The sequence below is a fragment of the Methylobacterium sp. Leaf466 genome (assembly GCF_001425565.1).
In the GTDB taxonomy this organism is placed as follows: domain Bacteria; phylum Pseudomonadota; class Alphaproteobacteria; order Rhizobiales; family Beijerinckiaceae; genus Methylobacterium.
The window spans coordinates 114,563-171,833 of record NZ_LMRC01000034.1; the positions used below are offsets into that span (position 1 = coordinate 114,563).

At 71.8% G+C, this 57,271-nt stretch carries 48 protein-coding genes and 1 pseudogene (2 of these 49 cut by a window edge); 24 read left to right on the top strand and 25 right to left on the bottom strand.

Translation table 11 applies throughout. The features are described from left to right. On the bottom strand, positions 1–232 hold the 5' portion of the coding sequence (locus ASG59_RS16710; RefSeq protein WP_056410186.1) for an outer-membrane lipoprotein carrier protein LolA. 653 nt of this gene lie to the left of the window's left edge; the window shows 232 of its 885 coding nt (coding positions 1–232); the start codon lies at positions 230–232; its stop codon lies beyond the left edge, outside the window. A 99-nt stretch (positions 233–331) separates the two neighbouring features. Next, positions 332–3,577 carry a DNA translocase FtsK gene (locus ASG59_RS16715; protein ID WP_056410188.1) on the bottom strand — a complete coding sequence of 1,082 codons (3,246 nt, stop codon included), beginning with the start codon at positions 3,575–3,577 and terminating at the stop codon, positions 332–334. 208 nt (positions 3,578–3,785) lie between these two features. Between ASG59_RS16715 and ASG59_RS16720 the strand changes: the two genes are divergently transcribed. The 3 genes and pseudogenes from ASG59_RS16720 to ASG59_RS21350 all read left to right on the top strand — a co-directional run. Beyond that, entirely contained in the window at positions 3,786–5,843 is a 2,058-nt protein-coding gene (locus ASG59_RS16720; RefSeq protein ID WP_056410191.1) for an NAD(+) synthase, read from the top strand. Positions 5,844–5,912: 69 nt separating this feature from the next. Continuing rightward, positions 5,913–6,140 (top strand): hypothetical protein, encoded by a 228-nt coding sequence (locus ASG59_RS16725; protein ID WP_055885092.1) that lies wholly within the window; start codon positions 5,913–5,915, stop codon positions 6,138–6,140. A gap of 78 nt (positions 6,141–6,218) precedes the next feature. Next, positions 6,219–6,458: pseudogene (locus ASG59_RS21350) on the top strand (PilZ domain-containing protein); the annotation flags it as partial. A gap of 430 nt (positions 6,459–6,888) precedes the next feature. Here ASG59_RS21350 and ASG59_RS16735 read toward each other — a convergent pair. Further along, on the bottom strand, positions 6,889–7,317 hold the full coding sequence (locus ASG59_RS16735) for an HIT family protein (protein ID WP_056410193.1): 429 nt from the start codon (positions 7,315–7,317) through the stop codon (positions 6,889–6,891). Between the two features lie 127 nt (positions 7,318–7,444). On the opposite strand from ASG59_RS16735, the gene ASG59_RS16740 reads away from it, so the two are divergent. Then, positions 7,445–8,407, top strand: a complete 963-nt coding sequence (locus ASG59_RS16740; protein ID WP_056410195.1) for a cation diffusion facilitator family transporter — start codon at positions 7,445–7,447, stop codon at positions 8,405–8,407. 9 nt (positions 8,408–8,416) lie between these two features. Here ASG59_RS16740 and ASG59_RS16745 read toward each other — a convergent pair whose 3' ends face one another. The 5 genes from ASG59_RS16745 to ASG59_RS16765 form a co-directional block, all read right to left on the bottom strand. Beyond that, entirely contained in the window at positions 8,417–8,911 is a 495-nt protein-coding gene (locus ASG59_RS16745; RefSeq protein ID WP_056410196.1) for a glutathione peroxidase, read from the bottom strand. Next, a complete protein-coding gene (locus tag ASG59_RS16750) occupies positions 8,908–10,077 on the bottom strand; it encodes a M20 aminoacylase family protein (RefSeq protein WP_056410199.1) in 1,170 nt (389 codons plus the stop codon). The genes ASG59_RS16745 and ASG59_RS16750 overlap by 4 nt, the downstream gene beginning before the upstream one ends. Beyond that, positions 10,074–11,318 carry a GNAT family N-acetyltransferase gene (locus ASG59_RS16755; RefSeq protein WP_055885119.1) on the bottom strand — a complete coding sequence of 415 codons (1,245 nt, stop codon included), beginning with the start codon at positions 11,316–11,318 and terminating at the stop codon, positions 10,074–10,076. The genes ASG59_RS16750 and ASG59_RS16755 overlap by 4 nt, the downstream gene beginning before the upstream one ends. 158 nt (positions 11,319–11,476) lie before the next feature. After that, positions 11,477–12,229, bottom strand: coding sequence for a glycerophosphodiester phosphodiesterase family protein (locus tag ASG59_RS16760; protein ID WP_056410201.1), 753 nt, complete (start codon positions 12,227–12,229; stop codon positions 11,477–11,479). Next, positions 12,229–12,702 carry a RidA family protein gene (locus tag ASG59_RS16765; RefSeq protein ID WP_056285304.1) on the bottom strand — a complete coding sequence of 158 codons (474 nt, stop codon included), beginning with the start codon at positions 12,700–12,702 and terminating at the stop codon, positions 12,229–12,231. Before ASG59_RS16765 ends, ASG59_RS16760 begins: the two co-directional genes overlap by 1 nt. Before the next feature lie 437 nt (positions 12,703–13,139). Here ASG59_RS16765 and ASG59_RS16770 point away from each other — a divergent pair, with 437 nt between their 5' ends. The 6 genes from ASG59_RS16770 to ASG59_RS16795 all read left to right on the top strand — a co-directional run bounded on the left by ASG59_RS16770 (position 13,140) and on the right by ASG59_RS16795 (position 18,886). Further along, entirely contained in the window at positions 13,140–14,333 is a 1,194-nt protein-coding gene (locus ASG59_RS16770; protein ID WP_056410203.1) for an aspartate aminotransferase family protein, read from the top strand. Between the two features lie 122 nt (positions 14,334–14,455). Continuing rightward, a complete protein-coding gene (gene argF / locus ASG59_RS16775) occupies positions 14,456–15,424 on the top strand; it encodes an ornithine carbamoyltransferase (RefSeq protein ID WP_056410483.1) in 969 nt (322 codons plus the stop codon). A 150-nt stretch (positions 15,425–15,574) separates the two neighbouring features. Then, a complete protein-coding gene (locus ASG59_RS16780; protein WP_055889023.1) occupies positions 15,575–15,871 on the top strand; it encodes a DUF1778 domain-containing protein in 297 nt (98 codons plus the stop codon). 69 nt (positions 15,872–15,940) lie between these two features. Then, positions 15,941–16,363 carry a GNAT family N-acetyltransferase gene (locus ASG59_RS16785; protein ID WP_347379716.1) on the top strand — a complete coding sequence of 141 codons (423 nt, stop codon included), beginning with the start codon at positions 15,941–15,943 and terminating at the stop codon, positions 16,361–16,363. Between the two features lie 157 nt (positions 16,364–16,520). Further along, entirely contained in the window at positions 16,521–17,519 is a 999-nt protein-coding gene (locus tag ASG59_RS16790) for an Hsp33 family molecular chaperone (RefSeq protein ID WP_055889028.1), read from the top strand. A gap of 185 nt (positions 17,520–17,704) precedes the next feature. Next, on the top strand, positions 17,705–18,886 hold the full coding sequence (locus ASG59_RS16795; protein ID WP_082528816.1) for a hypothetical protein: 1,182 nt from the start codon (positions 17,705–17,707) through the stop codon (positions 18,884–18,886). Positions 18,887–18,980: 94 nt separating this feature from the next. On the opposite strand, the gene speG is transcribed toward ASG59_RS16795, so the two are convergent. From speG to apaG, 3 genes are read right to left on the bottom strand one after another with little or no spacing between them, the layout of a single operon-like run. Then, positions 18,981–19,565: a spermidine N1-acetyltransferase gene (speG, locus tag ASG59_RS16800; RefSeq protein ID WP_055889035.1), complete on the bottom strand. Its 585-nt coding sequence runs from the start codon at positions 19,563–19,565 to the stop codon at positions 18,981–18,983. Between the two features lie 13 nt (positions 19,566–19,578). Then, entirely contained in the window at positions 19,579–20,751 is a 1,173-nt protein-coding gene (gene argE, locus ASG59_RS16805; protein ID WP_056410209.1) for an acetylornithine deacetylase, read from the bottom strand. A 5-nt stretch (positions 20,752–20,756) separates the two neighbouring features. Then, on the bottom strand, positions 20,757–21,149 hold the full coding sequence (gene apaG / locus ASG59_RS16810) for a Co2+/Mg2+ efflux protein ApaG (protein ID WP_056285323.1): 393 nt from the start codon (positions 21,147–21,149) through the stop codon (positions 20,757–20,759). Positions 21,150–21,282: 133 nt separating this feature from the next. Between apaG and ASG59_RS16815 the strand changes: the two genes are divergently transcribed. Next, positions 21,283–21,723, top strand: a complete 441-nt coding sequence (locus tag ASG59_RS16815) for a hypothetical protein (RefSeq protein ID WP_056410212.1) — start codon at positions 21,283–21,285, stop codon at positions 21,721–21,723. 136 nt (positions 21,724–21,859) lie between these two features. After that, entirely contained in the window at positions 21,860–22,963 is a 1,104-nt protein-coding gene (locus ASG59_RS16820) for a 2'-deoxycytidine 5'-triphosphate deaminase (RefSeq protein ID WP_056410214.1), read from the top strand. Positions 22,964–22,975: 12 nt separating this feature from the next. On the opposite strand, the gene ASG59_RS16825 is transcribed toward ASG59_RS16820, so the two are convergent. The 7 genes from ASG59_RS16825 to ASG59_RS16855 all read right to left on the bottom strand — a co-directional run bounded on the left by ASG59_RS16825 (position 22,976) and on the right by ASG59_RS16855 (position 33,639). Further along, a complete protein-coding gene (locus ASG59_RS16825; RefSeq protein WP_056410216.1) occupies positions 22,976–23,530 on the bottom strand; it encodes a hypothetical protein in 555 nt (184 codons plus the stop codon). Positions 23,531–23,699: 169 nt separating this feature from the next. Then, positions 23,700–24,422: a 6-phosphogluconolactonase gene (pgl, locus tag ASG59_RS16830; RefSeq protein ID WP_056410219.1), complete on the bottom strand. Its 723-nt coding sequence runs from the start codon at positions 24,420–24,422 to the stop codon at positions 23,700–23,702. A gap of 25 nt (positions 24,423–24,447) precedes the next feature. Beyond that, on the bottom strand, positions 24,448–25,422 hold the full coding sequence (gene gnd / locus ASG59_RS16835) for a phosphogluconate dehydrogenase (NAD(+)-dependent, decarboxylating) (RefSeq protein WP_056285336.1): 975 nt from the start codon (positions 25,420–25,422) through the stop codon (positions 24,448–24,450). A gap of 234 nt (positions 25,423–25,656) precedes the next feature. After that, on the bottom strand, positions 25,657–28,509 hold the full coding sequence (locus ASG59_RS16840; protein ID WP_056410222.1) for a bifunctional transaldolase/phosoglucose isomerase: 2,853 nt from the start codon (positions 28,507–28,509) through the stop codon (positions 25,657–25,659). Between the two features lie 166 nt (positions 28,510–28,675). Further along, positions 28,676–30,766, bottom strand: coding sequence for a transketolase (gene tkt, locus ASG59_RS16845; protein WP_056410224.1), 2,091 nt, complete (start codon positions 30,764–30,766; stop codon positions 28,676–28,678). Between the two features lie 183 nt (positions 30,767–30,949). After that, positions 30,950–32,746, bottom strand: coding sequence for a glycoside hydrolase family 15 protein (locus ASG59_RS16850; RefSeq protein WP_056410226.1), 1,797 nt, complete (start codon positions 32,744–32,746; stop codon positions 30,950–30,952). Between the two features lie 149 nt (positions 32,747–32,895). After that, positions 32,896–33,639 carry a hypothetical protein gene (locus ASG59_RS16855; protein WP_055889065.1) on the bottom strand — a complete coding sequence of 248 codons (744 nt, stop codon included), beginning with the start codon at positions 33,637–33,639 and terminating at the stop codon, positions 32,896–32,898. A 164-nt stretch (positions 33,640–33,803) separates the two neighbouring features. Here ASG59_RS16855 and ASG59_RS16860 point away from each other — a divergent pair, with 164 nt between their 5' ends. The 10 genes from ASG59_RS16860 to cysG all read left to right on the top strand — a co-directional run bounded on the left by ASG59_RS16860 (position 33,804) and on the right by cysG (position 47,713). After that, a complete protein-coding gene (locus ASG59_RS16860) occupies positions 33,804–34,391 on the top strand; it encodes an ANTAR domain-containing protein (RefSeq protein WP_056410227.1) in 588 nt (195 codons plus the stop codon). Next, positions 34,388–35,416 carry a CmpA/NrtA family ABC transporter substrate-binding protein gene (locus ASG59_RS16865; RefSeq protein ID WP_056410229.1) on the top strand — a complete coding sequence of 343 codons (1,029 nt, stop codon included), beginning with the start codon at positions 34,388–34,390 and terminating at the stop codon, positions 35,414–35,416. Before ASG59_RS16860 ends, ASG59_RS16865 begins: the two co-directional genes overlap by 4 nt. A gap of 331 nt (positions 35,417–35,747) precedes the next feature. Continuing rightward, the gene (locus ASG59_RS16870; protein ID WP_056410231.1) at positions 35,748–37,049 is read left to right on the top strand and encodes a CmpA/NrtA family ABC transporter substrate-binding protein; all 1,302 of its coding nucleotides are present in this window, start codon (positions 35,748–35,750) and stop codon (positions 37,047–37,049) included. Continuing rightward, entirely contained in the window at positions 37,050–37,922 is an 873-nt protein-coding gene (gene ntrB / locus ASG59_RS16875; protein WP_055889077.1) for a nitrate ABC transporter permease, read from the top strand. A gap of 77 nt (positions 37,923–37,999) precedes the next feature. Continuing rightward, entirely contained in the window at positions 38,000–38,794 is a 795-nt protein-coding gene (locus tag ASG59_RS16880; RefSeq protein ID WP_056410233.1) for an ABC transporter ATP-binding protein, read from the top strand. Between the two features lie 23 nt (positions 38,795–38,817). Then, positions 38,818–40,038 carry an FAD-dependent oxidoreductase gene (locus tag ASG59_RS16885; protein WP_056410235.1) on the top strand — a complete coding sequence of 407 codons (1,221 nt, stop codon included), beginning with the start codon at positions 38,818–38,820 and terminating at the stop codon, positions 40,036–40,038. An 11-nt stretch (positions 40,039–40,049) separates the two neighbouring features. Beyond that, the gene (locus ASG59_RS16890) at positions 40,050–41,837 is read left to right on the top strand and encodes a NirA family protein (protein ID WP_056410238.1); all 1,788 of its coding nucleotides are present in this window, start codon (positions 40,050–40,052) and stop codon (positions 41,835–41,837) included. Then, positions 41,834–43,432 (top strand): sulfite reductase subunit alpha, encoded by a 1,599-nt coding sequence (locus tag ASG59_RS16895; RefSeq protein ID WP_056410240.1) that lies wholly within the window; start codon positions 41,834–41,836, stop codon positions 43,430–43,432. The genes ASG59_RS16890 and ASG59_RS16895 overlap by 4 nt, the downstream gene beginning before the upstream one ends. 60 nt (positions 43,433–43,492) lie before the next feature. After that, on the top strand, positions 43,493–46,168 hold the full coding sequence (locus ASG59_RS16900; RefSeq protein WP_056410243.1) for a nitrate reductase: 2,676 nt from the start codon (positions 43,493–43,495) through the stop codon (positions 46,166–46,168). Positions 46,169–46,219: 51 nt separating this feature from the next. Next, positions 46,220–47,713: a siroheme synthase CysG gene (cysG, locus tag ASG59_RS16905; RefSeq protein WP_055889095.1), complete on the top strand. Its 1,494-nt coding sequence runs from the start codon at positions 46,220–46,222 to the stop codon at positions 47,711–47,713. 4 nt (positions 47,714–47,717) lie between these two features. Here cysG and ASG59_RS16910 read toward each other — a convergent pair whose 3' ends face one another. Then, positions 47,718–48,899, bottom strand: coding sequence for an MFS transporter (locus ASG59_RS16910; RefSeq protein ID WP_200945976.1), 1,182 nt, complete (start codon positions 48,897–48,899; stop codon positions 47,718–47,720). A gap of 197 nt (positions 48,900–49,096) precedes the next feature. Between ASG59_RS16910 and ASG59_RS16915 the strand changes: the two genes are divergently transcribed. Further along, a complete protein-coding gene (locus tag ASG59_RS16915) occupies positions 49,097–49,675 on the top strand; it encodes an SCO family protein (protein WP_056410244.1) in 579 nt (192 codons plus the stop codon). A gap of 191 nt (positions 49,676–49,866) precedes the next feature. Here the strand turns inward: ASG59_RS16915 and ASG59_RS21355 are convergent, their stop codons facing one another. Further along, positions 49,867–51,690, bottom strand: a complete 1,824-nt coding sequence (locus tag ASG59_RS21355) for a glycosyltransferase family 2 protein (RefSeq protein WP_056410246.1) — start codon at positions 51,688–51,690, stop codon at positions 49,867–49,869. A gap of 306 nt (positions 51,691–51,996) precedes the next feature. Here ASG59_RS21355 and ASG59_RS16925 point away from each other — a divergent pair, with 306 nt between their 5' ends. Beyond that, on the top strand, positions 51,997–52,902 hold the full coding sequence (locus tag ASG59_RS16925) for a transporter substrate-binding domain-containing protein (RefSeq protein WP_244475739.1): 906 nt from the start codon (positions 51,997–51,999) through the stop codon (positions 52,900–52,902). 16 nt (positions 52,903–52,918) lie between these two features. Here the strand turns inward: ASG59_RS16925 and ASG59_RS16930 are convergent, their stop codons facing one another. The 5 genes from ASG59_RS16930 to ASG59_RS16950 all read right to left on the bottom strand — a co-directional run. Beyond that, positions 52,919–54,118, bottom strand: coding sequence for an ABC transporter permease (locus ASG59_RS16930; RefSeq protein ID WP_056410250.1), 1,200 nt, complete (start codon positions 54,116–54,118; stop codon positions 52,919–52,921). Next, positions 54,115–55,095, bottom strand: a complete 981-nt coding sequence (locus ASG59_RS16935; RefSeq protein WP_055889108.1) for an ABC transporter ATP-binding protein — start codon at positions 55,093–55,095, stop codon at positions 54,115–54,117. Before ASG59_RS16935 ends, ASG59_RS16930 begins: the two co-directional genes overlap by 4 nt. Before the next feature lie 14 nt (positions 55,096–55,109). Further along, the gene (locus ASG59_RS16940) at positions 55,110–55,541 is read right to left on the bottom strand and encodes a DUF2141 domain-containing protein (protein WP_244475740.1); all 432 of its coding nucleotides are present in this window, start codon (positions 55,539–55,541) and stop codon (positions 55,110–55,112) included. Then, positions 55,538–57,118, bottom strand: a complete 1,581-nt coding sequence (crtI, locus tag ASG59_RS16945) for a phytoene desaturase family protein (RefSeq protein ID WP_056410252.1) — start codon at positions 57,116–57,118, stop codon at positions 55,538–55,540. The genes ASG59_RS16940 and crtI overlap by 4 nt, the downstream gene beginning before the upstream one ends. 129 nt (positions 57,119–57,247) lie before the next feature. Beyond that, positions 57,248–57,271: the 3' end of an RNA methyltransferase gene (locus ASG59_RS16950; protein ID WP_056410255.1), read on the bottom strand. Its footprint extends 828 nt past the window's final position; only the last 24 of its 852 coding nucleotides appear in the window; its start codon lies off the right edge, out of view — the gene reads right to left on this strand; its stop codon occupies positions 57,248–57,250.

Here is a 57,271-nt window from a genome sequence, read left to right on the forward strand (position 1 = left end):
GTGACCCGGGGGGCTTGCCCTCCTTGGCCGGCCGTGCGGCCTGGGCGGGGGGCTTCTTCGGCGTCGGCGCGGGGGGAGGGGGGGCGGCCTCCGGCTCGGGGGCCGGCGCCTCCTTGCGGCCGAGGATGCCGTCGATGAAGGCCCCGAGCTGGGCCTGGGCGGGCACCGGCTGAACGAGGGCGGCCAGCACGAGGAGCGAGCCGGCGGCGAGGTGGGGACGTCGGCCGGTCATGGTGCGGCGTTCTCCGGGTGGGGTGGCGAGGCTCGCCTTAGAGCCTCGCGCTGTGGCGATTATGGGACGCCGGCGATGTCGTCTCGGCGACGGCCGGGATCAGTCGTCGTCGTCCATCATGTGGCCGTGCATCATGCCGGGCGGGGCGCCCTCCATCAGGATCTCGCGCTTGCCGGCGTGGTTGGCCGGCCCGACGATGCCCTCGACCTCCATGCGCTCCATCAGCGAGGCGGCCCGGTTGTAGCCGATCTGCAGGCGGCGCTGGATGTAGCTCGTCGAGGCCTTGCGGTCGCGCATCACCACCTGCACCGCCTGGTCGTAGAGGTCGGCGCCCGCATCGATGCCGCCGCCCGCATAGGCGCCCGCGTCGAAGATCGGCGCATCCGCCTCCTCGGTCTCGGCCGCCGCGGCCTTGTCGGCCTTGGACCCCTTGGCCGGCTTCTCGTCGCCCGATCCGTCGTCGGCGGTGACGGCGTCGAGGTAGGACGGCCGGCCCTGGCGCTTGAGGTGGGCGACCACGCTCTCGACTTCCGAATCCGAGCAGAACGGCCCGTGCACGCGAGTGGTGCGCCCGCCGCCGGCCATGAACAGCATGTCGCCCTGGCCGAGCAGCTGCTCGGCGCCCATCTCGCCCAGGATCGTGCGCGAGTCGATCTTCGAGGTGACCTGGAAGCTGATCCGGGTCGGGAAGTTCGCCTTGATGGTGCCGGTGATGACGTCGACGGACGGGCGCTGCGTCGCCATGATCAGGTGGATGCCGGCGGCGCGGGCCATCTGGGCGAGACGCTGGATCGCGCCCTCGATGTCCTTGCCCGCCACCATCATCAGGTCGGCCATCTCGTCGACCACGATCACGATGTAGGGCAGGGCCGAGAGGTCCATCTCCTCGGTCTCGAACACCGGCTGGCCGGTCTCGCGGTTGAAGCCGGTGTGGATCTCGCGGGTGATGACCTCGCCCCTCGCACGGGCCTCGGCCATGCGGGCGTTGTAGCCGTCGATGTTGCGCACCGCGATCTTGGACATCTTCTTGTAGCGCTCCTCCATCTCGCGCACCGCCCATTTCAAGGCGATGACCGCCTTCTTGGGATCGATGACCACGGGCGAGAGCAGGTGCGGGATGCCGTCGTAGACCGAGAGTTCGAGCATCTTGGGGTCGACCATGATGAGGCGGCACTCCTCCGGCTTCATCCGGTAGAGCAGCGACAGGATCATGGTGTTGATCGCCACCGACTTGCCCGAGCCGGTGGTGCCGGCCACCAGCAGGTGGGGCATCTTGGCGAGATCGGCGATGATCGGCTCGCCGCCGATGTTTTTCCCTAAGCACAGGGCGAGCTTGTGCTTGCTCATCCCGAAGTCGGCCGAGGCCAGGAGTTCGCGCAGGTACACGGTCTCGCGCTTGTCGTTGGGCAGCTCGATGCCGATGACGTTGCGGCCGGGCACCACCGCGACGCGGGCCGAGACCGCCGACATCGAACGGGCGATGTCGTCCGACAGGCCGATGACGCGGCTCGACTTGGTGCCCGGCGCCGGCTCCAGCTCGTAGAGGGTCACCACCGGGCCGGGGCGCACGGCGAGGATGTCGCCGCGCACGCCGAAGTCCTGGACCGTCTGCTGCAGGTTGAGGGCGTTCTGCTCGAGCACGTCGGCATCGACCTCCTCGGTCCCGGTGGGGTCGGGCTCGGCCAGGAGTTCGAGGGAGGGCAGTTCGTAGTCGGCGTTCTCGACCACCGACATCGGCACGTGCCGGCCGGCGGGAATGAGGGTGGCGCGGGGATCGGGCAGGATCGCACGCGGGGCGTGGACGGCGGGCGCCGGCTCCGGCGGAGCGGCGGCGGCAGGCACCTCGGATGCCGGCCCTTCGGACGCCGGCACTTCGGACGCCGGCACTCCGGACGCCGGCGCCTGGACCGCCGGCTCGGCGACGGCGGCGGGTGTCTCCTCGACGACCTCGACCGCGGCGGCCTTCGGGTTGCGCAGGAGGACGGGGCGCGGCGCCATCGCCACCGGCACGAAGGCCGGCGCTTCGGCGAGGGTTGCCGGGGCAAGCGCCGGGATCAGGAACGGGATCACCGCGGCGATCGGCTCGGCCGAACGCAGGAGAGGCTCGGCGACCTGGCCCGGAACGGACGATGCGGCAGGGGAGGGGGCTTCGGGGACCCGGTCCACGGTGGGTGCATCTGCCTGGGGCTTCGCTGCTGCCGGACGGATGGCGGCTCGCGCGGCCATCGCCGAGAGTGCGGCGGGGCGCTGCCGGACACCGGCGGCGTTGTCCTGGCCGTCCGCCGGGCTCGGCACCGCCGAGGGCGCGAACCGCACGAGGCGGTCGATGCCGTAGGCGGGCGCGGCGGGCTCGACCGACGACGGCAGCGCGACATCCGGAGCGGACGGTTCGGGCACGACGACCTCGGGGATGATCACGACCTCGGGGAGAAACACGACCTCGGGGAGGATCACGACCTGCGCGGACGGGTCCTGGATGTCCGACCAGGCCTCGATGGCGGCGCCGTCCTGGCCGTCGAACCAGGTGCCCATGTCCGACCAGTCGGGCACGTCGGACCAGTCGGCGGCGATCGCCTCGGCCGGCTCGGGGGCCGGCGGGGCGACCACGGCCACCACGGCGGCCGGCTTGCGGTCGGGACTGCGGAAGAAGCGCACGCCGGGGGGCACGACGAAGGGCTGGCGCCACAGCGGCAGCGGCGCGGCGGGCGGCAGGGCCGCGGCATGGGCCGCCTGAGCCTGCTCCAGAGCCAGCGCCTCGGCGGCCTCGGCCTCCCTGCGGGCGGCGGCCAGGGCGTCGGCCTGCTCCTGGGCGGCCCGTTCGGCGTCGCGCACCCGCTGGCGGCGCTCCTGCAGCACGGGATCGGGGGTGCGGGTGTAGCGCACGACCTCTTCGGCCTCGGCGCCGAACGGCTGCGGGGCCGCCGCCGCGGTCCCGGCCTCGGGCATGATGGCGGCGGGCCGCCGCGGCGTGCGGATGAGGACGCGCGGACCCGAGGCGTCCTCGTCGATCCGGCTCTCGCCGCTGCGGGTCGCCGCGCGCAGCATGTCGGGCGTGGCGCGATCGTCGAAGACGTGGTCCGGCCAGGTCTGGGCCGTCGGGCCGTCGGCGAGGCTGTCGCGCCCCAGGAGCGAGGCGGGCGAGGCGAGCCAGGTCTGGGCCGGCCGCGTGGCGGCCACCGAGAAGCCGGGGCGCTGGGCCGGGCCGGTGAGGCGCCGCGCGAGGCTCGCCCTCAGGCTGAGGAGCCGGTGCGCCAGGGCGCCCAGCGACAGGCCGGGGCGGTCGCCGCCGCGGCCGGGCCGGGAAGGATCACGATGGGAATAGGGAGGCCGTCCCGATGCGCGCATGATGTGCCGGATGAACTCGAACGGAGGCCCGCTTGCCCGATGAAGCGGTTCACGGTCAGTTAGGCGCAACGTCGTTAACAGACGCTTGAATGGCGCGGCCCGGCTCCGGTGGGTTCTTGAGGGAGGCCCCGCGTGCCGGCGGCGCTCTGGAGCGGGGACGCCGGAGCGCGTAGGATCGCGCCACCCGCAACGACGAGGCCCCTGCCCCTTGGTCCAGCCCGTATCCGCCCAGACCTTCCGGTCGCTCTACGGCCAGGGTTTCGCCCGGATCGCCGCCTGCACCGGACACAGCGAGCCGGCCGATCCCGACCGCAACGCCGGGGCGATCCTGTCCCTGGCCCAGCGCTGCCACGAGGCGGGAGCCGCGGTGGCGGTGTTTCCCGAGCTCTGCGTCTCGGCCTACGCGATCGAGGACCTGCTGCTGCAGCAGACCCTCCTCGACGCCGTCGAGGCCGCCGTGGCGCGGATCGTGGCCGCCTCGGCCGACCTGATGCCGGTGCTGGTAGTGGGTGCGCCGCTGCGGTGGAAGCACCGGCTCTACAATTGCGCCCTGGCGATCCACCGGGGCACCCTCCTCGGGGTGGTGCCCAAGAGCTACCTGCCGAACTATCGGGAGTTCTACGAGAAACGCCATTTCGCCCCCGGCATCGGGGTGACCGGCCAGACCATCGCGGTGGCCGGGACCACGGCGCCGTTCGGCACCGACCTGCTGTTTGCGGCCGCAGACCTGCCCGGCCTCGTCCTGGCGATCGAGATCTGCGAGGACCTGTGGGTGCCGGCGAGCCCCGGCACCGCGGCGGCGCTGGCGGGCGCGACCGTGCTGGCCAACCCGTCCGGCAGTCCGATCACCGTGGGGCGGGCCGAATCCCGCGCCCTGCTCTCGCGGGCGGCCTCGGCGCGCTGCGTGTGCGCCTATGCCTATGCCGCGGCGGGCCTGGGCGAATCCACCACCGACCTGTCCTGGGACGGGCAGACCAGCATCGACGAGGTCGGCGTGCGTCTCGCCGAGGGCGAGCGCTTCTCGGGCGATCCGGTGGTGACGCTGGCCGACGTCGACCTCGACCTCATCGCGCAGGAGCGGCTCCAGGCCGGCAGCTTCGACGACAACGCCCGCGCCGAGGCGCGGCCCTACCGGCGCATCGGCTTCCGGCTCGACCCGCCGGCGGACGACCTCGGCCTGATGCGGCGGGTCGAGCGGTTCCCGTTCGTGCCCGCCGACCGCGGCCGCCTCGCCCAGGATTGCTACGAGGCCTACAGCATCCAGGTGGCCGGGCTCGTGCGCCGCCTCCAGGGAATCGGCGTGCGCAAGGTGGTGATCGGCGTCTCGGGCGGCCTCGATTCCACCCATGCACTGATCGTGGCCGCCCGCGCCTTCGACCGGCTCGGGCTCCCGCGCGACCACATCCTCGCCTACACCCTGCCGGGCTTCGCCACCTCGGACGCCACCAAGGCCAACGCCCATGCGCTGATGGCCGCCCTCGGCGTGCGCGCGGCCGAGATCGACATCCGTCCCGCCGCCCGGCAGATGCTGGCCGACATGGACCACCCGTTCGGCCGCGGCGAGGCCGTCTACGACGTCACCTTCGAGAACGTGCAGGCGGGCCTGCGCACCGACTACCTGTTCCGGCTCGCCAACCACAACCACGCCATCGTCATCGGCACCGGCGACCTGTCGGAACTGGCGCTCGGCTGGTGCACCTACGGCGTCGGCGACCAGATGAGCCACTACGCCGTCAACGCCGGCGTGCCCAAGACCCTGATCCAGCACCTCATCCGCTGGGTCATCGGCGAAGGGCTGTTCTCGGCCGAGGCCGGCGCCATCCTGCGGGCGATCCTCGACACCGAGATCTCGCCCGAGCTCGTCCCGGTGGCGGAGGGCGAGACGCCACAGAGCACGCAGGCCACCATCGGCCCCTACGCGCTCCAGGACTTCTCGCTCTACTACACCCTGCGCCACGGCTTCCGCCCGTCGCGGATCGCGTTCCTGGCGCTCCATGCCTGGGGCGACCCCGCCGCCGGCGACTGGCCGCCGGACCTGCGCGCGGACGAGCGCCGGGCCTACGCCCTGCCCGAGATCCGGGCCTGGCTCGGGGTCTTCCTCACGCGCTTCTTCGGCTTCAGCCAGTTCAAGCGGTCCGCCCTGCCCAACGGGCCGAAGGTCTCGGCCGGCGGCGCGCTCTCGCCGCGGGGCGACTGGCGCGCGCCCTCCGACGGAAACGCCAACGCCTGGATCGCCGAGCTCGAGCGCAACGTGCCCGAAACCTGAGGACCATGCTAAGGTCCCATTGTCGGGCGACAACCGCGACTCGAGGGTGGCCGAGCGGAAGGTGGTGCGATGCAGAGCTACAACGTGTTCTGCCTGAAGAGCGTGCGCGGCCTGTGCTGCGCGGTGCCCGAGACGTCCGCCGTGCCGCGCTTCCTCAAGGCGGACCGCTGGACCTTCGACGGCAAGCTCGACCAAGCCGGGCGGGTGCCGAGCGGCTTCGACGGCCAGGCGGCGCAGACGGGCGTGCGCTTCAACGGGTTCTACCTGTTCCAGACCACCGACATCCGTTTCTCGTGACGCGTCGACGGTTGCGACGAAACATTCTTAACGCGCGCCGTGCCAGGGTGCGCCATCGCGAAGTCGGAGACCGACGCCATGTCGGAGCATCGTAGGGAATTGCGCCAGAGGACCTTCCTCAAGGGGCGCATCATCTTCAACAACGGTTCGTCGAGCATGGACTGTCTCGTGCGGGACCTGTCGGCCTCCGGCGCGCGCCTGGCCATCAGCCAGACCGCCATCCTGCCCGAGTCGTTCGACCTCTACATCCCGGTCAAGGAGAAGACCTACCGCTCCAGCCTGCGCTGGCGGCGCAGCGACGGCATCGGCATCACCTTCATGGACGAGGGCGCGGCCAAGAGCGCCGAAGCCAGGAGCGCCGAGGCCAGGAGCGCCGAGGCCAGGAGCGCCGAGGCCAGGAGCGCCGAAGCGAAGGCTGCCGAGGCCAAGGCTGGCGCCGAGGCGACATCGACGGCGGGCGAGGCCCACGCTCGGGAGCCGTCCGCCCCCGCCGCACCGGAACCCGCGGCGTCCGCGCAGGACGCCGCCGCGATGTTCGCCCTCGGGCGCCGGGTGAAGGAACTCGAGGCCGAGAACGCCGCCCTGCGCCAGACCCTCTCGAGCCTGCTCAAGTCCACCGCCGCCTGATCCGCCCGACCGGCGCCGTCATCCGAACTTCGCCTGAGCGCTTCCCAAAGCGGATCTCGGTCATCCTCAGGCGCCGCGGGCTCGGTGATACGCCTCCAACTTTATCGAACCGGAACCCGTATCACGCCGCGAGCGCTGCCCGGATGCGCGCGGCATGCTCGGCCAGCCGCTCGGGATCGGCCATCCGCCCGGTGTGGCCGGTCAGCGCCACGCCCTCGTGGCGCGGCAGGATGTGAACGTGCAGGTGGAACACCGTCTGCCCGCCGGCCGGCTCGTTGTACTGGAAGATCGTCAAGCCATCGGCCGTGAAGGCCGCCTTGACCGCACGGGCGACGCGCTGGACCGTGGCCGCGACGGCGGCCAGCGAGGCCAGCTCCGCATCGAGCAGACCGCGCGCGGGGGCCTTGGGGATCACCAGGGTATGGCCCTCGGCCTGGGGCATCACGTCCATGAAGGCGAGGGTGTCGGCGTCCTCGTAGACCCGATGGGCGGGAATCTCGCCGCGCAGGATCCGGGCGAAGATGTTGGTGGGATCGTACGGGGTCGTCATGGCGTCCGGCTCCGGCTGATGGCGGCGGCACGATGCACAGGCGGGCCGCCGCCGTCCACTCCGCCGCGAACCGCGCGCGCCCTCGCGCGTTCGTCTGCGCAACGCGGCGACAAGGACATAGGATTTCATGGCTCACGAGAGCAACGGGGCCATCTACACCGCCGCGGGCGCCAATCTCGCCATCGCCGCGGCGAAGTTCGTGGGCGCCTTCTTCACGGGAAGCTCGGCGATGCTGGCCGAGGGCGTCCACTCCCTCGTCGATACCGCCAACCAGATCCTGCTGCTGATCGGCCTGAAGCGCGCCAAGCGTCCGGCCAACGCGCGCCACCCGTTCGGCTACGGCCGCGAGATCTATTTCTACGCCTTCATCGTGGCGCTGTTCATCTTCCTCGGTGGCGGCGCCTTCGCCATCTACGAGGGCATCCACAAGATCCAGCACCCGGAAGCGCCCGCCGATGCGGTGATCTGGGGCCGGACCGTTCCGGGCCTGTGGGTCAACCTCGCCATCCTCGGGTTCGCGGTGGTGGCCGAGGGCTACTCCTGCCTCGTGGCGATCAGGGCCTTCTGGAGCGAGAAGGGCAGCCGTCCGCCGATCACCGCGATCCGACGCAGCAAGGACCCGGCCCTGTTCACGGTGCTGGTGGAGGACGTCGCGGCCCTGCTCGGACTGCTGGTGGCCCTGGCCGGCGTCGTCCTCGCCCACGTCCTCGATTGGCCGGCCCTCGACGGCTGGTCCTCGGTGGGCATCGGCCTGATCCTGATCGGGATGGCGATCTTCCTGATGATCGAGACGCACGGCCTTCTCATCGGCGAGGCCGCCGACCCCGAACTCGTGGCCGCCATCGGTACGGCCATGCGCGAGGAACCCGGCGTCCACCACGTCAACGCGGTGCTGACCCAGCACCTGGGTCCCCAGGACATCCTCGTGAACGTCAGCCTCGACATGGACGACGCCATGCGCGCGGGCGAGATCGAGGCCCTGGTCTCGCGCCTGGAGGCGACGCTCAAGCGCGAGCATCCCACCGTCACGCGGGTGTTCATCGAGGTCCAGTCGCGCCGCGACGCGGCGGCGACGCCGGTTCCCGCGTGAGGGCGGTCGTCAGGGTGCCGGTTCGGCCAGCGCCCGGGCCACATCCGCTTCGAAGTCGGTGGGCTTGGTCTGGGGCGGGTAGCGTCCGATCACGCGGCCGTCGCGGCCGACGAGGAACTTGGTGAAGTTCCACTTGATGCCGGTGGTGCCGAGCAGTCCGGGCTTCTCCGACTTCAGATGGGAAAAGACCGGGTCCGCCTCGGGGCCGTTCACCGCGACCTTGGCCATCACCGGGAAGCTGACCTCGTAGGTCAGGCTGCAGAACCGGGCGATCTCGTCGGCGTCGCCGGGCTCCTGCCCCCCGAACTGGTTGCAGGGAAACCCGAGCACCACGAGCCCTTCGGAGCGGTGGCGCCGCCACAGCGCCTCCAGCCCCTCGTATTGCGGGGTGAAGCCGCATTTCGAGGCGGTGTTGACCACGAGCAGCACCTGGCCGCGGTGCCGGGACAGGGGATAGGGCGTGCCGTCGGCGCTCTTGGGCGCGAGGTCGTAGAGGGTGGTCACGGGGTGGCTGCTCCGGTGCGCCGCTCGACGAGGCTGGCGAGATAGGCGGCGCCGAGCGGAATGATGCCGTCGTCGAAGTCGTAGGCCGCGTTGTGGAGGTTGGCGCGCCCCTCCATGCCGATCCAGGCATAGCTGCCGGGCACCGCCGCCGCCATATCTGCGAAATCCTCGCTGCCCATGTGGGCGCGGGCGCGCCCGTTCACCGCCTCCGCCCCGAACAGGTCGCGGGCGATCTGTGTCGCCGCCTCGGTCTCGGCCGGGGCGTTGACGAGCACCGAGAACACGTCCCGGATCTCCACCTCGATCCGGGCGCCGTAGGCTGTCGCCAACCCCGCAGCGAGGTCGCGGATGCGGGTGGCGATCAGGCTGCGCAGGGCCGGATCGAAGCTGCGCACGGTCCCGGCCAGATGCGCCTCCTCGGGGATGACGTTGTAGGCGGCGCCCGCATGGATCCGGGTAATCGACACGACCGCGCTCGCCAGCGGGTCGGCGTTGCGCGCGACGATGGACTGCATCGCCTGGGCCAGGGCGGTGGCCACCAGGATCGGGTCGACGGCGCGGTTGGGCTGGGCCGCGTGGGCGCCGCGCCCGACGACGCGGATGTCGAAGAAATCCGCCGCCGCCATCGCCGGCCCTGGGCAGAACTCGATGCGCCCGCGGGCGAGGTTGGGGGCGTTGTGGAGCCCGTGGACCTCGTCGCAGGGGAAGCGCGCGAACAGGCGATCGGCGATCATGGCCCGCGCGCCCCCGAGCCCCTCTTCCGCAGGCTGGAAGATGAAGAGGGCGGTGCCGGAAAAATCGCGGGTCTCGGCGAGGTAGCGGGCGGCGCCGAGCAGCATGGTGGTGTGGCCGTCGTGGCCGCAGGCGTGCATCTTGCCGGGGATCGTCGAGCGATAGGGCAGGTTCGTCGCCTCCTCGATCGGCAGGGCGTCCATGTCGGCCCGCAGGCCGATGCGGCGCCCGGCGGGCGAGCGCCCCTCCAGCACCCCGACGACCCCGGTCCCGCCGATGCCGCGATGGACCGCGATGCCGTAGGCTTCGAGATGCGCGGCGACGATGCCGGCCGTGCGCACCTCCTCGAAGCCGAGTTCGGGATGGGCGTGGAGGTCGCGGCGCAGGGTCGTCAGTTCGTCGGCGAAGGCGGCGATGCGGTCGATCGGGCTCATGCGTCGTCCTCCTTGTCCGAGCCCGCCTTGTCCGAGCCCGCGGCGCGCCGGAACGGCGTCATGGTCCCGAGGACGTCGGCGGCCTCGGCGACGTGGTCGCGCTCGCGCACCAGGTAGTCCGCCACCGCCCGGCGCAGGGCGGGATCGGCGATGTCGTGGGCCGAATGCATCAGCACCGGCCGGTAGCCCCGGGCGAGCTTGTGCTCGCCCTGCGCCCCCGCCTCCACCCGCTTCAGGCCGCGGGCCAGGGCGAAATCGATGGCCTGGTAGTAGCAGACCTCGAAATGCAGGAAGGGATGGTCCTCCGCGCAGCCCCAGTTGCGGCCGTAGAGGGCGACGTCGCCGATGAGGTTGATGGCCCCGGCGATGTACCGCCCCTCGCGTTTGGCCATCACCAGCAGGATGCGCTCGGGCATGCGCTCGCCGATGAGCGCGAAGAAGCGCCGGTTGAGGTAGGGCCGCCCCCATTTGCGCGCGCCGGTGTCGACGTAGAAGTCGTAGAACGCGTCCCAGACCGCCTCGGTGAGAGCGGCGCCGGTGAGGTGCTCGATGGTGATGCCGTTGGCCAGGGCGTCGCGGCGCTCGCGCCGGATCGCCTTGCGCTTGCGCGAGGCCAGCGCCCCGAGGAAATCCTCGAAGTCGGCGTAGCCGGCGTTGTCCCAGTGGAACTGCTGGTCGACCCGCTGCAGGAAGCCCAGGGCCCCGGCCGCCTCCCACTCGCCCTCCTGCATGAAGGTGACGTGGATCGAGGAGGCCTCGGTCTCCTGGCGCAGGGCGCGCAGGCCCGCGACGAGGGCGGCGCGCGCGAGGTCCGGATCCTGCCCCGGCGCGATCAGGAAGCGCGGCCCGGTGACGGGGGTGAAGGGCACGCTGACCTGGAGCTTCGGATAATAGCTGCCGCCGGCCCGCTCGTAGGCATCGGCCCAGCCGTGGTCGAACACGTATTCGCCCTGGCTGTGCGATTTCAGGTAGCAGGGGACCACGCCCAGGAGGGTGCCCTCCTGCTCCACCGAGACGTGCAGCGGCAGCCAGCCGGTTCGGCGGGAGACGCAGCCGGAATCCTCCAGCGCGGAGAGAAAGGCGTGGCTGACGAACGGGTTGTGGGTCTCGTCGCCACCCGCGAGCGTCTCGGCGGAAGTGGCACAGGCGTCCCATCGCGCGGCCGGGATCTGGGCGAGACCCGTGAGCGGGCGCACCTGCAGTTCCGCCGGTGACGTGGGCGCCTCGTCCGGAGTTTTCATCCTGTCCAATCTAGCCCCATCCCGTCCAATCTAGCCCGATGACGGGGGCGAGCAAGCGGACGCCGGCATCCCCGCCGTCGCAGGGCCCGGCGATGCCGGCGGGGCGGAGTGCGCCGAGCGCCCTTGCCACGTCGGTGGCCGGCGAACGCGGGGAGCGGCTAGGGACGAAACCCCTCGAACACCATCTGATCGGCGTGGGCCGACGCCAGCGCGCGCTGGTCCGGGGTGCGCACCGTCCAGGTCATCACCGGCATCCCGCCGAGACGGCGGCAGAGGTGGGTGGCCGCGCAGGGGAGATCGTCGACCCGCCAGGACAGGAAGTCCGGCCGACTCTCGGAGAGATGCAGCAGGTCGGACAGCGACCGGCGCAGGCTCGGCGCCAGGGCGGCATAGGAGGGGTCGTCCTGGTTGGTCTCGCCCACGATCCCGCGGGGGATCGCCGGGGCGAGGTCGGCGAGCGCCGCGACGAGGGTCGGATCGAACGACTTGACCGCCACCGGCCCGTCCTGGCCGGACACCACCTCGGCCACGCGCCGCACCAGCCGCAGGTCGCCCATGAACCGCGACTTCACCTCGACAACGAGGGGCACCCGGCCGCCGATGGCCGAAAGGAACGCGGACAGGGTGGGAATGCGCTCCCCGGTGCCGGCCACGCCGAGCCGCCCGAGCGCCGCCGCGTCGAGGGCGGCGACGGGGTCGCCGACATCGGTGAGCCGGCCGAGCGCCACGTCGTGGAACACCATCGCCTCGCCGTCGGCGCTGAGCTGGACGTCGCATTCGATGGCGTAGCCGCCGGCGACCGCGGCCTGCGCCGCGGCGAGGGTGTTCTCGGGAATGCCGGCGGCGCGATCGTGCAGGCCGCGATGGGCGATCGGCCGGGCGGTGAGCCAGGCCGGGGCGTTGGCTGCCATCACTTCACCTCGAACATCGCCTCGACCTCGACGGCGGCGTCCAGCGGCAGCCCGGCCACGCCGACGGTGGAACGGGCGTGGCGGCCGCGGTCCCCCAGCACGGCGACCATCAGGTCGGAAGCGCCGTTCATGATCGGCGCGAGCGCATGGAAGCCGGCGGCGGCGTTGATGAAGCCGCCCAGGCGCAGGCACTGGACGACGCCGCGGTCGAGGTCGCCCACCGCCGCCTCCACCTGCGCCAGGACGTTGAGGGCGCAGAGCTTGGCCGCCTCGAACCCGGCCTCGGTGGAGACGCCCTCGCCGAGCTTGCCCTTGTGCGCCGGGGCGATGGTGCCGTCGGGCCCGAAACAGATCTGGCCCGAGACGATGACGAGATTGCCGCTGCGGATGAAGGGAACGTAGTTGGCCACGGGGGCTGCGGCCTTGGGCAGGGTGAGGCCGAGATCGGCCAGGCGTTGCGTGACGGTGCTCATCGGGGCTGGGATCTCCTGGGGCACGAAGCGCGGAAGGCGCGCCGCTGCGCGGCTCTGAACACGGCCGGTGGGACGGATGCAACCCGGAACCGGCCGCGCCTGGCGTCCCTCACCCGGCGTACCTCACCTGGGCCCTCGATGACCGGGAGCCTTTCCTGCTCGCGATGGCGCAGCGGCGGCCGGATGACGAGGCGTCGGCGGCTCTGGATTCCGGGTTCTCCTGCGGCGCCCCGGAACGACCGGGCACGAGGATTTCCCGGTTCGGGTCACATTTCGGGCGTCGGTCGTCGACCTCGGTTCGGAGCCTGCCGGCGAGGCACGCGATTGACAGAACCAGCCATGTCTCTAGTAATCGCGCGCGTGCCGCCCCGTTTCGAGGCGGCATTGTCATTTCCGGCGGCCGCTGTCCCCGATCGCGCATTCACGGAGACGAACACGTGACATCCGCCCTTCTGCCGACCTATGCCCGGGCTCCCATCGCCTTCGAGCGGGGAGAGGGCGCCTGGCTCGTGACGGAGGGCGGCGAGCGCTACCTCGACTTCGGCGCGGGCATCGCGGTCAACGCGCTGGGCCACGCCCACCCCCACCTCGTCGAGGCCCTGACCGCGCAGGCGGCCAAGCTGTGGCACACCTCCAACCTGTTCCAGATCCCGCAGGGCGAGCGCCTCGGGCGGCGCCTCGTGGACGCGACCTTCGCGGACACGGCCTTCTTCTGCAATTCCGGGGCGGAGGCCAACGAGGCCGCCATCAAGATGGCGCGCAAGTACCATGCGGCCGGCGGCGCGCCGGAGCGGTGGCGCATCGTCACCTTCGAGGGCGCCTTCCACGGTCGCACCCTGGCGACGCTGGCCGCCGGCGGGCAGCAGAAGTACATCGAGGGCTTCGGGCCCAAGGCCGACGGCTTCGACCAGGTGCCGTTCGGCGACCACGAGGCGCTGCTCGCGGCCATCGGCCCGGAGACGGCAGCCCTGATGATCGAGCCGATCCAGGGGGAGGGCGGCATCCGCTCGGTGCCGCCGCAGTGCCTGCGCGGCCTGCGCGAGTTGTGCGACGCGCGCGGCCTGCTGCTCATCATGGACGAGGTCCAGACCGGGGTCGGGCGCACGGGCAGGCTGTTCGCGCACGAATGGGCCGGCATGGCCCCCGACATCATGAGCGCGGCCAAGGGCATCGGCGGCGGCTTCCCCCTCGGGGTCTGCCTCGCCACCGCCGAGGCCGCCCGCGGCATGACGGCCGGCAGCCACGGCACCACCTTCGGCGGCAACCCCCTCGCCATGGCGGTGGGCAACGCCGTCCTCGACGTGGTGCTGGCCGACGGCTTCCTCGACCACGTCCAGCGCATGGGGCTCCTGCTCAAGCAGCGCCTCGCCGCGCTCAAGGACCGCCACCCCCATATCGTCGCCGAGATCCGCGGCAGCGGCCTGCTGCTGGGGCTCAAGCTCAACGTGCCCAACACCGATTTCGCCGCCGCGGCCCGCGACCACCACCTGCTGGTGATCCCCGCCAGCGACAACGTGGTCCGGCTGTTGCCTCCGCTGATCGTCACGGACGCCGACGTCGAGGCGGCCGTGGAGCGTCTCGAGGCGACCGCGGCCGGCCTCGAGCGCGACATCCGCGGCGCCGCCGCGTGAGCCTCCCGACGCAGACGTGATCCCGTCGTGAGCGACGGGCCTCATTTTCCAACCGGACGACCGGAACCCGGACGCATCGAACGGGGTCCTCATCGGGGCCGGACAAGTTGAAGAACGGACAGATGACGACGACGACCTCCGGGACCGCCACAGCCGCCAGCCACGCGGGTCCCCGCCACTTCCTCGACCTCAAGGATTTCTCCGGGGAGGACCTGCGCGCGATCCTCGACTCCAGCGCCGCCATGAAGGGCCGCCGCCGCAAGGGCGAGGTCGCGGCCGAACGGCCCCTCACCGGCCGGATGCTGGCGATGGTGTTCGACCGCCCCTCCACCCGCACCCGGGTCTCCTTCGACGTGGCGATGCGCGAGCTCGGCGGCGAGACGCTGATGCTCACCGGCAAGGAGATGCAGCTCGGGCGCGGCGAGACCGTGGGCGACACCGCCCGCGTGCTGTCGCGCTACATCGATGCGATCATGATCCGCATCCTCGACCACGACCTGATGCTCGAACTCGCCGAGCATGCCGAGGTGCCGGTGATCAACGCGCTCACCAAGGTCTCGCACCCCTGCCAGATCATGGCCGACGTCATGACCTTCGAGGAGCACCGCGGGCCGATCCGGGGCCGCACCATCGCCTGGTCGGGGGACGCCAACAACGTGCTCGCCTCCTGGGCGCATGCGGCCGCGCGCTTCGACTTCACCCTCAACGTCGCCGCCCCGCCCGACCTGTCGGTTCCCCCCGACCTGATCGCCTGGGCGAAGGCCGAGGGCGCGCGCCTCAACCTCACCACCGATCCCTACGAGGCGGTGGCGGGTGCGGACGCGGTGGTGACCGACTGCTGGGTCTCCATGGGCGACGAGGACGAGCATTCCCGCCACGCCCTGCTCATGCCCTACCAGGTCGATGCCCGCCTGATGAAGGCGGCGGCCAAGGACGCGCTGTTCCTCCATTGCCTGCCGGCCCACCGCGGCGAGGAGGTCACCGCCGAGGTGATCGACGGGCCGCAGTCGGTGGTGTTCGACGAGGCCGAGAACCGGCTGCACGCGCAGAAGGGGATCCTGGCCTGGTGCCTGGGGGCGGGCGGGGCCTGAACCCAGGGTTGGGGATGGTCTTGCAGCGGCGGCGGCGAAGGACCGATACGTCGGAACACCGACGGGAGTGGCCTTGACTGTGTTGACATCGTGTATACGATTTGTCGATGGAAGCGCGGTCTTCGGACCTTCCAGACGACGGAGGCGTCCATGAGTGTCGACGGCCTGGATGGCCTTCCGCCGCGCCGCAGCTCCACGATCAACCTGCGCATCGAGGGCGAGACGCGCGATCTGATCGATAGCGCAGCCTCGGTCCTCGGCAAGACGCGGACCGAGTTCATGATCGATACCGCACGCCGCCATGCCGTCGACGTTCTGCTGGACCAGCGCCTGTTCGTGCTGGACGACGCACGGCACGCCGCCTTCGTATCGGCCCTCGACGCACCGCCGTCGCCTGGCCCCCGGCTGACCGCGCTGATGCGCAAGACACCGCTTTGGGACAGGTGAGCAATGCTCGGGCGCCCAGTGCCGCTCGGAGCGCATCACATCCTGGACCGCTTCGCATGCGGGCGGCCCGTGCTCGACGATTGGCTGAAGAACCAAGCCCGTCGCAGCGAAGGGAAGTTCGCCCGTACCTACGTCGTGTGCGAAGACGATGTCGTGGTAGGCTACTACTGCGTCTCGGCTGGAACGGTGGAGCGCGCAGGCGCCCCGGGGCGGCTGCGGCGCAATGCTCCCGAGCCGATCCCGGTCTCGATCCTCGGTCGCCTGGCGGTCGACCTTACCCATGCCGGTCGCGGGCTCGGCGCGGACCTACTCGCGGATGCTTTCCGGAGGATCGCGCAGGCCGCCGAGATCATCGGGATCGGCGCCGTCATGGTCCATGCCCTCGATGAGGCAGCGCTGGCGTTCTATCGACGGCAGGCGGAGTTTCTGGCCTTTCCGGACGGGTCACGCACCCTGTTCCTTCCCATGGGGACGATCTCGGGCAGCCTGTGACGCGGGCCGGCAGGCTTGTGTGTGATACCAAGGCGCGACACGTCATCCACGGTCAGTCACGGGCGGGCGGCAGCCTTCGAAGGGTCGATTGCGTTCCTTCGGCATCGGGTTCCCGCATGACCCTGCAGCACCGTTCCACGAGCCGAAGGGAGGGGCCATGGCCTCCGGACACGAGACATCCGCCGTCATCGAGGGCGAGGACGACGTCGCCCTGCCGTTTTCGGTGGAGGCGCTGGACGTGCGCGGCCGCGTCGTGCGCCTAGGCGCGTCCGTCGACACCATCCTGCGCCGGCACGGCTATCCCGATCCGGTGGCGCGGCTGCTGGGCGAGGCGGCGGCACTGACGGTGCTGCTCGGCTCGTCGCTGAAGTTCGAGGGCCGTTTCCAGCTCCAGACCCGCACCGACGGCCCGGTGGAGATGATCGTCGTCGATTTCGAGGCGCCCGATTCCTTGCGCGCCACCGCCCGCTTCGACGCGGCGCGGATCTCGGCCCTGGGCGTACCGCCGCTCAAGAGCGAGGACCTGATCGGGCAGGGGCATCTGGCCATGACCATCGACCAGGGCTCCGAGCGCAGCCGCTACCAGGGCGTCGTGGCGTTGGAAGGCCAGAGCCTGGAGGAGGCGGCCCACCAGTACTTCCGCCAGTCCGAGCAGATCCCGACGCAGGTGCGCCTGGCCGTGGCCGAACGGTTCGAGGACGGCGTCACCAGCTACCGGGCCGGCGGCCTGCTCGTGCAGTTCCTGCCCCAATCCATCGACCGCGCGCGGTTGGCCGACCTGCCGCCGGGCGACATCCCCGAGGGCCACCTCCATGTCGGCGGCGGGACGGCGCCCGAGGACGACGCCTGGGTCGAGGCGCGCTCGCTGGTCGCCACCGTGGAGGACCACGAACTCGTCGATCCCACCGTGTCGTCGCAGCGGCTGCTCTACCGCCTGTTCCACGAGCGCGGCGTCCGGGTGTTCGAGGCGCAGGGCGTGCGCGAGCAATGCCGCTGTTCGCCCGAGCGGGTCCTCGGGATGATCCGCTCGTTCTCGGTGCAGGAACGCCGTGACATGGTCGCCGACGACGGCCGCATCGGCATCACCTGCGAGTTCTGCTCGCGCCGCTACGATCTCGATCCGGCGGAGGTCGAGGCGGACGGCGGCGCGCACTGATCTCGACCGGACGGCCCGAGACTCGACCGAGACCCGGGCTCTCGCCGTCACGCGCGAGGTCTGTCGTCACGCATGCTGTCATCTTGCGATGCGAGATGACAGGACGTCGTTTTTCTTGCCGGCGGAAACGAACGGTTTTGCCCCGTTCGACGTTTCGGATCCCTGAAGATCTGGGAGGAACGTCGATGAAGAAGATCGGATTGGGTCTCGCCGCATTACTGATGTCGACATCGGTCTATGCACAAGGTGCCGGCACGGCGGCCGGCGGCAGCGCCGCGCGCGAGGGTGCGGGCGCCAGCGGGCAAGTCAGCGGCGGTGGGCAGGGCAACGCCGGGCAGGGCAACGCCTCGCAGGGAATGGGCCAGAAGGCGTCCGAGGGACGCGCAGGCGCATCGGCCAAGCAGGACAATGCCCAGCCGGGTCCGGCGGGGCGTGACGCCGCGGGCGCGGATTCCGGCAAGCGCGATGCGTCCAGGCAGGATTCCGGCAAGACGGAGGGCAGATCCGGCGGTGAGGCCTCCGACCGTCGCGACACCGCGGGTCGGGACGGCGGACGCGACGAGAGGGCCGAGCGGCGCGGTGGACGCGACGGCATGCGCGGCGACCGTGACGACCGGTCGGTGAGCCGCCGTGGCGAGCGCCGGATCGACACCCGGGTGGAGGGACGCACCCGCACCAGCCAGCGCACCGTGCTGCTGGGCGGCCGGCGCGTGGTCTACGGCTCGCCCGAGTACCGGCGCCTCGTGGTGATCGAGCGTCGCCGTGGCGGCAATCGCTACGTCGAGGGCGGCCGCCGCCGCTACGTCACCATCCGCGGCCAGCGCGTCGTCTACGGCTCGCCGCAGTACCGGCGCCTCGTCACCGTGCGCGAGACCACCAAGCGCCGTCCCGGCTCGCGCTACGTGGTGGTTCGCGGCCAACGCGTCGTCTACGGCTCGCCGCAGTATCGACGCCTCACGGTGACCACCCGCGAGCGTGGCGGCGTGTCCGTGGGGGCCCGCTTCAGCGAGCGCTCGCGCGGTGGCGTGGAGGTGCGCAACAGCGTCTCGACGCGCAGCGAGTCCCGCGAGGAGCGCCGCACCGGGGGTGGCATGCGCAACGAGGGCGGGCGTAACGAGGCCGGCCGCGGCGACATGAACCGCCGCGACGAGAACCGCAACGGGCAGGGCCGGGCCGAGCGGTCCGGCAATGCCGGCCGCGAGGGCGGTTCCGAGCAGCAGGGCATCCGCAACGCCGCCGATCGCGGCGGGGCCGACGCCGACAAGGGCACCACGAACGCCGGCGGCCGCTCCATGGGCGGGAATTCCGAGGGCAGTCGCGGCGGTGCCGCCGGTCAGTCCGCGCCGGGTGGCGCACCGCGCAACTGATCGCTCGGGACAGGCCCGACGCCCCGAAGAGCCGGAGCGGCAGCCAGCCGCTCCGGCTCTTCCACGTCGTCTCCGCGGGGCCCCGGAAGAACCGTCAGCTCTTGAGCACCGGCTCGGCGATCTCGCCGCCGCCCCGGCGCGCCAGGTAGGCCGGCTGGAACAGGCACATCCGCACCGCGTCGCGGTACTTGCCGTTCACGAAGAACTCGTCCTTGAGGATGCCCTCGGGCTCGAAGCCGCAGCGTTCGTAGATGCGCACCGCGCGGGCATTGTCGCGATCCACATGCAGGTAGAGCTTGTGGATGTTGAGGACGCTGAAGGCGTAGTCCATGGCGATCCGGGTGGCGCGGGGCGCATAGCCCTGCCCCTGGAAGGCCGGGTGGATCGCGATCTGGAATTCGCAGCGCCGGTGGAGGTGGTTGATCTCCACGAGCTCGACGAGGCCGGCGGGCGCGCCGTCGGAATTGGCGATGATGAAGCGCCGCTCGGTCTGGTTGTGGATGTTGCGCTCGTAGAGCTGCGCCAGTTCGGCGAAGGACTCGTAGGCCTCCTCGAACCAGTAGCGCATGATGCTGTCGTTGTTGTTGAGCTGATGCACGAACATCAGGTCCTCGCGCTCCAGCGGCCGGAGCTTGACCGGGCCGTCGGCGGCGATGGTGCGGGGGGTGACGGTTCTCATGACGGGACGGCCCTCACGAACCCGCGCAGTCGGCGGCAAGGCGGCGCATGAAGGCGGCGCCCGCCTCCAGGGCCGCGAGGGTGATGAATTCGTCGGGCTGGTGGGCCTGGTCGATGGAGCCGGGCCCGCACACCACGGTGGGGATGCCCGCCGCCTGGAAGCGGCCGGCCTCGGTGGCATAGGGCACCGAGATCGTGTGGTTGCGGCCCGCCAGCCGCAGCGCCAGCCGCTCGGCGTCGGAACCGGGCTCGGGCGCCAGCCCCGGCACCGCCACCTCCTCCAGGGTCTCGATGCGCCCGAACGGGCCGTAGCGGTTCAGCCGGTCGCGGGTGACGGCGGCGACCCTCGCCTCGAACAGGGCCGGGATCTCGGCCATGTCGAGGTCGGGCAGGCCGCGGAACTCCCAGTGGAAGGTGCAGACCTTGGGCAGGATGTTGCGGGCCGTGCCGCCGTGGATCGTACCCACGTGGACTGTGGTGGCCGGCGGGTCGAACCGGCCCGAGGCGTCGCCCCGCGCGATCATCGCGTCGGCGATGCGGTTGAGCTCCGACACGAGGTCTGCCGCCGCCATCACGGCGTTGGCCCCGAGCATGGGCTTGGCGGAATGGGCCTCGTGCCCGTGGACGGTGGTGAGATAGGTGACGATGCTCTTGTGGGCGTCGGCCACCTCCATGTCGGTGGGCTCGCCGACGACGACCGCGCCGGGCCGGGGCAGATCGGCGCCGAACCGGGCGATGGTGTCGGCCACCCCGAGGCAGGTGGTCTCCTCGTCGTAGGACAGGAGGATATGGATCGGCCGCTTGAGGCCTGCGGCGAGGAAGTCCGGCACGGCGGCGAGCGCCAGGGCGCAGAAGCCCTTCATGTCGACGGCCCCGCGGCCGATGGCCCGCCCGTCCTCCACCCGCAGGGCGAAGGGGTCGCCGGTCCAGGCCTGGCCCGTGACGGGGACGACGTCGGTATGGCCCGAGAGCACGACGCCGCCGTCGACCCTGGGGCCGAGGGTGGCGAAGATCGCGGCCTTGTCGCCGGCCGCGTTGGGCACGCGCACCGTGGGCACGCCCCAGCCCGCGAGGTAGTCGCAGACCATGTCGACGAGGGGCAGGTTGGTCTTCGAACTCTCGGTGTCGAACGCGACGAGGTGTTCGAGCAGCTCGAGGTGCGTCAGCCGCCGTCCGTGCGCGGACATGACGGTCAGTGGACGCTGCGGCGGACGTGCGGCGAATCGAGGGAGAAGGCCGGGATCTCGGCCTCGAAGCTTTCGCCGGCGTGTGTCGCCATGGTGTAGCTGCCGGCCATGAGCCCGTCCGGCGTCGTGAGCGGGCAGCCGCTGGTGTAGCTGAACGATTCGCCCGGATCGAGCACCGGCTGCTTGCCGACGACCCCGGCGCCGCGCACCTCCTGGCAGGCGCCGCGCCCGTCGATGATGCGCCAGTGGCGCGAGCGCAGCTGCACCGGCTCGGAGCCGTTGTTCACGATCTCGACGGTGTAGGCGAAGAAGTAGCGGCTCTCGCTCGGGGAGGATTCCTCCTCCACGAAGCGGGGCTCGACGGTCACGCTGATGCCGCGCGTCTGGGCCTTGTACATGGCTGAAAGAAGCTCCTGACCCGCATCGTCCGGGCTCGCGCCGCCAACGCGACAGGGATGTGATGCCGTGGTACGTCCGCCCGAAAACCGCGTCAATCGGTACGGCGACCGATCCCCGCCGAGGACCCAATCCGTGCGTCAGGAGACCCGGCCCATCGCGCCGACCGACATGGCCCCGGTGCGGCTCGTCCCCTTCGACGCGCTCCTCGGGGCGCTCGGCCTCGGCGGTCTCGCGCTCGGGTTCGCCTGGGTCGATCCCGAGGGCAACCGCTGGCCCGCCGGCGCCCTGATCGGGGCGCTCGTGGTCGACGGGCTCGGTCGCCTGGCCGGGCGCATCGCGGCCCGCCGCAGCCCCGGGCACGGGGCGATGGCGATGGCCTCGCTCATCCTGCTGCCCGATCGCGCCGTGCCGGCGGTGGCCGTCGCCCTGGCCGCCGCCGCGATCGCCTGGGGGGAGGGATTTCCCGTGATGGCGAGCCTCGTGGCCGGCCTCCTGGCGATGGGCGGCATCGCGCGCCTGGCCATCGTGCGCCGGATTCTCGCCGGGGAGACCGCCGACGATCCCGAACCCTGACCGGACGCCCGCGGGCCGCGGGCAAACGCGGTTTACGGGGATTTAAGCGTTCTGCCGCCTAGGTGGGGAAGGGCTCGGGTGGGGAAAGGCTTGCCGGCCCACCGACCGGGCCGGACGGGAGCGCGGGCTGAACGGCATGAGCACACGGCGCGAGTCCCAGGCCCCGACCGTCCCCGGCATCCTGTCGTCGCAGGGCATCGCCGCCCTGACCGAGGCCGGCGGCATCCTCCCCGCCACGCCCTTCGCCCACGACCAGATCCAGCCGGCCAGCCTCGACCTGCGGCTCGGGAGCCGGGTCTACCGGGTCCGCACCAGCTTCCTGCCGGGCAACCGCGCGGTGGCCTCCTGCATCGAGGCCTTCGCCCTGCACGAGATGGACCTGACCGGCGGCGCCGTCCTGGAGACCGGCTGCGTCTTCATCGCCGAGTTGCAGGAGGGCCTCGCCCTGCCCCCCGACGTCTCGGCCGGCGCCAACCCCAAGAGCTCCACCGGGCGCATCGACGTCTTCACCCGGGTCATCACCGACGGGGGGGCCGCCTTCGACCAGGTCGAGGCCGGCTACCACGGCCCGCTCTATGCCGAGATCTCGCCGCGCACCTTCCCGGTGAAGGTGCGCACCGGCTCGCGCCTGTCGCAGATCCGCTTCCGGCGCGGCGAGGTCCGGCTCACCGACACCGAACTCGCCGCCCTCCATGCCCGCTCGCCGGTGGTGAACAGCGCCGCGCCCTCGTTCCAGGGGGGTGTCGCCGTCTCGGTGGACCTCTCCGGCTTCGACGGGCTGATCGGCTACCGGGCGCGGCGCCATACCGGCCTCGTCGACGTCGATGCGCCGGGCCGCCACAGGGTGGCCGATTTCTGGGAGCCGATCCCGGCGGACGCGTCGCGCGCGCTCATCCTCGATCCGGGCCAGTTCTACATCCTGGCCTCGAAGGAGGCGGTGCAGGTGCCGCCCGACCACGCCGCCGAGATGGTGCCGTTCGATCCGCTGGTGGGCGAATTCCGGGTGCATTACGCCGGCTTCTTCGATCCCGGCTTCGGCCATGCCAGCGCCGGCGGCGCCGGCGCGCGGGCGGTGCTCGAGGTGCGCTCGCGCGACGTGCCGTTCCTGCTCGAGGACGGACAGGTGGTGGGCCGCCTCGTCTACGAGCGCATGGCGCAGGTTCCGACCACCCTCTACGGCTCCGGGGCCGGCTCGAACTACCAGGCCCAGGGCCTCAAGCTGTCGAAGCACTTCGTCTGAGAACGACCGCCCTCAGGGAACCGCCGGGCGCTGGACCGGCCCCTTGCGGGCGGGCGGCTTTGCGGCCTCGACCTCCGACACGGCCGGATCGCCGGCCAGGACCGGCAGCATGTCGAGGCTGAGGGGCGGGGGCGCCGGCCGCGCGGCCGTTCTGGCGGGCGGCGGCACCGCGAGCGGAGTTGCCGGAGGCGAGACGACGGAGGGAGTCGCCGCCGGGGCAGCGGGTTTGGGTGGATCGACGGCCACCGCCGTCCGAACCGGCGGCATCGCAGCCGGGGGCTGACCCGGCGCCGGCCTGGCGATGGGGACGACGGCCACGGGGCGCGGCTCGATCCGCTTCACCTCGGGTTGGGCGGCGGCGGTGAGGACCGGCTTTCGCCCGACGAAGGACGGGATCGCCAGGGCCGACACCACCGCGACCGCGACGAGCGCCGGAACGATCAGACGCTCGAACGGCCGACGCCGCGACACCGAGCGCAGCGGACCGGCGGCGAGCCGTCGCCCGAACGGAAGGCGCCAGCGCCGCGAGATGTCGAGGTCCGCCTCGTCCTGACTGTGTCCCGCCATGCCGAGCCCCCGCCCGCATTGTCATTGCTATGACTGACGGAACTATAGAGCGGCCGGAGACGAGTCAATTTCTGGACGGTAAACCGACATGGACAAGCCGTCGACTGACGAAACTTCCGCCGGACTTGGAGCGCACCGCCCTCACCGGTCGCCGACGGGGCCGGAGACTCTAGACGTCGGCGGCGGCACGGTCGACGAACCATCGCACCGGCCCGCGGACACGGGCGGCCGGCAGGTCCTCGCCCGCCGCCAGCCGCGCGAGCGGGTCGCGTTTTCCCGGCCCGCTGACGAGGAGCAGCACCGAACGGGCGGAAGCCAGGGCGGGAAAGGTCAGGCTGACGCGGGGCACGAACGGGGTCATCCCGGCCTCGGGCACCGCCACCACCCAGGCCGTGGTCTCCTCCAGGGCGGGCTGGCCGGGAAACAGCGAGGCGACGTGGCCGTCCTCGCCGAGGCCGAGCAGGACGAGGTCGAACAGGGGGCGAGCCGGATCGAGGGTCTCGGCACCGTAGAACGCCTTGAGCGCCGCCTCGTAGCGGCCGGCGGCGGCGTGCGGGCCGTCCGCCATCGGGATCGGATGGAACTGGCCGGCGGGGATGGCGCTCGCCGGCCCGAGGGCCTCGCGCGCCATGCGGACGTTGCTCAGGTCATCCTCGGCGGCCACGGCGCGGTCGTCGCCGAAGAACCAGTGCAGGCGCGACCAGGGGAGGTCGGCATACTCCGCCCCGGCGAGCGCCGTGTAGAGACGCCGGGGCGTCGAGCCGCCCGACAGGCACACGGCGATGCGCCCGTGCGGCGCCGAGGCGCACAGGGCCCGCAGGTGGTCGGCGGCGGCCCTGGCCACCGCGTCGGCGTCGTCGAACAGGACCGTGCCCTGGGGGAGGGGGATCATCGCGCGGCACCTTTCTGAGGGTGGGTCAGGTCGGCTCCCGGTGCCCGCCAAAGCCCTTCCGCATCGCCGAGAGCAGCTTGTCGGCGTAGGAGGCGTCCTCGCGGGAGCGGAAGCGGGCGTAGAGGGCCGCCGAGAGCACGTTGGCGGGCACCGATTCCTCGATGGCCGCATTGAGCGTCCAGCGCCCTTCCCCGGAATCGGCGACGAAGCCGGAGAACCCGGCCAGGGTCTCGTCGGCCGCCAGCGCCCCGGCGGTGAGGTCGAGGAGCCAGGACGAGACCACGCTGCCCCGGCGCCAGACCTCGGCGATGTCGCCCAGATCGAGGTCGAACCGGTGCGCCTCGGCCAGGTCCGGGGAGTCGGCATGCCGGAGGATGTCGAACCCCTCGGCGTAGGCCTGCATCAGCCCGTACTCGATGCCGTTGTGGACCATCTTGACGAAATGGCCGGCCCCGCTCCGGCCGGCATGGATGTAGCCTTGCTCGGCGCGCGGGTCGCGGCCCTCGCGGCCCGGCGTCTTGGGGATGGCGCCGGCGCCGGGAGCGAGAGTGCGGAAGATCGGGTCGAGGCGCTCGACGGCGGCGGTCTCGCCGCCGATCATCATGCAATAGCCGCGCTCCAGCCCCCAGACCCCGCCCGAGGTGCCGACGTCGACGTAGGAAATGCCCTTCGGCTTCAGGTCGGCGGCGCGGCGCACATCGTCCTTGTAGAAGGAGTTGCCGCCGTCGATGACGATGTCGTCGGCCGCCATCAGGGCGCCGAGCCGGGTCACCGTGCCGTCCGTGATCTCGCCGGCCGGCAGCATCACCCAGGCGGCGCGGGGGGCGTCGAGCTTGGCGACGAGGTCGTCCAGGCTGTCGGCGCCGGTCGCCCCCTCGGCCACCAGGGCCGCGACCGCATCGGGGTCCCGGTCGAACACCACCGCCGTGTGCCCGTCGCGCATGAGCCGCCGGACGATATTGCCGCCCATCCGGCCGAGACCGATCATACCGAGTTGCATGGGTGATCTCCCTCTGAGGAAGCATCATGGACCCTGCGGCCCACGATGCGTGCCAACCCTTGTCCTACCGATCCGCCCGTCCCCGAGGCGCCGCAGCGAAGCGAAGGCCTCGAAGGAGCCCTCCCGTTCGCGCCGTCGTCCCTGGAGCCCTCCTTCGAGGCCCGCCGAGGCGGGCACCTCGGGACGAGGTGGTGGAGGGGAACGACCGGACCGCGGTGGACAGCCCCGGCCTGGTCAGACCAGGGCCGCCTTGATCGCCGCCGCGATGCGCTTCAATCCCGCCTCGACGTCGCCGCCCTTGATGTGGACCCGCAGGGCCCGGCGCCCGCGCTCGGCCAGCACCGAGAAGTCGCCCCGCGCCTGGGCCGCCACCACCGTCCCGAACCCGAGGGTGCGGCCGGGAATGGGGAGGTCCTGCGCCGGGTCGGCGGTGATCTGGAGGAACACGCCGGTGTCGGGCCCGCCCTTGTAGGCCTGGCCGGTGGAGTGGAGGAAGCGCGGCCCGAACTCGAGGCAGGTGGCGACCTTGCGAGTGTCGCGCAGCCGCACCCTGGCGTCCTGCAGAATCGCCCGATGCCCTTCGTTGCGCGCGACATAGGCCAGAAGCGCCACGTAGTCGCCGTCCTTCACCCGGGCGAGATGGGCGGCGATGGCCGCCTCCAGCCCCTCGGCCGCCGCGGGCAGCGCCCCGGCGTTGGCGGGGTCGGCGTAGAGGGCGATGGTGTCGTCGGCAAACAGCGGCGTCTCGGCGGGCAGGGCGCCGTCGCGCTCGGCCGCGTCGAACAGCTTCTTCGTCTCGATCTTGCTCGCCTCGACGTCGGGCTGGTCGAACGGGTTGATGCCCATCATCGCGCCGACCACGGCGGTGGCCATCTCGAAGCGGAAGAACTCCTGCGGCAGCTGCTCCTCGTTGGCCATCGTGATGTGGACGACCGGATGCCCCTCGCGCTCGAGGTTGCGCACCGCCTCGTCCTGGTAGGGGTCGGCGCGATTGTCGAGGCGCAGGTACACGAAGATGCGGTCGCGGCCGTAGACCGCCGGCACGTCCACCGGCTCGCCGTCGATGGGGATCAGGCCCTGGCCTTCCTTGCCGGTGGATTCGGCGATGAGCTGCTCGGCCCAGGCCCCGAAGGTGTCGATGCCCGGCGAGGCGATGAAGGTGACCTTGTCGCGCCCCGCCTGCAGGGCGGCCGCGCCCAGCGCCGTCCCCAGCAGCACGCCGGGGTTCTGGGCCGGCGGCACGGCCGGGCCGCAGGAGCGCACCATCGTCCGGGCGGTGTTCAGGAAGGCCTCGACGTCGATGCCCGAGGCGGCGGCCGGCACCAGCCCGAAGGCCGAGAGCACCGAATAGCGCCCGCCGATCTGCTTGACGCCGTAGAACACCTTGCGGAAGCCGTCGGCCTTGGCCGCCGCCTCCATGGCCGAGCCGGGATCGGTCACGGCCACGAAATGCGCGCCCGCCCGCGCCCCCACCAGCGCCTTCATCCGGCCGAGGAAATAGTCGCGGAACACGTTGGGCTCGAGGGTCGAGCCGGACTTGCTCGCCACGACGAACAGCGTCGTCTCCAGGGTGACGGCCGCCTCGACCTGCCGGACCTGGTCGGGATCGGTGGAATCGAGGATGCGCAAGCTCGGGTAGCCCTCGCGCGCGCCGTAGGTCTCGGCCAGCACCTCGGGCCCGAGGCTCGACCCGCCCATGCCGAGCACCACCACGTCGGTGAACCCGGTCTGGCGCACGTCCTCGGCGAAGGCGGCGTAGTCGGACACATGGGCGAGCTCGTCCTCGACGATGCGCAGCCAGGACAGCCATTTGTCCTCGTCGGTGTCGCTCCAGAGGGTCTTGTCGCGGGCCCAGAGCCGGCGGATCGCGCCGGACGCGCGCCAGGCCTCCACCGCCTTGCGGGCGTGGCCGCCGATGGCGTCGTCGAGGACCAGGGTCTGGCCGTCGAGCTTGGGCCCGAGCAGGTCGGCGCGCTTGGCCGCCACCGCGCCCAGGAGCTTGTCGGCGGCGTCGATGAAGAGCTGCACGCCCTCCTCGACGAGCCTTGTCGTGATCGCGTCGATGTCGATCCCGGCGGCGGCGAGGCTCGCCATCACGGCTCTTGCGCCCGCGACGTCCTCCTCGATGGCGGCGCGCACGGTGCCGTGGTCGCGAAACGCGTCCATGGTGGCCGGCGGCATGGTGTTGACGGTGTCGGGGCCGATCAGCTCCTCGACGTAGAGCACGTCGGAATAGGCCTTGTTCTTGGTGCCGGTGGAGGCCCAGAGCAGGCGCTGCGGCTTGGCGCCCCTGGCCGCCAGGGCCTGCCAGGCCGGCTCGGCGACGATGCGCTTGTAGCGCTGGTAGGCGAGCTTGGCGTTGGCGATCGCGACCTTGCCCTTCAGGGCCTCCAGCGCCGCCTTCTCGTCGGCGCCCTCGGTCCGGGCGATCGCCTCGTCCAGCGCCTTGTCGACCGCCACGTCGATGCGGCTGATGAAGAAGCTGGCGACGCTCGCCACCCGGGAGACGTCGCCGCCCTTGTCGGCGAAGGCCCGGAGGCCGGCGACGAAGGCGCGCGCCACCTGCTCGTAGGCGTCCTGCCCGAACAGCAGGGTGACGTTGACGCTGATGCCCTCGGCGGTGAGCGCCTGGATCGCCGGGATGCCGGCGGGGGTGGCCGGCACCTTCACCATCAGGTTGTCGCGGGCGACCGTGGCGTGCAGGCGCCGGGCCTCCTCGAGGGTGTCCTCGGTGCTCAGCGCGAGGTAGGGCGAGACCTCGAGGCTGACGTAGCCGTCGGCCCCGTCGCTCGCCTCGTAGACCGGGCGCAGCACGTCGGCGGCCGCCTGGATGTCGGCGATGGCGCAGCCCTCGTAGAGGTCGACGACGCGGCTGTCGCCCCCGTCCATCACCGCCTTCAGGGCCCCGTCGTATTCGGTGGAATCGCCGATCGCCTTCTCGAAGATCGACGGGTTGGAGGTGACGCCGCGCAGGCCGTCGCCGTCGACCAGGGCCTTGAGGCGGCCGTCGGCGATGAAGCCGCGCGCGACGAAGTCGAGCCACACGGCCTGGCCCTGTTCGGGGAAGAGTGCCTTGAGCGGGTTCATGCCGGTCTCCTGTTTCTTCGTGACCAGGCCGAACGGGGGCCTGGCGCCTCTCCTCCCCCTGGTGGGGAGGAGGAGGGAGGTGGGGGTGGCCGGGTGCCCCCGACATCCGGGACGGCGGAACCACCCTCACCCCCGGTCCCTCCCCACAGGGGGGAGGGACGTCTCGCTACGTCCTGTGCTTGGCGATCTGGTGCTTGGCGATCTGGTCGCGCGCGGCCTGCAGCACCTTGTCCGGCGTGAAGCCGAACTTGGTCTGGAGGTCCTTGATCGGCGCGGACGAGCCGAAGGTGTGCATGCCGATGATCGTGCCGGCCGAGCCGGCGTAGCGGTCCCAGCCGATCGCCGAGCCCTGTTCCACCGCGACGCGGGCGAGAACCCGCGGCGGCAGCACCGCGTCGCGGTAGGCCTGCGTCTGGCGCTCGAACAGGTCCCAGGACGGCATCGAGACGACGCGGGCCTTCACCCCGTCCGCCGTCAGCGCCTCGTAGGCGCCGATGCACAGCTGCACCTCGCTGCCCGTCCCGATCAGGATGACGTCGGGCGTGTCGTCGCCGCCCGCCAGCACGTAGGCGCCCCGGGCGACGCTGGCGGCACTCGCGAAGCGGGTCCGGTCCAGGGTCGGCAGCGGCTGGCGCGAGAGGGCCAGGACCGCCGGCTGGTTCTTCAGGCCCATGATCACCCGATAGGCCTCCGACACCTCGTTGGCGTCGGCCGGGCGCAGGGTGACGAGGCCGGGGATGCAGCGCAGGCTCAGGAGCTGCTCCACCGGCTGGTGGGTCGGCCCGTCCTCGCCGACGCCGATGGAATCGTGCGTGAACACGTGGAAGACCGGCAGCTCCATCAGGGCCGCGAGGCGGATCGGCGGGCGCATGTAGTCGGCGAACACCAGGAAGGTGGCGCCGTAGGCCCGGAGGCCGACGAGGCCGAGGCCGTTCACGATCGAGCCCATCGCATGCTCGCGCACGCCGAAGTGGATGTTGCGGCCGCCCGGATCGAACGGCGACAGGGTGCCGGCGCCTTCGAACTCGAGCTTGGTCTTGTTGGAGGGGGCCAGATCGGCAGACCCGCCAAGGAGATGGGGCAGGTTCTTGGCAATCGCGTTGAGGACCTTGCCCGAGGATTCGCGGGTGGCCATGCCCTTGGCGTCGGCCGGGAAGACCGGGATGTCCCTGTCCCAGCCCTCGGGCAGACGGCCCTCGTGGATGGCGGAGATCTCCTCGGCCAGCGCCGGATCGGAGGCCTTGGCCTCGGCGAGGAAGCCCTCCCAATCGGCATAGAGGGCCGCCCCCCGCTCGCCGATTCCGGCCCGGAAGTTCTCGACGACCCCGTCGGGCACGAGGAACTGCGCGTCCTCGGGCCAGCCGTAGGCGCGCTTGGCGCCCCGGGCCTCCTCCTCGCCGAGAGCGTCGGAATGGGCCTTGGAGGTGTTCTGCTTGCTTGGTGCGCCGAACCCGATCACCGAGTTGACCACGATGAGGGTCGGCCGGTCGCCGGACTGCAGGAAGGTCTCCAGGGCGCCGGCGATGGCGTGCACGTCGTTGGCGTCCGCCACCCGCAGCACCTGCCAGCCGCAGGCGAGGAAGCGCGTCGCGACTTCTTCCGAGAAGGCGAGCTCGGTATGGCCCTCGATGGTGATGGTGTTGTTGTCGTAGATCCAGCACAGGTTCGACAGGCGCAGATGCCCGGCGATGGAGGCGGCCTCGGCGGCCACGCCCTCCATCAGGTCCCCGTCCGAGCAGATGGCGTAGACGTTGTAGTCGAACAGCGGCAGGTCGGGCCGGTTCAGGGTCTCGCCGAGGAAGCGCCCGCCGATGGCCATGCCCACCGAGTTGGCGACCCCCTGGCCGAGCGGCCCGGTGGTGGTCTCGACGCCGGTGGTGAAGTGGTACTCCGGGTGGCCCGGCGTCTTCGAGTCGAGCTGGCGGAAGTTCTTGATGTCCTCGAGGCTCACAGCCGGCGCGTTGCCGCCGTCCGTCTCCGCCACGCCGGCCAGATGCAGCAGCGCGTAGAGCAGCATGGAGGCGTGGCCGGCCGACAGCACGAAGCGGTCGCGGTTGGGCCAGTGCGGATGCGCCGGATCGTAGCGCAGGTAGCGGTTCCACAGGGTGTAGGCGACGGGGGCGAGCGCCATCGGGGCGCCCGGGTGCCCGGAATTGGCCTTCTGCACCGCGTCGATCGCCAGCGTCCGGATCGTATCGATCGAGAGCTTGTCGATCTCGCTCAAGGCGCCCGTGGGCTTGGTGTCGGCTCCGCTCATGTCTCAGTCTTTCCGTTCTTCTGCACGCGGCGGCGCCGGGCGGCTCGCCCGGATCCCCGTGCATCAGGTCCCCATGCATGCGGCACCCGCGCCGCGATGTCCTTCACCCCGGGACGCGTCCATCCATGAGACGCGTCCGTCAAAGAGACGCCTCGGCCGATCGGGCCGGCCGCGGGCGTGGTCTCACCCCTCGCACCGCTCCTTGGCAGGTCCGGCGGCACGCGCATAGTTCAGGATCGTGTTCACGAGGGTGACGTGGCTGAAAGCCTGAGGGAAATTGCCCACGAGCCGCTTGGCCTCCACGTCGTATTCCTCGGACAGCAGCCCGAGATCGGTGCTGAGACCGATGAGCCGCTCGATCATGGCGCGCGCCTCCTCCCGGCGGCCGAGGCCGATGAGATTGTCGGCATACCAGAAACTGCAGGGCAGGAACGCCCCCTCGCCGCCGGGCAGGCCGTCGGTGGCCTGATCCTCGGTGTCATAGCGCAGGACGAGGCCGTCGCGCATCAGGGTCCGGCCGATCGCCGACACCGTGCCGACCACCCGCGGGTCGTCCTGGGGCAGGAACCCCACGAGGGCGATGAGCAGCAGGCTCGCATCGAGGCTCTTGCCGCCGTAGAACTGTACGAAGCTGCCGAGCTCGGGGTCGAAGCCCTTCTGGCAGACCTCCGCATGGATGCGGTCGCGGGTGGCGCGCCAGCGGTCCACCGGGGCGTCGGGGGCGTCACCGTCCTCGTAGGCCCGGATCGCCCGGTCGAAGGCGACCCAGGCCATGACCTTGGAATGGACGAAGTGCCGGCGCCCGCCGCGCACCTCCCAGATGCCCTCGTCGGGCTCGGTCCAGACCGTCTCGAGATGGCGCAGGAGGGCGAGGCCGACCCGCCAGCCGTCGCGGTCGCCCAGGAGCCCGCGCTGGCGCGCCTGGAACAGCGCATCGAAGATCTCGCCGTAGACGTCGAGCTGGAACTGGTCGACCGCGGCGTTGCCGATCCGCACGGGCTTGGCGCCCTCGTAGCCGGGCAGCCAGTCGAGCTCGATCTCGGGCAGCATGCGCTCGCCGGCGATGCCGTAGAGGATGTGGGCCTGCTCCGGGTTGCCGGCCACCGCCCGCACCAGCCAGTCGCGCCAGGCGCGGGCCTCGTCGATGTAGCCGCCGTCCATCAGCGCGATCAGGGTGAAGGTGGAATCGCGCAGCCAGCAGTAGCGGTAGTCCCAGTTGCGCACGCCGCCGAGCTCCTCCGGCAGGGAAGTGGTGGGCGCCGCCACGATCCCGCCGGTGGGCTGGTAGATCAGCGCCTTGAGGGTCAGGAGCGACCGTTGCAGGACCTCGTCCCAGGGGGTGCCGCGGGCGCAGCGGATCGACCAGTCGCGCCAGTAGCGGTCGGTCTCGAACAGCACCTTGCGCGGCTCGATGGGGGGCGGATCGTCCTCGTGCGAGAGGCCGTAGCTGAGGGTGAAGGCGACGCTCTCCCCCGCCGCGACAGCGAAGTCCGCGACCGTGGTCTGGTCCTCGCCGCGCAGCGGCACGGGGGTGCGCAGCACCACCTTGTGCGGTCCCGAGATGGCCCTCAGGTCACCGAGCTCGTTGTGGGAGACCCACGGGACGGCGAGCCCGTAGTCGAACCGCACCGAGAGCCGCATCCGCATCGCCACGGAGCCGGTGAGGCCCTCGACGATGCGCACGAGGTGGGAGCCGTCGTTGGTCGGCATGTAGTCGGTGACCCGGACCTCGCCGGTGGGAGTCGCGTAGCAGGTCTCCAGGACGAGGCTGCCGCTGCGGTAGGTCCGCGACTCCTCCGCGCCGGCCTCCGCGGGGAAAAGCGCCCAGAAGCCATGGTCCTCGGTGCCCAGGAGCGCGGCAAAGCAGGCGGACGAATCGAACCGCGGCCAGCACAGCCAGTCGACGCTGCCCCTGCGCCCGATCAGAGCCGCCGTGCGGCCGTCGCCGACGAGCGCGTAATCCTCGATCCGTCCTGCCATCCATGCCCTCGGCGTCGCTCACGGGGCCAGCCCGTCCGCGAGCGCCGTCGTCCCGCGTCCAGGTAGGTCTCGGGGGCGAGCGGGTCCAGACCGCAGGGGGAATGGCAGGGATGATGTCGCGCGAAGGGCGGCGCCGGAGCGCCGGCCGCTCAGCGCAGGTCGCCCACGAGATCGCCGACCGCACCGCCGATGGCGACGGCCTCGGTCCGGAGGGCGGCGGCCTGGGCCCCGACGAAGCCAACGGTGCGCCGGACGGCGCGGATCGTGGGCGCCAGCGTCGGGGCGAAGGGCAGCAGGCGCTCCGGCAGGGCCTCGTCGGCGGCCTCGGCCTCGACCACGGCGGCCGCAAACGGCTGCGCCTCGGCCGGAACGACGGGGGCGGCCGGGTGCCGGCGCGGCGACGTCGCCGCCGTCTGCGCAGGCGCCTCGCGGCAGCGGTCCCCGCCGCAGCGGCCGAGGGATGCGGGGACTTGGGGGACGGCGATATGTGGGGCGGCGATCCTGACCGGTCGCGCGGCGACGCGGGCGACCGTCACGGACGGCACCAGGGGCGTGAACGCGGCGAAGGTGGCGACGGCCCCGGTCCGGTCCTGGTCGAGAACGGCCACCGAAGGCTCGGCCGCGCCGAGGGGCAGGCGGGCCATGCGCGGCAGGGCCGGGGCATCGGACGAGACCGATGTGGAGACTGTGGCGGCCGGCTCGGAGGGGCCGGTCGCGGGCATCGACTCCCAGCACACCGCGGTCAGTCCGATCACGGCGGCGACGACGAGGGTGGGCAGGAACGGCAGGGTCGCGCCGGCCGACGGCGCTCCGGCGAACGCGTCCGGCCCGGTGCATGGCCCGATGCATGGCTGGATGCTTGGCTCGATGCTTGGCCCGTTCCGCCTCGCCATCTCGTCCGACCCTCCGGTGCTTGCGCCTGCGGCGATAGAGCCCGCGGTTTGCGGCGGAAGCGGGGCCGTTCGCTTGCCCGACCGTAACTTGCGGAACCGCCGAGCCGTCGCCTATGGATGCCGCGCAGCGAGGGGCGGGCGTCCCCTCTTGCCCCCTGGCTTCGATGACCGAGACCACCCTCACCGTCGCCGTGATCGACCCGAGCCACGCCCGCGCCGCGATCCTCGAGGAGGGGCTGCGGGCGGCGGGGGTGGAGCGCGTCGTCATCCTGTCCGACAGTGCCGACCTGCCCGCGCAGGTGGCCGCCCTGCGGCCGGACGTGGTGGTCATCCACCTGGAGAGTCCGAGCCGGGACATCCTCGAACAGATGTCGGGCCTGTCGCGCCACGTCGAACGGCCGGTGGCGATGTTCGTCGACCGCTCCGACGTGCCGATGATGCAGGCGGCGGTGGATGCCGGCATCTCGGCCTACGTGGTCGACGGGCTGCAGCCCCAGCGCATCCGCTCGATCCTCGACATCGCGATCCTGCGCTTCAACGCCTTCGCCCGGCTGCAGCGCGAATTGTCCGAGGCCCGCGAGGAACTGGCCGACCGCAAGGTCATCGAACGCGCCAAGGGCATCCTCATGGCCGCCCGCGGCCTCGGCGAGGAGGAGGCCTACAGGATGATGCGGCGCAAGGCCATGAACGAGAAGCGGCGGATGGCGGACATCGCCCGGGCCATCGTCACCGCCGCGGACATGCTCGGATGAGGCTCCAGATCGGCTACGTCCCGCTCCTCGATGCGGCCGCGCTGATCGCGGCGGTGAAGCTCGGCTTCACGGCCCAGGAGGGGCTCGCCGTGGACCTCGTGCCGGTGCCGTCCTGGGCGACCCTGCGCGACAGGCTGGCGCTCGGCCACCTCGACGGGGCGCACATGCTGGCGCCGCTGGCGGTGGCGAGCGCGCTCGGCCTCAGCGGCCTGGAGACGCCGCTGATCGTGCCGATCGCGCTCAACCTCAACGGCAACGCCATCACCGTGTCGATGCCGGTCTGGGAGGCGATGGCCGTCACCGACGGCAGCGACGCGGGCACCGTGGCCCGGGCCTTCGCCGGCGTCGCCCGGCGCCGGTCGGGGGAGGGCAGGCCGCTCGTCATCGGCACCGTGCACCCGTTCTCCAGCCACACCTACCAGCTCCGGCGCTTCGCCGAACTCGGCGGCCTCGACCTCGACGAGGGCGTCCACCTCGTGGTGATCCCGCCGCCGCAGATCGCCGAGGCGCTGCAGCGCCGGCTCATCGACGGGTTCTGCGTCGGCAGCCCCTGGAACAGCGTCGCGGCCGCCGCCGGCTACGGGCGGGTCGCGGTCCTGGGCAGCGAACTCATCGCCGATTGCCCGGAAAAGGTGCTGGCCCTGCCCGCCAGCGAGACCGAGATCAGCCTGCCGCTGGTGCGGGCCCTGCGCCGGGCCGGGCTCTGGTGCCAGGAACCGGGCAACCGCGCGCAGCTGGCCGCGCTGCTGTCCGCGCGCGACGTCCTCGGCGTCGATCCCACCGTGCTGGGGCATGCCCTGGCGGGAACCCCGATCTCGGGCGCCGACGGTGCCGTCAGGGTCGATCCGCGCTTCATCGTGTTCGGGGAGGGCGCGCAAAGGCCCGATCCCGCCCACGCGCTCTGGTGCCTCGATGCGATGCGGCGGGCCGGCCAGGTCGTCCCGAACCCAGGCGCGGCCGAGGTCGCCGCCGCGATCTACCGGCCCGACCTCTACGACGACGCCCTCGCGACCGGGATCGCCTGAGTCCGTCACGCGACGCCGGATGCCTTTCTGCACGGCACACCGGCAGCCTGCCCGGCTTTTGTGCAGCGCACTCAAGACGCCGAGACCGGGCGAGGCGGCGCCCGCCGTCGCCGTGCCCCCCTTGCGCTGCCGTCCGCGACTGGAATCGGCCGCTCACGGCGGTTGGCACGCGATCTGCAAGCCTCCCCCCGGTCCGTCAAAGGCGATGGGCGTATCCGTCGGCAAAGCCGCTGACCCAAGTCTTCCGTTGGCGCGCATCCGCTGCTGCCGACGATCGGCGCTGGGCGGCGGTTTTTTGTTTGGCGATCTTCACGAGGGAGTCTGCGGTTCGATGGGTGACAGTTTTCAACATGACCGCCCCACAAGCCGGCGCAGCCTCCTGAAGGGGGCGGCCGCCGCCCTCTCGGTGGCCGCCGCCGCCCGGGCCGCCCTTCCCGGCGGCGCCTTCGCGCAAGGCGCGGGGCCGGAGGTCAAGGGCGCCAAGCTCGGCTTCATCGCGCTCACCGATGCCGGCCCGCTGTTCGTCGCCAAGGAGAAGGGCTTCTTCGCCAAGCACGGCATGCCCGACGTCGAGGTGCTCAAGCAGGCCTCCTGGGGCACCACCCGCGACAACCTCGTGCTGGGCTCGGAGGGCAACGGCATCGACGGCGCCCACATCCTGACGCCGATGCCCTACCTCATCACCGCCGGCCGCGTGACGCAGAACAACGTCCCCGTGCCGATGCAGATCCTGGCGCGGCTGAACACCAACGGCCAGTGCATCTCGGTGGCCAAGGAATACCTCGAGCAGAAGGTCGGGCTCGATTCCAAGGTGTTCAAGGCGGCCGTCGAGAAGAAGCGCGCCGCCGGCAAGTCGGCCAAGGCGGCCATGACCTTCCCCGGCGGCACCCACGATCTCTGGATCCGCTACTGGATGGCGGCCGGCGGCATCGACCCGGACAAGGACATCGAGACCATCGTCGTGCCCCCGCCCCAGATGGTGGCGAACATGAAGGTCGGCACGATGGACTGCTTCTGCGTCGGCGAGCCGTGGAACGCCCAGCTCGTGCAGCAGGGGCTCGGCTACACCGCGCTCACCACCGGCGAACTCTGGAAGGACCACCCCGAGAAGGCCTTCGCCATGCGCGCCTCCTGGGTGGAGAAGAACCCGATCGCGACCAGGGCGCTGCTGATGGCGGTGCTCGAGGCGCAGATGTGGTGCGACAAGCCCGAGAACCGCGACGAGTTCGCCGCCATCGTCGCCAAGCGCCAGTGGATCAACATTCCCGTCGGCGACGTGGCCGGCCGCATGAAGGGCACCATCGACTACGGCGACGGCCGCGTGGTCGAGAACAGCCCGCACATCATGAAGTTCTTCGCCGACAATTCCTCCTACCCCTACCAGTCCCACGACCTCTGGTTCCTCACCGAGGACATCCGCTGGGGCAAGTTCGACGCGCAGACCGACACCAAGGCGCTCATCGCCAAGGTCAACCGCGAGGACCTCTGGCGCGAGGCCGCCAAGGCGCTCGGCGTCACCGCGATCCCGGCCTCGACCTCGCGCGGCAAGGAGACCTTCTTCGACGGCAAGGTGTTCGATCCGGCCGATCCCGCCGCCTACCTCGCCAGCCTCGGCATCAAGAGGACCGCTTAAATGGCCACCACCTCCACCATCGGCGTCACCGCGCCGGGCATCGCGGCCAAGGCCGCGGAGAAGGCACCGCGGGCGCCGTTCATCACCGCGGCGTCCCTGCGGGGGATGGCCGCCAACCTGATCCCGCCCGTGGTGGTGATGATCGCCTTCCTGGTGATCTGGGAGTTGCTGTGCTCGCGCCCCGGCGCCGGCCTGCCGCCGCCCTCGCGCGTGGTCACCGAGGCCTGGGACATCATCGTCAACCCGTTCTACGACAACGGCGGCACCGACAAGGGCCTGTTCTGGCACATCTCCGCCAGCATCCAGCGCGTCGCCCTGGGCTTTGCCCTCGCCACCGTCGTCGGCATCCTGGTCGGCACCCTGATCGGGCAGTCGGACTGGGCCATGCGCGGGCTGGACCCGATCTTCCAGGTGCTGCGCACGATCCCGCCGCTGGCCTGGCTGCCGCTCTCGCTCGCCGCCTTTCGCGACGGGCAGCCCTCGGCCATCTTCGTGATCTTCATCACCTCGATCTGGCCGATCATCATCAACACGGCCGTGGGCATCCGCAACATCCCGCAGGACTACCGCAACGTCTCGGCGGTGCTGCAGCTCAACCCGATCGAGTTCTTCTCCAAGATCATGCTCCCCTCGGCCGCTCCCTACATCTTCACCGGCCTGCGCATCGGCGTCGGCCTGTCCTGGCTCGCCATCGTGGCCGCCGAGATGCTGATCGGCGGCGTCGGGATCGGGTTCTTCATCTGGGACGCGTGGAATTCCTCGCACATCAGCGAGATCATCGTCGCCCTCGTCTACGTCGGGGTGATCGGGTTCATCCTCGACCGCTTCGTGGCCTTCATCGGCAACCTCGTCACCCGCGGCGCCGCCGCCTGACCCCCGTGCCCGCGGCCCGGCGGGCCGCGGGCACGCCCCCGACGACGCCCGCTTCCTCCGACATCGAAGAGCCCACGATGACCTACCTCAGCATCGAGAACGTCGGCATCAGCTTCACGCGCAACGGCCGCACCAACGAGGTGCTGCGCGAAGTGAGCGTGAAGATCGCCAAGGGCGAGTTCGTCTCGCTGATCGGGCACTCGGGCTGCGGCAAGTCGACGGTGCTCAACATCGTCGCCGGCCTGCTCAAGGCCTCCACCGGCGTGGTGCTCCTGGAGGACAAGGAGGTGAACAGCCCCGGCCCCGACCGGGCCGTGGTGTTCCAGAACCATTCCCTCCTGCCCTGGCTCACGGTGCGCGAGAACGTGTCGCTGGCCGTGGACAAGGTGATGAAGGGCCGCAAGACCAAGGCCGAGCGCAACGAGTGGATCGACCACAACCTGGCGCTCGTGAACATGACCCACGCGGCCGAGCGGCGACCCAACGAGATCTCGGGCGGCATGAAGCAGCGCGTGGGCATCGCCCGGGCGCTCGCGATGGAGCCCAAGGTGCTGCTGCTCGACGAGCCCTTCGGGGCGCTCGACGCGCTCACCCGCGCCCACCTTCAGGATTCGCTGATGGAGATCCACGGGCGGCTCGGCAACGCCGTCATCATGATCACCCACGACGTCGACGAGGCGGTGCTGCTGTCCGACCGCATCGTGATGATGACCAACGGCCCCTCGGCCACGGTCGGCGAGATCCTCAAGGTCGACCTCGAGCGCCCGCGCCGCCGCCTCGAACTCGTCGAGGACCCGACCTACACCCACGCCCGCGCCGAGGTGCTGGAGTTCCTCTACGCCCGCCACGCCAAGCCGGCGGTGGCGGCCTGACGCGGACCGTGCGGGAGCCCGTCATGCGTGAGCGTCTCGTCGTCATCGGCAACGGCATGGCCTCGTTGCGCTTCCTCGAACGCCTGACCGAGGCGGCGCCGGGCCTCTACGACGTCACGGTGGTCGGCGCCGAGCCGGTGGCCGCCTACAACCGGGTGCTGCTGTCCTCGCTGCTCGGCGGCGAGGTCGACGAGGGCGCCTGCGCCTTCCGGGGCCTCGACTGGTACGAGAGCCACGGTATCCGCCTCATCACCGGCGCTCCGGTCACGCAGATCGACCGCGAGAACGCGATGGTCATCGTCGGCGAGGCGCACGTCCTGCCCTTCGACAAGCTCGTGCTGGCCGTCGGCTCCCTGCCGATCCGGCTGCCGAAGCCCGGCATGGACCTGCCCGGCGTCCTCACCTTCCGCGACCTCGCCGACGTCGCCGCGATCCGCCGGGCGGCGGTGGCCGGGGCGAAGGCCATCGTCATCGGCGGCGGCCTGCTCGGGCTGGAGGCGGCCGTCGGCCTCGCCCGCCTCGGGGTCGACACCACCCTGCTCCACGTCATGGACCGGCTGATGGAGCGCCAGCTCGACCACGCGGCCGCCGACCTCGTCAAACGCGCCATGGAATCGCGCGGCATCCGGGTGCTGCTCGAGGCCGACACCGCCACGATCGAGGGCGAGGGCCGGGTCGAGCGCCTCGTCCTATCGGACGGCACGGTGCTGCCGGCCGACCTCGTGGTGATGTCGGTGGGGGTGCGCCCCAACGCGGGCCTGGCCCGGGACGCCGGGATCGAGATCGGTCGCGGCATCAAGGTCGACGACCGCATGACGAGTTCGGACCCACGCATCTTCGCGCTCGGCGAATGTGCCGAGCATCGCGGGCTCGTCTACGGCCTCGTGGAGCCGGCCTACGAGCAGGCGGAGGCCCTGAGCCGCCACCTCATCGGCGAGGAGGCGGCCTATGCCGGCACCGCCCTGTCGACGAGCCTCAAGGTCTCGGGCCTGCCGGTGTTCTCCGCCGGGCAGATCGAGGCGCCCGATGGCGCCGAGACGGTGGTGATGTCCGATCCCGGCCTCGGCCTCTACCGCAAGCTCGTCATCGCCGACGACCGGCTCATCGGCGCGGTCTTCGTCGGCGACATCTCCGAACAGGGCTGGTGCAAGTCCCTGATCCGCTCGGGCGAACGCATCGCGGACCGCCGCGACGACCTGATGTTCGGGCGCGCGGCGCCCCAAGCTCAATCCCTGGCAGCATGATGGAGGCTACCATGGCCGACGACTTCAACGCCGAGCAGAAGCGCTACCTCGAAGGCTTCGCCTCGGGCATCGCCGCCGCGCGCCTCACCGGCGGCCTCGCCCTCGGGCAAGGTGCCGCCGCGCCCTCCGAACCCACCGGGCCGGACGCGATCCACATCAAGGCGCAGGACGCCGCCGTGAAGGCCGGCGGCAAGCTCGTCGACCAGGAGAAGTGGAAGCGCGCCGAGAACCCGTTCGAGGGCCACAACCGCCTCATCGCGGAAGCCGCCGCCGGCAAGACCCCGAAGCCCGAGGACAACTTCCGCTGGCGCTACCACGGCCTGTTCTGGCTCTCGCCGGCCAGCAGCGATTTCATGTGCCGCCTGCGCATCCCCAACGGCATCCTGCAGCACTGGCAGTTTGCCGGCATCGCCGACCTCGCCGACGCCCACGGCGGCGGCTACAGCCACGTCACCACCCGCGCCAACCTCCAGGTCCGCGAGATCAAGGTCGAGCACGGCCAGCCCTTCCTCGACGGGCTGATCGACCTCGGGCTCACCGCCCGCGGCTCGGGGGCGGACAACATCCGCAACGTCACCGGCTCGCCGGTGGCCGGCATCGACGCGCAGGAACTGCTCGACACCCGGCCGCTGGCGAAATCCTGGCACAACTGGATCGTCAACGACCGCTCGCTCTACGGCCTGCCGCGCAAGTTCAACGTCGCCTTCGACGGCGGCGGCGTCATGCCGGTGCTGGAGGAGACCAACGACATCGGCTTCCAGGCGGTCGAGGTCCTGGAGGGTGCCGCGGTCGCTCCGGGCGTGTGGATGCGCCTCGTGCTCGGCGGCATTTCCGGCCACCGCGACCTCGCCCGCGACACCGGCGTCGTCCTGAAGCCCGGGGACTGCAACCGGGTCGCCGACGCCATCCTGCGGGTGTTCATCAAGAACGGCGACCGCACCAACCGCAACAAGAGCCGCATGAAGTACGTCCTCGACGCCTGGGGCTTCGACAAGTACCTCGCCGCCGTCGAAGAGGAGCTGGGCTACACGCTCGCTCGTGTCGATCCCGCCCATGTCGCCCCGCGCGGGCCCATGGACCGCTTCGCCCATGTCGGCGTCCACGAACAGGTGCAGCCCGGCCTCAACTGGATCGGCGTGATCCTGCCGGTGGGCAAGATGACCACCGACCAGATGCGGGCCCTGGCCGCCATCGCCGCCGACTGCGGCGACGGCGCCATCCGCCTCACCGTCTGGCAGAACTTCCTGTTCTCGGGCGTGCCTGACGCGAAGGTCGCCGAGGTCGAGGCGCGGGTCGCCGCGCTGGGGCTCACCACCTCGGCGTCGAGCATCCGCGCCGGCCTCGTGGCCTGCACCGGCATCAAGGGCTGCAAGTTCGCCGCCTCCGACACCAAGGGCCACGCCCTGATGATCGCCGACTACATCGAGGCGAACGTCATCGAGCTCGACGTGCCGGTGAACGTCCACGTCACCGGCTGCCACCATTCCTGCGCCCAGCACTACATCGGCGACATCGGCCTCATCGGCGCCAAGGTCCCGGTGGGCGAGGAGGGCGACACCGTCGAGGGCTACGACATCGTCGTCGGCGGCGGCTTCGGCGACGCCCCCAAGATCGGCACCGAGATCTGGAAGGCGGTCAAGGCCGAGGATTGCCCCGGCCGGGTCGAGGCGCTGCTGCGCAGCTACCTCGCGCGGCGCACGAGCCCCGCCGAGAGCTTCCAGGCCTTCACCGCCCGCACCGGGCCCGAGACCCTGCGCAACCTCGCCGAAGACCAACCCGTGTTGAGAGCCGCCGCATGAGCGAGCACGTCGCCCCCCCGCTGGTCCTCATCCCCGAGACCGCCCCCTTCTCCGACGACCAGCGCTCCTGGCTGTCGGGCTATTTCGCGGCGCTGCTCGGCCCGGCCGTCGAGGGTGCCACCGCGCTGGCACCCGGCGCCCTGCCGGGCGGGCCAAAGCTCGCCGACAACGACGACGCGCCCTGGCACGACCCGGCCATGCCCCTGCCCGAGCGCATGGACATGGCGCGTGAGCGGCCCGAGCCCCAGAAGCTGATGGCGGCCATGGCCCAGCAGGACTGCGGCCAGTGCGGCTACAACTGCGCCGATTACGCCAATGCGATCTTCCTCAAGAAGGAGGAGCGGCTGAACCTGTGCCAGCCCGGGGGCAAGGACACCCTCCGGATGCTCAAGAAGCTGGAGGAGGAGTTCGGCACTGCCGGAGGCGTCACTGCCAAGACCGTCGATGCCGATGCGCCCAAGGCGGAGGCCCCGCTCGGGCCGCTCGGCTACTGCCGCGAAAACTCGGTGGAGGCGACCTTCCTGTTCCGCAGGCGCCTCAACGCGCCGGGCGGCGAGAAGGAGACCTGGCACATCGAGTTCGACCTGACGGATACGCCGATCGAATACGTCGTCGGCGATTCGCTGGGCCTGTTCCCGACTAACGCCCCGGCGTTGGTCGATGCGGTGATCGCCGAACTCGGCAGCCGGCCCGAGCGGATGATCGGGGGCAAGACCCTGCGCCAGCGCCTCATCGCCGACTACGCGCTCGGCGGCGCGCCGGACGCGCTCTACCAGCTCCTCTCGCTCCTGACCGCGGGGGAGGCCCGCAGGAAGGCGCAGGCGCTCGCCGCCGGCGAGGACCCGGACGGGGACGCCGCCCATCTCGACGTGCTCGGCGCGCTCCACAAGTTCCCCGGTGCCCGGCCCGATGCGGAGGTGTTCCTGGAAGCCTTGGACGCGTTGCAGCCGCGGCTGTACTCGATCTCGTCGAGCCCCAAGGCCGATCCGGGCCGGGTCTCGCTGACGGTGGACGCGGTGCGCTACACCCACCGCTCGCGCCTGCGGCTCGGCGTCGCCTCGACGCACCTGGGCGAGCGCATGCCCGAGAGCACCAAGGTCAAGGTCTACCTGCAGAAGGCGCACGGCTTCGCGCTGCCCGAGGACCTGTCGAAGGACGTCATCATGTGCGGCCCCGGCACCGGCATCGCGCCGTTCAGGGCCTTCCTGCGCGAGCGGGCCGCGACCAAGGCGCCGGGGCGCAACTGGCTGTTCTATGGCCACCAGCGCCAGGCCTCCGACTTCTTCTACAGGGACGAGCTGAACGGCCTGAAGGACGCGCGTGTTCTGACCCGCCTGTCGCTGGCCTGGTCGCGCGACGGCACCGAGAAGACCTACGTCCAGGACCGCATGCGCGAGAACGGCGCCGAACTCTGGAAGTGGCTGGAGGAGGGCGCGCATTTCTACGTCTGCGGCGATGCCAAGCGCATGGCCAAGGACGTCGAGCGCGCGATCATCGACGTCGCCGGCGCCCACGGCGGCAAGAACCCCGACGAGGCCGTGGCCTATCTCGCGCACCTGAAGAAGAGCGGGCGCTACCAGGCCGACGTTTACTGAGGTGGCATTCCCCCTCCCCGCAAGGGGGGAGGACACGTCGCCATCCCTGAGGATCACGCCATGAATGCGCACGTCCCGGACCCGGTGCCGGTCACCGTCAAGACCACCTGCCCCTATTGCGGCGTCGGCTGCGGCGTGCTCGCGACCCCGGACGGGCAGGGCGGGGCGGCTATCGCGGGCGACCCGTCGCATCCGGCCAACTTCGGCCGCCTGTGCTCGAAGGGCTCGGCGCTGGGCGAGACCCTGTCCCTCGACGGCCGGCTGCTCCACCCCTCCGTCGACGGCGCCCGGGCGAGCTGGGACGCCGCCCTGTCGACGGTGGCCGACGGCTTTGCCCGCATCGCCGCAAAGCACGGGCCGGAGGCGATCGCGTTCTACCTGTCGGGCCAGCTGCTCACGGAGGATTATTACGTCGCCAACAAGCTCGCCAAGGGCTTCATCGGCACGCCCAACGTCGATACCAACTCGCGCCTTTGCATGTCGAGCGCGGTGGCCGCGCACAAGCGCGCCTTCGGCTCGGACACGGTGCCCGGCTGCTACGAGGACCTCGACGAGGCCGACGTGATCGTGCTGGTGGGCTCCAACACCGCCTGGTGCCACCCGATCCTGTTCCGCCGCATGGTCGATGCGCGCACCCGGCGCGGGACGAAGCTCGTCGTCGTCGATCCCCGCCGCACCCAGACCGGGGAGGAGGCCGACCTCTTCCTCGGGCTCGAGCCCGGCACCGACACGGCCCTGTTCTCCGGCCTCTTCGTCCATCTGGTCGAGACCGGGGCGATCGACCGCCGCTTCGTCACCGAGCACACCACTGATTTCGAGGCCGCCCTGGAGCGCGCCCGCACCATCGCCCCCGACGTACCCGCCACCGCTCGGGCGACCGGCCTCGCGATCGCGGACGTGGCCGCCTTCTTCGCGCTGTTCGCCGCGACCCCGCGCGTGGTCACCGCCTTCTCGCAGGGCGTGAACCAGTCGGCGCAGGGGACCGACAAGGGCAACGCGATCATCAACTGCCACCTGGCCACCGGGCGCATCGGCAAGCCCGGGTGCGGACCGTTCTCGCTCACCGGCCAGCCCAACGCCATGGGCGGGCGCGAGGTCGGGGGGCTGGCCAACATGCTGGCCGCCCACATGGGGTTTTCCGCCCCCGACGTCGACCGGGTCCGCCGGTTCTGGGACGCGCCGGCCATCGTCACCGGCGAGGGCAGGAAGGCCGTGGCCCTGTTCGAGGGGATCCGCGCCGGCACCGTCAAGGCGCTGTGGGTGATGGGCACCAACCCCCTCGTCTCGATGCCGCAGGCGGACACGATCCGCGAGAGCATGGGACAACTCGACCTCTACGTGGTCTCCGAGGCGGTGGACGACAGCGACACGGTACGCGCACGCGGGCGGACCACGGTGCTGCTGCCGGCGCTGGCCTGGGGCGAGAAGGACGGCACCGTCACCAACTCCGAGCGCCGCATCTCGCGCCAGCGCGGGTTCCTGCCCGCGCCGGGCGAGGCCCGCGCCGATTGGGCGGTGATGGCAGACGTCGGCCGGCGCCTGGGCTTCGGGGCCGCCTTCCGGTTCGACGGGCCGGCGGCGGTGTTCCGCGAGCACGCCGCCCTCTCCGGCTTCGAGAACGCGGGCAGCCGCGACTTCGACCTCACCGGCGTCGGCGCCATCACCGACGCCGCCTACGACGACGCCGCGCCGCTGCAATGGCCGCTGCGCGACTCAGGGGATGGACAGGCCCGGCTGTTCGCGGACGGCCGCTTCTTCACGCCCGACCGGCGCGCCCGCTTCATAGCGGTGGAAGCGCCGGCACTGGCCTCGACGCCGGGCCCGGACTTCCCCTTCGTCCTCAACACCGGCCGGGTCCGCGACCACTGGCACACGATGACGCGCACCGGCAAAAGCCAGCGCCTCTCGGCGCACCGGGCCGTGCCCTTCGTCGAGATCCACCCCGACGACGCGGCCGCGGCGGGCCTCGCCAACGGGGACCTCGCGCGGGTCGCCACGTTCCACGGCAGCGCCGTCCTCGAGGTGATGGTCACCGCAGGCGTCCGTCCGGGCAGCCTGTTCGCCCCCTTCCACTGGAGCGACGCCACGGCGTCGGACGCCCGCGTCGGCGCCCTGGTGCGTGGCGTGCCCGACCCGGTCTCGGGCCAGCCCGAGCTCAAGGCGACCCCGGCCGCGGTCGCGCCGGTCGCCTACCGCCACCGCGGCTTCCTCCTCGCCCGCGCGCCGATCCGTCCGCCGGCGGGCTGGTGGTGGGCGCGGGCCACGGTCCAGGGCGGCTCGGGGCTGCAGTTCGCCACGCAGGATTCCTCCCGCGAGGTGGCCCTGGCGATGCGCGGCCTGTTCCAGGGCCTCGACGTCGCCGACTACGCCGACCACGGTCGCGGCCGCTATCGCTGTGCCGTGTACGACGAGGGCCGTCTCGTCGCCTGCCTCGCCCTGGCCCGGAGCGCGGAGCGCCCGGACTGGGAGGCGGAAAAGGCCTATTTCGCGGCTCCGGCCCTCGAGCCGAGCGCCCGGCGCGCCCTGCTGTCCGGCCGGGCCGAGACCGCATCGGCCGGGCCCACGGTCTGCGCCTGCCATGGGGTCGGCCTCGACGTGGTCGCGGCCGCCATCGCGGCGGGTGCCGGCAGCGTGGAGGCGGTGGGCGCCGCCTGCAGGGCGGGCACGAATTGCGGCTCGTGCATCCCTGAGATCCGCAAGATGCTGCCGCCCGCGCTTGCGCGCGACGCCGCGTAGTCGCACTTTCGGGTCGCGGGCCGTCCCAGGCCCGATCCGCTGTCGAGAACCATGAGTACACCGAGAACTCCCCGCGAAACCCGGGCCGCCGGAAGCACCACCCGCGAGGGCGCAGGCCCGGCCGGCCTCGAACCGCTCGCCGTCCTGCCGGTCTTCGTGCCGCTCGTCGGAAAGCGCGCGGTGCTCGCCGGGTCCAACGGCGGGGCGCCTTGGAAGGTGAAGCTGCTGGCCGCGGCCGGCGCCCACGTCGACGTCTACGCGCCCGAGCCGAGCGAGGAACTGCGCGCGGTGCCGGGGGAGATCGTCGCAGGCTCGGTCACGCTGCACGAGCGCCAGTGGCACCCGGCCGACCTCGACGGCGCCGCCTTCGTCATCGGCGCCATGGAGGACGAGACCGACTGCATCGAATTCGTCGCCGCCGGGCGCCGGGCCGGCGCCATCGTCAACGCCGTCGACCGGCCGCACCTGTGCGACGTGAAGTTCGGCGCCATCGTCAACCGCTCGCCGATGGTGGTCGGCATCTCCACCGAGGGCGCCGCCCCGGTCTTCGGGCAGACGGTGCGGGCGCGCATCGAGGGCATGCTGCCGCGCGGGTTCAAGGCCTGGATCGGGGCGGCGCGGGATTGGCGCGAGGAGGTGACGAGTCGCTTCCACGCCTTTTCCGACCGCCGCGCCTTCTGGGAGCGGTTCACGGATCGCGCCTTCGCCGAACCCGACCGGACGCCCACGAGCCAGGACCTCGCCGAACTCCTCGGCCAGACCGAGGCCGCGCCCAAGGGCGGTGCGGTGACGCTGGTCGGCGCCGGGCCCGGCGACGCCGAACTCCTCACCCTAAAGGCCCTGCGCGCCCTGCGCAACGCCGACGTGATCCTCTACGACGACCTCGTCGCGCCCGAGATCCTCGACTACGCCCGCCGCGAGGCCCGCACCATGCTGGTGGGCAAGACCGGGCACGGCCCGTCCTGCCGCCAGGACGACATCAACGCGCTGATGGTCTCCCTGGCCAAGTCCGGCAAGCAGGTGGTGCGGCTCAAGTCCGGCGATCCGCTGGTGTTCGGCCGGGCCGGGGAGGAGATCGACGCCTGCCGTCTGGCCGGCGTGCCGGTGAGCGTGGTGCCCGGCATCTCGGCGGCGCAGGGCGCGGCGGCCTCGCTCACCGTCTCGCTCACCAACCGCGACGCGGCCCGGCGCCTTCAGTTCGTCACCGGCCACGACCGGCGCGGGGCGCTGCCGGAAGACCTCAACTGGGGGGCGCTGGCCGATCCGAGCGTCACCACCGTGGTCTACATGCCCAAGAAGACGCTGCGGGTGCTGCTGGAACGCGCGGTCGCCGAAGGGCTGGCGCCGACGACCACCGCGCTCCTCGTCTTCAACGCCACCCGGCCCAACCAGGCGGTGGTCGCGGGCACGGCCGCCGACCTCGCCGACCGGGTCGAGGCCTCGGGCCTGGAGGGACCCGCGCTGCTGATGGTGGGCGAGGCGTTGCACCACCACGGCGCCCAGGCGACGGCGGAGGCGGGCGAACGCGGGCAGGTGGCGGTGTGAAGGATCAGGCCCGCAGCCACCGTCCGCCGCCCGCGACGCCGACGAGAAGGACCGCCACCAGGAGGAAGGCCGCCGCCAGGCTGGTGGCATGGGCGAGGACTCCGATCAGCGCCGGCCCGGCCAGCACGCCGGCATAGCCCAGCGTGGTCACTGCCGGGATCGCCAGGCGCTCGGGCATCGCCCGCTGGCGCGCGGCCGCGGTGAACAGCACCGGCACGATGTTGGCGCAGCCGGCCCCGACCAGGGCGTAGCCGGCGAGCGCCGCCGGCCAGCCGGGCACCATCGTGACGACCGCGAGGCCCAGCGCGGCGAGCGCACCGCCACCGGCGACCACGCGTTCCGGGCCGAGCCGCGTCACGATCGCATCGCCGGTGAGCCGCCCCACCGTCATGGTCGCCGAAAAGGCGGCATAGCCGAGGCCGGCCTGCGCCGCCGGGAGCCCGCGCTCCTGCACCAGGAACACCGCGCTCCAATCCAGCGCCGACCCTTCGGTGAGGAACACGACGAAGCAGAGAACGCCGAGGAACAGCACCCGGCCGCGGGGCATCGCGAAGGCGGGCCCGCCGCCGCCGCCGCTCGGCAGGATGCCGGGCAGCGCCGCCACGAAGGCCGCGACGATGCAGGCGACGCCGACGAGGGTGGCGCTCCACGGCGTCAGGCCGAGGCTCAGCATGGCGCTGACCCCGGCGGCCCCGACGATGCAGCCCAGGCTGTAGAGCCCGTGGAAGCCCGACATCATCGGGCATCCGGCCCGCCGCTCCACCGCCACGGCCTGGAGGTTCATGAGGCAGTCGAGGCAGCCCATCCCGGCCCCGAACAGCACAAGGGCCGCGGTGAGCAGGGCGACGTCGGCCACCGCCGCCAGGACCGGCAGGGTGGCGCAGATGACCGCCACGGCCACGGCGAGGACCGTGCGCGACCCGAACCGGGCCGCCATGGCGCCGGCCGTCGGCATCGCCACGAGGGAGCCGATCCCGAGCGCGAGGAGCAGCAGGCCGAGGGCGCCGTCGTCGAGCCCGGTCCGCGCCTTGACGAAGGGCACCAGCGGCGCCCAGGCGGCGACGCCGAACCCGACGATCAGGAACAGGAGGCGGGTGGCCAGGATCTCGGTGGCCGGCATCTTGATGGCCGTGATCTCGGTGGGCCGGCCGGTGGCGGACGTCTCGGTCGCGGGGGTCGAGGGCATTCTGGCTTTCGGGGGCTGAGGCGGTGCGACCGCGGGTGTGATGGATCGAGGCGGCGAGCGTGTGACCCTCGCGCATCCCCTCGGAGCGGCACGGGCGACCCTTTGCGGGGTTGCCCGTGCCGCCGCCCTATGGTCTTGGCCCCGGGACCGGTCGGGCGGCGACGGCGCGCCGCGATCGGGAGCGAGGGGTTTTCGACATGCGGCGTGCGCTTCCCATCATCGCTTTCGCCCTGGGTGTCGTGGCGCTGGGCATCGCCAGCGTGTTCGCGTTCCTGCCCGGCGCGCGCGAGGTGTCCACCAGCAGCGTGGGCGGGCCGTTCACGCTGACGACGCAGGACGGGCGACGGGTCACCGAGCGCGATTTCACCGGCGCCACCCACCTCGTGTTCTTCGGCTTCACCCATTGTCCCGACATCTGCCCGACGACCCTGCAGCAGATCGGCGACGTGCTGAAGGCGCTGGGGCCCAAGGGCCGGGACACCAAGGCCCTGTTCATCGCGGTCGACCCCGAGCGCGACACGCCGGCCGCCCTCAAGGCCTATCTCGCCAGCTTCGACCCGCGCATCGTCGGCCTCACCGGCTCGCCCGAGGAGGTCGCCGCGGCGGTGAAGGCCTATCGCGCCTACGTCCGCAAGGTACCGACCAAGGGCGACGACTACACCATGGACCACACCGCGCTGGTCTACATCATGGACGCCAGGAACCGCTTCGTGACCGCCCTCAACCTCGCCCGCCCCCCCGAGCAGAGCGCGGCCGAACTCGGCAAGCTGTTGTGATGCGGTTCCCGCTTGAATCAAGCGGGAACCGCATCACCGAGCCCGCGCGGCACCTGAGCGAAGCCCATTTCCGCATCACGAAGTGATCAACAGGAAATGATATGACGCGAAATCAGTTCGATTGCTTTGCAATACGGATCTCGGCTTCGCTCGAGCGCCGCGCGGGCTGAATCACAAGGCGTCCGCCTGGATTAAGCGGACGCCTTGTGATCACTGCGACCGGGCGAGAGGGCGCCGCTGCGGGAGGTGCGCGAGAGGCCGTGCTCGGTCTTGTTCCAGCGGTCGGGCGCGGTGACGAGTTCGATCAGCCCGAGCCAGGCCGCCGCGCTCATGAGCAGGAAGTAGGCCGGCAGCAGCGGCACGAACGGCAGCAGGTCCCACCATCCCCGCCGCACCGCGCCGAGTGCCGCCGGTGCCAGCATCGCGGCAAATCCGGTGAGGAGGATGACGATTGCCGTGCCCGTGGGCAGGTTCGACCAGAAATCCGGCGCCGATTCGATCCGGCCCGGCCAGAGCCCGATCACCGCCGGCAGCATCAGGAACGGGTAGGCGAGGGCGGAGAGCACGGTGCCCGGCACCATGGCCAGCGCACACAGGGTGCCCGGCAGGCCCAGCTCGCGAAAGGTCCGCAGCGGGTGACGGCCATGGGTCAGGCTCGTCTGCAGGAAGCCCTTCATCCAGCGGGTGCGCTGGGCCAGCCAGGCGCCGATCCGCGCAGGCGCCTCCTCGATGGTGTCGCTGGGCAGGTCGCCGACGTGATAGCCCGCCCGCGCCAGCCGGATGCCGAGGTCGCAATCCTCGGTCACGTTCCAGGCGTCCCAGCCATGGACCGCGCGCAGCACGTCGGTGCGGAAATGGGTCGAGGTGCCGCCCAGCGGCGTCGGCATCTTCCACGCGGCCAGGGCCGGGCCGAGGACGTCGAACAGCGCCCCGTACTCGAGGGCGAACAGGCGGGTGAGCCAGGCGTCGCGGACGTTGTCGATGACGAGGCGGCCCTGGAGGCAGGCGGTCTGGCGCGGGGCGCGGGCGAACCGCGAGGCGGCGGCGCGCAGTTGGCCGGGGTCGGGCACGTCCTCGGCGTCGTAGACCACGAGATGCTCGCCGCGGGCGAGCGGCAGGGCGGCGTTGAGGGCGCGCGGCTTGGTGCGCGGCAGGCCCGGCGGCACCACGATCACCTCGAACCGGCCCGGCAGCGGCGCGGCGGCCAGGGCGGCGGCGGTCTCGCCGTTGTGCGCCTCGATCAAGAGCTTGATGTCGAGCTTGGCCGCGGGATAGTCGAGCCGGCCGAGCGCCAGGATCAGGCGCGGCACCACGGCGGTCTCGCGGTGGAGGGCGACGAGGACGGTGTAGATCGGCAGGTCGATGTCGGCCAGCGGCGGGGCGGTGGCCTCCGGGTCCGGGTCGACCGAGACGGCGGCCACGCGAAAGGTGACGAGGACGAGAAAGCCGATCTGCAGCAGCGTCCAGGCGCCCATGAGCACCGGGGACGGCAGGGCAAGGCAGGCGACCGCGACAGCCCAGAGCCCGAGGCCGGCGGCGGCGAGGGTCGGCGGCGGCGCCCGCGTCTTGAGGGCCCAGTCCGGCCGCCGCACCTGGAGGTCGTCCGCCGCGTGGGCGGCGATGCCGGCGGGATTCTGGGCGAACACGGCCCGGCGCAGGCCGGTCGGCGTCGCGATCGCCGGCATCCGCCCGACCGGGCCACGGCCCTCCAGCAGTTCGCGGATGGCCCGGCCGCGCGGAGCGTAGACGAAGGCGGCACCCGTCCCGGGCAGCAGGGGAGCGAGCCCGGCCACCAGGCTCTCGGGGTAGCGGGTGCCCGGTCCGAGGGGCAGGGGCTCGCTGAGGAAGGGCGCCCCGAGGGCACGGGCCAGGGCCCGGTAATAGGCGTCCTCGCTCACCGTCCCGGTGGCCACCAGCACCGTGGCGGCATCGCTGCCGCAGGCCTCGGCCCGGGCGGCGGCCTCCACGAGCCCGGCCGGCGCGACGCCTTCGGCGAGGAGGAAGCCGATCTCCACCGGGAGCCGGGTGCCGCCGGCCCGCGTTTCCCCGCGAACCGGTCGTCCGGCGTCGCGTCGCGGCCACCTGAAACCCGGGATCGACACCAGAACCGGCTCCCGACGGTTGCGGATCGTGCTAAGCGGGTGCGCGTCGGCAGGCCGACGTTTCGCCCGCCGCGATCCTCGGAGTGCCGCAAGGTCCGGTCGAACAAACCGCACGGCACGTTTGCGGACCCTGCTGAGAGGACCTCGGTGAGCCACAGCCCGTCCGCGCATCGCCAGCGCACCACGCCTGCAACCCTTGCGTCAAGATGCCCGCAGGGATTGCGAACCGCAATCGTCCTGGCCGTTCTGACGCTCGCGGGCGGGGACGGGGCCCTGGCCCAGGGCGCCGAGACTCCCAGAGCCGGGACTCCCAGAGCCGAGACTGCGAAGACCGAGACTTCGAAATCCGCCGCCCCCGGGGTGATGGTGCCCAACCTGTGGAATCCGCGCAGCCGCCAGGAGCGCCTCGAGGCGCCACAGACCGGCCGCCCGGTCCGCTTCCTCACCGACGACGAGTTTCCGCCGCTGCATTTCTCGGGGCCCGACGGCACGCCCACGGGCTTCGTGGTCGAGCTCGCCCGCGCGGTCTGCGAGCGCCTGTCGATCACCTGCACCGTCCAGGCCCGCCGGTTCGATACCCTCCTCGACGCCCTGGCCGAGCGCCAGGGCGACGTGGTCGCCGCGGCGATCCCGCTGACGCCGGCCCTGCGCGCCCGCTTCCTGGCGACGCGGCCGTACTTCCGGTGGCCCGCGCGCTTCGCCGCCCGCAGCGACCGGGGACTGCCGGCGCCCTCGGCCGAGGCCCTGGCCGGCAGGACCGTGGCGGTGTTGGGCGGCAGCGCGCATGCGGCCTACCTCAAGGCGTTCTTTCCCAAGGCCTTGGCCAAGGACTTCACCGATCTCGGCGCGGCGCAGGGCGCGCTCAAGCGCGGCGAGACCGACTATTTGTTCTCCGACGGCCTCACCCTCGCCCTCTGGATCGGCGGCACCGAGGCCGAGGGCTGCTGCGGCTTCCTCGGCGGCGACTACCTGGAGAACCGCTACTTCGGCGAGGGCATCGGCTTCGTCGCCCGCCGCGAGGACGTTGCCCTGTCCCGCGCCCTGGACGACGCCCTGCAGCGGCTGTGGGACGAGGGCAAGTACACCGAGATCTACCTGCGCTTCTTCCCGGTGAGCCCGTTCTGACCGCCGGGCTCGCCGGTCAGACCACCCGGCGCGACACCAGCCCCACCGCCGTCACCAGCGAGAGCGCCGCGACGGTGATCATCACGCCCCAGGCCGGCAGCGCCGCGGCCCAGCCTTCGCCCAGCGCCATCTGGTAGGCCTCGATCGCCCAGGCGTTGGGCGTGAACCAGCCCGCCTCCTGCAGCCAGGGCGGCATCAGGAAGCGCGGCACCATGCTGCCGCCCACCGCCGAGAGCAGGAGCACGCCGAAGGTCGAGGCCAGATGCGCCTGCTGGCGGGTGGAGGCCGCGGCACAGGCCGCCAGCGCCAAACCGGCCGCCATCGCCGACACGAGGAGCGAGGTCGCGAGCCAGGACGCCAGATGCGGGCCGACGTCGACCCCGTAGAACAGGGTGGCGGCGGTGAAGATGAGCCCGGCCTGGAGCACGCCCTGCACCACCAGGAAGCCGAACTTGCCGACCACGATCACCGCCAGGCCGCCGGGGCCGGCCATCAGGCGGTCGGCGAGGCCCGACTGGCGCTCCTCCACCAGGGACATCGCCCCCTGCATGGCGGCGAACAGCAGGAACACCGCGGTGATGGCGCCAGCATAATAGCCGACCCGCTCGTTGGCCTGGCCCGAGGACGTCGAGCGGCGCTCCACCAGGGAGGCGAAGGAGAACGGCTCCTTGCGCGCCCGCTGCTCGGCGAAGGCGGAGGTGAGGAAGGCGCGCTCGTCCGGCCCGATCTTGCCCGAGCGTTCGACGTCGGCGACGATCCGCGCCAGCACCACGTCGGGCAGCGATTCGTTGAGGATCCGCTGCAGCTGGCCCAGGGCGATCGGCGTCGCCAGGGCGCGGGCCGGGTTCTCGACGAGGACGACGGGCTGGGCGGCCTCGTCCTTGCCGGCGCCGGTATCGAGGTCGCCGCGCAGGACGAGGGCGGCATCGACCTCGCCGCGGCGGACGGACGCCGTGGCCTGCGCGATGGAGGTGGCGCGCAGCATCTCGATGCGCAGCGAGGGATCCTCGGAGAGGGCGGCGACCAGGCGCTGGGTGGTGGCGCTGCCGACGAGGTCGACGAGGCCGAGGTGGATGCGAATGCGGTCGCCGATGGCGCCCGAGAAGATCGCCGCGAAGATCACGAAGATCACGGTCGGCAGCACGAACGCCATCGCCAGGGCGGCGCGGTCGCGCAGCAGGCTCAGGAGCATGACCCGGAAGGCGGCACCGATCACGACGGGCTCCTTGCCACGATGCGCGGATGGCCCCGGTCGACCGGGGCGGGGTCGAGGGCGGCGCGGTAGAGGGTCTCGACGCCCGGCGCGCGGATGCGGATTTCGCCCACCGGCACGCCCTGGCCGCGCAGGGCGGACAGGAGGGCGGCGCCCTCCGGCCCGCCGCGATGGGTCGCCCGCCAGGTCAGGCCGGTATCGACGGGGGTGAAGCCCGCGCCGCGCAGGGCGGCGGTGGCCGCCGCGTCGGGCAGGTCGACGAGGGCGACCTCGTGCTCGGGCGCGCCCTGGTGCAGGCGAGCGAGGAGGTCGGACAGGCGACCCTCCTGGACGATCCTGCCGCCGGCCATGACCGCGATGCGGTCGGCGAGGCGCTCGACCTCGGCGAAATCGTGGCTGGCGATGAGGATCGCCGCACCCTCCGCCCTCAGGCGCGCGAGCACCGCGTGGATCGCGGCCCTGGCGGCGAGGTCGACGCCCTGCGTCGGCTCGTCGAGGAGGACGAGCCGCGGCCGCGCCATCAGGCTCGCGGCGATGTTGACCCGGCGCTGGTAGCCGCCCGAGAGCAGCCCGACCGGCCGGCGGGCGACGTCGGCGATGTCGGCCAGGTCGAGGGCGGCCCGCACCAGGGCGGGGCGCTCGCGCCGCGTGAGGCCGGAGAGCTGTGCGAACACGTCGAGGTTCTCGGCGACGCTCAGGCGCGGGTAGAGGGCGATGTCCTGGGGCACCCAGCCGATGCCGCCACGGATGGCGCGCTCGCGGTAGGGGTCGGCCCCGGCGATCCGCACGGTCCCGGATTCCGGCGGCAGCCGGCCGGCGACGAGGCGCATCAGCGAGCTCTTGCCCGCACCGTTGGGGCCGAGCAGCGCCAGGGTCTCGCCCGCGTCGAGGACGCAGTCGACCCCCTCCACCACCCGGCGCCCGCGATAGGAGAGCGAGGCCCCCCTGACCCGGACCAGGGGCACGTCCGGCTGGCTCATCGCGCGCGAATGGGTCAGCGCGGCGGCAGGGCGCGCGAGAGACGGACCCGCACCGACAGGCCGGGTTCGCGCACGGCGATGTGGGCGCGCTCGAAATCGGGCCGGGCGCCGCGCACGGCCTCGCCGGAAAAGCCGTAGGGTTCCAGGGGCAGGCCGAGGCCGGTCCGGTCAAGCCGGCCGTTGCCGTTGACGTCCTGGAAGACGGCGACCGCATAGGTCCCCGGCGCGACGTCCTGGAGGACGACCCGCTGGAGCGTGCCCCGAACCGGGGCGTCCTGCCCGGTCCGGCAGTTCGCCTCGGAGAGGCCGCCCTGGCAGAGCGCGACGTACAGGTTGCTCTGCACCGGCTCGATCCCGTCGACGGTGACCTCGACGGTGGCGGCGGCGGCGATCCCCGTCAACGACAGGCCCAGGACGGCGGGAGCGGCCCAGCGCAGCACGCTCACGTGGCCTCGCCCGAGGTCGCGAGCGGGGGCGTGTTGGGTAGCCCGGAGGTCTCGACGGGCACGCGGCCGGCGGCAAGCTCCTCCATGAGCAGCCGGGCGGTGATGCGCGCGCCCTCGTAGATCACCGGCAGGCCGGAACCCGGGTGGGTGCCGCCGCCGACGAGGTAGAGCCCCGGCCCGAAGCGGTTGTGGGGCCGGAAGTACAGCATCTGCATCAGGTCGTGGGCGAGATTGAAGGTGGCGCCCTCGTGGACGAAGAAATCGTCGCGCCACTGGGTCGGGTCGACGATGCGCTCGTAGCGGATGCGGCCCTCGATGTCGCCGAGGCCCAGGAGCTTGAGGCGGTCGAGGACGAGGCGGCGGTAGTCCGCCCGCACGCCCGGCCAGTCGATGCCAGCCTTGAGGTTGGGCACCGGCACGAGCACGTAGAGGCTGGTGTGGCCGGGGGGCGCCATGCCGCCGTCGGTGAAGCCCGCGTGCTGGACGTAGAGCGAGGGCTGCTGCGACAGCGTGCCGTCGGTGATCTCGCGGATGTTGCGGGCGTAATCGTCGGCGAGCAGGATGGTGTGGTGGCCCAGCGCGTCCGGCACGCTCCCCTCGATGCCGAGGTAGAGCATGAAGGTGGAGCACGAGAGGCGCGCCTTGGCGACCTTGGCGTCGCGCCAGCGCGGCCGATGGGTCTCGGGCACCAGGTCCGGCACGACACGGGCGAAGTCGCCGTTGATCACCACCGCGTCGGCGCCGATGCGCTCGCCGCCGACGATGACGCCGTCGGCCTTCTTTCCGGTGAAGGTGACGCGCTCGACCGCGGCGTTGAGACGGACGTCGACGCCCATGCGCCGGGCGAGGTTGGCCATCGCCTCCGAGACCGCGCCGCAGCCCCCGACCGGGTGATAGACGCCGTGCTCGTATTCGAGGAACGAGAGGATCGTGAACAGGCTCGGGCACCGGAACGGCGACATCCCGAGGTATTTGGTCTGGAACGCGAAGGCCAGGCGGATGCGCGGGTCCTTGAAGTAGCGCTTCAGGTCCTGGTCGACGCTGCGGCCCGGGTGGAGGTGGGGCAGGGCCGTGAGCATCGCCGGCGAGGCCATCGAGCGCAGGGTGTGAAAGGCCTGCTGCAGGATCGGCTTGAAGAACTTCAGCTTGACGCGGTTGTCCGCGAAGAACTTGCGCACGTTCGGGGCGTCGCCGGGGGCGATGCGGGCGACCTCGGCCTCGAGCCGGTCCATGTCGTTGGTGGCCCGGATCTCGCCGCCCGACTCGAACACGAGGTGATACTGCGGATCGAGCCGCTCGAGCTTGATGTGGTCCTCGAGCCGCTCACCGCAGGATTCGAAGATGTCGGCGAGGATCTGCGGGTAGAGGAAGAAGGTCGGCCCGATGTCGAACCGGAAACCGCCCGGCGCCTCGACCGTCTTGGTGCGCCCGCCGACCGCCTCGTCCTTCTCCAGGACGGTGACGTGGACCCCCGCCTTGGCGAGGAGCAGGGCCGTCGCCAGGCCACCGGGACCGGCACCGACGATGATGACTCGGCGTCCGGACAAGGTCCGCAAGCCGTCCCGTGACTGAAGCAACGCTCACAACTCCCGATGCCTGGGGGCCTACGCGGCGATCATAGCGCACTCGCCCGCGCAGCCGAAACGAGGCGGGGCCGGCCGGTTGGAACCCCGAGGCCGCCGCGTACCGACTGGGGGCAACATCGGCTACGCTTGGGTATGCGACAATTG

What these genes read in the sequence shown, in the direction of transcription:
- ASG59_RS16715 (WP_056410188.1), bottom strand. Translation starts at nt 3,577, where the DNA reads ATGCGCGCATCGGGACGGCCTCCCTATTCCCATCGTGATCCTTCCCGG.
- ASG59_RS16725 (WP_055885092.1), top strand. Translation starts at nt 5,913, where the DNA reads ATGCAGAGCTACAACGTGTTCTGCCTGAAGAGCGTGCGCGGCCTGTGC.
- ASG59_RS16735 (WP_056410193.1), bottom strand. Translation starts at nt 7,317, where the DNA reads ATGACGACCCCGTACGATCCCACCAACATCTTCGCCCGGATCCTGCGC.
- ASG59_RS16740 (WP_056410195.1), top strand. Translation starts at nt 7,445, where the DNA reads ATGGCTCACGAGAGCAACGGGGCCATCTACACCGCCGCGGGCGCCAAT.
- ASG59_RS16750 (WP_056410199.1), bottom strand. Translation starts at nt 10,077, where the DNA reads ATGAGCCCGATCGACCGCATCGCCGCCTTCGCCGACGAACTGACGACC.
- ASG59_RS16755 (WP_055885119.1), bottom strand. Translation starts at nt 11,318, where the DNA reads ATGAAAACTCCGGACGAGGCGCCCACGTCACCGGCGGAACTGCAGGTG.
- ASG59_RS16760 (WP_056410201.1), bottom strand. Translation starts at nt 12,229, where the DNA reads ATGGCAGCCAACGCCCCGGCCTGGCTCACCGCCCGGCCGATCGCCCAT.
- ASG59_RS16765 (WP_056285304.1), bottom strand. Translation starts at nt 12,702, where the DNA reads ATGAGCACCGTCACGCAACGCCTGGCCGATCTCGGCCTCACCCTGCCC.
- argF (WP_056410483.1), top strand. Translation starts at nt 14,456, where the DNA reads ATGACGACGACGACCTCCGGGACCGCCACAGCCGCCAGCCACGCGGGT.
- ASG59_RS16780 (WP_055889023.1), top strand. Translation starts at nt 15,575, where the DNA reads ATGAGTGTCGACGGCCTGGATGGCCTTCCGCCGCGCCGCAGCTCCACG.
- ASG59_RS16790 (WP_055889028.1), top strand. Translation starts at nt 16,521, where the DNA reads ATGGCCTCCGGACACGAGACATCCGCCGTCATCGAGGGCGAGGACGAC.
- ASG59_RS16795 (WP_082528816.1), top strand. Translation starts at nt 17,705, where the DNA reads ATGAAGAAGATCGGATTGGGTCTCGCCGCATTACTGATGTCGACATCG.
- speG (WP_055889035.1), bottom strand. Translation starts at nt 19,565, where the DNA reads ATGAGAACCGTCACCCCCCGCACCATCGCCGCCGACGGCCCGGTCAAG.
- argE (WP_056410209.1), bottom strand. Translation starts at nt 20,751, where the DNA reads ATGTCCGCGCACGGACGGCGGCTGACGCACCTCGAGCTGCTCGAACAC.
- apaG (WP_056285323.1), bottom strand. Translation starts at nt 21,149, where the DNA reads ATGTACAAGGCCCAGACGCGCGGCATCAGCGTGACCGTCGAGCCCCGC.
- ASG59_RS16820 (WP_056410214.1), top strand. Translation starts at nt 21,860, where the DNA reads ATGAGCACACGGCGCGAGTCCCAGGCCCCGACCGTCCCCGGCATCCTG.
- ASG59_RS16825 (WP_056410216.1), bottom strand. Translation starts at nt 23,530, where the DNA reads ATGGCGGGACACAGTCAGGACGAGGCGGACCTCGACATCTCGCGGCGC.
- pgl (WP_056410219.1), bottom strand. Translation starts at nt 24,422, where the DNA reads ATGATCCCCCTCCCCCAGGGCACGGTCCTGTTCGACGACGCCGACGCG.
- gnd (WP_056285336.1), bottom strand. Translation starts at nt 25,422, where the DNA reads ATGCAACTCGGTATGATCGGTCTCGGCCGGATGGGCGGCAATATCGTC.
- ASG59_RS16840 (WP_056410222.1), bottom strand. Translation starts at nt 28,509, where the DNA reads ATGAACCCGCTCAAGGCACTCTTCCCCGAACAGGGCCAGGCCGTGTGG.
- tkt (WP_056410224.1), bottom strand. Translation starts at nt 30,766, where the DNA reads ATGAGCGGAGCCGACACCAAGCCCACGGGCGCCTTGAGCGAGATCGAC.
- ASG59_RS16850 (WP_056410226.1), bottom strand. Translation starts at nt 32,746, where the DNA reads ATGGCAGGACGGATCGAGGATTACGCGCTCGTCGGCGACGGCCGCACG.
- ASG59_RS16855 (WP_055889065.1), bottom strand. Translation starts at nt 33,639, where the DNA reads ATGGCGAGGCGGAACGGGCCAAGCATCGAGCCAAGCATCCAGCCATGC.
- ASG59_RS16860 (WP_056410227.1), top strand. Translation starts at nt 33,804, where the DNA reads ATGACCGAGACCACCCTCACCGTCGCCGTGATCGACCCGAGCCACGCC.
- ASG59_RS16865 (WP_056410229.1), top strand. Translation starts at nt 34,388, where the DNA reads ATGAGGCTCCAGATCGGCTACGTCCCGCTCCTCGATGCGGCCGCGCTG.
- ASG59_RS16870 (WP_056410231.1), top strand. Translation starts at nt 35,748, where the DNA reads ATGGGTGACAGTTTTCAACATGACCGCCCCACAAGCCGGCGCAGCCTC.
- ntrB (WP_055889077.1), top strand. Translation starts at nt 37,050, where the DNA reads ATGGCCACCACCTCCACCATCGGCGTCACCGCGCCGGGCATCGCGGCC.
- ASG59_RS16880 (WP_056410233.1), top strand. Translation starts at nt 38,000, where the DNA reads ATGACCTACCTCAGCATCGAGAACGTCGGCATCAGCTTCACGCGCAAC.
- ASG59_RS16885 (WP_056410235.1), top strand. Translation starts at nt 38,818, where the DNA reads ATGCGTGAGCGTCTCGTCGTCATCGGCAACGGCATGGCCTCGTTGCGC.
- ASG59_RS16890 (WP_056410238.1), top strand. Translation starts at nt 40,050, where the DNA reads ATGGCCGACGACTTCAACGCCGAGCAGAAGCGCTACCTCGAAGGCTTC.
- ASG59_RS16895 (WP_056410240.1), top strand. Translation starts at nt 41,834, where the DNA reads ATGAGCGAGCACGTCGCCCCCCCGCTGGTCCTCATCCCCGAGACCGCC.
- ASG59_RS16900 (WP_056410243.1), top strand. Translation starts at nt 43,493, where the DNA reads ATGAATGCGCACGTCCCGGACCCGGTGCCGGTCACCGTCAAGACCACC.
- cysG (WP_055889095.1), top strand. Translation starts at nt 46,220, where the DNA reads ATGAGTACACCGAGAACTCCCCGCGAAACCCGGGCCGCCGGAAGCACC.
- ASG59_RS16910 (WP_200945976.1), bottom strand. Translation starts at nt 48,899, where the DNA reads ATGCCCTCGACCCCCGCGACCGAGACGTCCGCCACCGGCCGGCCCACC.
- ASG59_RS16915 (WP_056410244.1), top strand. Translation starts at nt 49,097, where the DNA reads ATGCGGCGTGCGCTTCCCATCATCGCTTTCGCCCTGGGTGTCGTGGCG.
- ASG59_RS16935 (WP_055889108.1), bottom strand. Translation starts at nt 55,095, where the DNA reads ATGAGCCAGCCGGACGTGCCCCTGGTCCGGGTCAGGGGGGCCTCGCTC.